Genomic DNA, 57,671 nt, shown 5'->3' with positions numbered 1-57,671 from the left:
TCGAAAATTGATTTCCGGTTAATGCATGGCATACAAGGATAACTGGAGCATTCTCAGGGCCTTGTCGTTCATAAGCTAGCTCAATATCTAGCATTCCACCATTTTCTAATTCCATTTTGCCGATACTTGTTGTTTGAATGTTTGTCATAATACCGAAACAGCTGTTGCTTTTTCTATGGCTTGCTCAAGATCAGCAATAATATCTTCTACTGCTTCCAAACCAACAGATAGACGAATTAGCTCTTCTGTTACACCTGTTTGTTTTAAATCTTCTGCGCTTAATTGTTGATGAGTAGTGGATGCTGGGTGGATAATTAGTGATTTCGCATCCCCGACATTCGCTACATGTGACCAAAGCTGAATATTATCGATCACCTTACGCCCTGCTTCTCTTCCGCCTTTTATGCCAAAATTCACAATGGAACCAAATCCATCTTTGAAATACTTTTTTGCTAATTCATGGGAAGGATGGCTCTCTAAGCCTGTATAGCTTACCCACTCGACTGCAGGGTGATTTTGTAAAAACTGTGCAACTTCAAGGGCATTTTCATTATGTTTTGGTACTCGTAAATGCAATGTTTCAAGTCCTTGCAAAAATAAGAATGCACTATCTGGACTTAATGCTGGACCAAAATCACGAAGCAATTGAACACGAAGCTTCGTAGCAAAAGCGGCCTGTGGTACGTCCACTCCATAACGCAGACCATGGTAGCTTACATCCGGTTCCTTGAAGCCTGGGAATTTATCACTGTTCCAGTCAAATTTTCCGCCATCTACAACCACTCCCCCAATTGCTGTGCCGTGACCACCAATCCATTTTGTTGCTGAGTGAACAACGATATCTGCTCCCCATTTGATAGGGTTAGTTAAGTAAGGAGTGCCAAACGTATTATCGACAATCAAAGGAATACCATTTTCATGGGCAACCTTTGCAACTGCCTCTACATCTAATACGTGCAAGCTTGGATTTCCGATAATTTCGGCGAACAATGCTTTTGTGTTTGGTGTAATTGCTTTTCGAAAGTTTTCCGGATCATCGGCATCAACGAATTTAACATTAATTCCGTACTTTGGAAGCGTTACTGCAAATAGATTGTAAGTACCTCCGTAAAGATTTCCTGCAGCTACGATCTCATCCCCTGTACCCGCAAGATTTAGTATGGAGAATGCTATTGCTGCGGATCCTGATGCTAGGGCAACTGCCGCAGTTCCTCCTTCAAGCAAGGCAACACGTTTTTCAAAAACATCTACTGTTGGATTTCCAATTCGGGAATAGATATAACCTTCTTGTTCTAACGCAAATAAGCCTTGTGCGTAATCAGTATCTTTAAAAACATAGGATGTCGTTTTATATACGGGAACTGTGCGAGATCCTGTTGTAGGATCCGCTTGTTGACCTCCGTGAAGTAATAATGTTTCTGGGCGAAGTTGTTTTTGTTCTGTCATCTTTACATTCCTCCATTTTTTTGTTTTAAAGGCTTTTTTCTTATACTTTGTTGCTTTTAAAGCTGAAAAACCTGTAAGCATCGTTAATTAGGTTATTAGTGAATAGACCTTTTAAGAATAGATGCTCCTGAACTGAGTCCGTATTAGGATTGATAGCCATTTACGAAAAACAACAATCTTTACGAAAACAGTCTTTGTTAATCGAGAAATTTTCAAGACAAGGGTGGGGTTTACAAAGAGGAAATTAAAAAACCCTCTTCATAAGAAGAGGGTTCATATACAGATTCCTCCCCTTATCTTTCAGATCACTTCGATCTGTAGGAATTAGCACCTTATCAAACATGGGTGTTTGATGGTTGCCGGGCATCAAAGGGCCTAGTCCCTCCGCCGCTCTCGATAAGAGTATTCATTTAGTTTTCATAAAATTTTAAATTGCTCTTAATGTGCATTATAGAAGAGTCGGAAATCATAAGTCAATAGTTTTTTGAAAAATTATTAAAGTGATAATTCGATTGCTTTTTCAAATTGACCAATAATATCTTGCGCATCCTCAATCCCAATAGAGATGCGAACTACTTGTTTAGTAATGCCAATTTTATGTTGGAGCTCAGATGGCAATGCCCGATGGGATGTGCCAAGTGGATAGGAAACAGTCGTTTCAACACCTGCTAAAGTTGGAACGATTTTTACCCAGCCAAGGGATGAAAAAAATCGATTAATATCGCATTTCTCCGCTAATTCAATCGTGACAATTGCTCCATTTCCTTTTTCAGATACAAACTCAGGGTAGTAAACTTTTTTTACTGACGGGTTTGTTCTAAGGGAAATCGCTAATTGTTTTGCATTTGCAGCTTGTCGTTCCATGCGCAGTGCTAATGTTTTCATGCCACGACATGTTAACCACGCCTCAAATGGGCTTAAGTTAGCCCCAAGATTGACAACTTTTTCGCGCGCTTTTTTCACAAGCTCTGTTTCTCCCACCAAAACCCCTGCTGTTACATCACTATGACCGCCTAAATACTTTGTCGCACTATGGACAACCAGGTCAATTCCTTCTAGATATGGCTGCTTCAAATAAGGGCTCGCGAAAGTATTATCGACCATCGTAGTAATGGCATTTTCTTTTGCTATTTCAACTAATTTTCCAATATCCTCTATACGTAAAAATGGATTGGTTACCGTTTCCGAATAAAGCAGGGTTGTATTTTTTTGAATGGCATTTTTCACTTGTTCAGAATCCTCGAATGGAACAAATGTCGTTTCAATACCGAATTGTTTAAGCTCTTCTTTTAATAGATGATAGGTTCCACCATATAGGTCCTCCGCTGCTACTATATGATCTCCTGCTTTTGCTATCGATAAAATTCCTGCTAAAATAGCAGACAAACCTGATGAGGCCGCAACTCCTGCTGGTGCACCTTCCAATGCCGCAACAGCCTGCCCCAATTCATCGGTATTCGGATTTCCTGTTCGACTATAAAGGTAAGGAGATTCCCCCTGATAGAAACCTTCTAACTCTTCCAAACTCGAAAACGTAAAAGCTGTCGTTTGATAGATTGGTGTCGTTTTACTACGTATGGCATTCGTGTTTTTCAATGAGCTATGTACTGCTTTTGTATCAAATGAAACGTCCAATTTCCACACCCCGCATATTGTATTTATGGCTCTTTTCTTAAACTTTATTTTTATTGTAAAATGAAAATCTTTTTCCTTCTTTATTCGACTTAAGAATGGTTAGTCCTTTTAAGAAAAGATGCCCCGAAGCTCAGTCTATATTAGAATAAATAAACATTTACGAGAAACACAATCTATAAGAAAGTAGCCTATTTGATTAAATCAGATTGTACGACTGGAAAGTTTTGATGTCAAAGGATTTTTATTTTGAGTGCATGGGCACCCAGAATATAGTACTGTTCCAAATGGTGGTCGAACTGCTTGAACAAGTGAAATTAGCTCCTCAAATTTCTACAAGCCTTTATGAGGGGCGAATAACAGTGCAGTGAAAGTAGATCGGCCGACCTTTGCATATTTAAAACCGAGATGTTAACAACATCTCGGCAGTATCTACAATATAGGCGATAATAGTCGTGAAATAGATTCCTTGAAGCGGATAGACTTCGGACGTGTTCGGTAATCTTCGATGGTTAGCTCCCGAGATTTTAGCATATCTTCTTTGTAAATGGCTTCGAGCTTTTTCGCAATATATTGGCTATATAGAAAGGCATTTACCTCGAAGTTTAAGCGGAAGCTGCGGTTATCGATATTTGCTGTACCAACCGTTGCGATTTTCCCGTCGACGACGAGCATTTTGGCATGAATAAAACCATTTTCATAAATATATACTTTCGCATTTGTTTTCAAAAGCTCGCCAACATTTGAATAAGTTGCCCAATACACAAACATATGATCAGGTTTATTCGGGATCATTAAGCGCACATCGACCCCAGAGAGTGCCGCGATTTTCAAAGCATTAAGCAAACTATCGTCAGGAATAAAATAGGGGGTTTGCATATATATATATTTTTTAGCTGAATTGATCATTTTTATATAGCCATTCTTAATTTGTTCCCATTCCGAATCAGGACCACTAGATACGATTTGCACATCGGTATCCCCGGTGGATTGAATTTCTGGGAAATATCTTTTTTCATAGCGAATTTCCTTCGCTGATGCTTGGTTCCAATCAAGAATAAAGCGTGTTTGCATGGCATAAACGGCCTTACCAATAATTTTCAAATGCGTGTCCCGCCAGTATCCAAATTTATCATCTAAGCCAAGATACTCATCTCCGATATTAAAACCGCCGATATAGCCTATCTCCCCGTCAATAATAGCAAGTTTCCTGTGATTTCGAAAATTTACGCGCAAGTTAACATGGGGAATTTTTGCAGCAAAGAAAGCCGCAACCTCACCACCAGCACTGACTAATTCTCTGAAAAATTTCTTCGGTAATTCCCGAGATCCCATGTCATCATAAACAAAACGGACCTTAACTCCTTCTTTTGCTTTAAGGATTAATAATTCAAGAAGCTGTTTACCAAGATTATCATTTCGAATAATGTAATAAAGAAGATGGATATGATCTTTTGCCTGCTCAATATCCTTGAATAAAGAATGGAACTTATCTTTCCCATCGATGAAAATTTCCACATCATTGTCATGGGACATGACTGCGCCGTCATTCACGAGCAGCATATACACTAAATCTTTATACTGAACGGTACGCTCATCGTGAAACGGAAAAGAATTGTGACGTAACAAATCAATTTGTTGATGCGTAATTTCTTTGATTCCAATTTTCTCTTGATCCTTCCAATAGAAGATTCTTCTTCTACTGAGGTTTTGTCCCAATATTAAGTAAATAATAAAGCCTACGATAGGCAAAAATAAGAGGACGAGCATCCAAGCCCAAGTCGCTCCAATATGTCGCCTCTCTAAAAAGATAACGACCCCGGCTAAAACAAAATTTAATAAGAAAAAAAATGCAAATAAGACCGTCGTAATTGTCATTCTGTTCTCCTTTTATCCAATCCCACTTACAATCCATATTAATCTGTATCATACCATATAAGGGTTGAAAACTTCCATTAATGAAGGATTGTGACAATCAATGTTTCAATTTTTTAGGCTGTTTTCGTACATTTTATCGTTATTCCCTAAGTTTCAACGACAAAACTTCCTTATTTAAGTGAAAGATCACACCTATTTCGTGAATTTCAATGTGCTTTTAGCCAATATTAATGCTCTATTAACGAATCAAAAAAAATGAACAAAGTTTAATAATAGAGTCATTTTTAAAAACCTAATCCTTCTAGTTTATCGTTAATCTTTATAAAAAATACCTCATACGGATTATGCGATATACTATATTGCTATAAAAAAAGAACCCAAGAATTCCTGCAGTTTCCGTAAACAGGTTCCTTGAATTCTATTTTCAAATGAAAGTATAATATTTCATCGTATAAATCATTTAACAAGTTTAACATCTGTCTAGCTGCAGCGCCTATCGGCTAGCGGATTTCTACGTCTTCTCCCTACGATAAGTCAACATCGACTTGTTCCTCGCCGTGTTTCCTTTATATCAGTCGAAGTCTACGAAGGTGAAATTACACTTCAAATTTCACTCATCCGTACGCCGATGAACAAGGCGCTTCCGCTTTTCTATTTATTTAATCCCGCTTGTCGATATCCCCTTAACAAATTGCTTTTGAAAGATAAGGAAGATAATGATCATCGGTAAGGTTAACATGATAACTCCAGCAAGGACACTATTCCAATACGCACTATATTGCCCATAGAATGAATTTAACCCAACTGGCAAGGTGTACATGTCATCACCTGTTGACAATAACACAGGCCATATAAAGGAATTCCAGTTCGCTTGAAAGGTGAATATAATTTGCGTTGCTAGCAATGGTCGGGAAAGTGGTAAGAATATTTTAAAGAAGATTCCCCATTTTCCTAAGCCATCCATTTCTGCTGCTTCCTCTAGTTCTTTCGGAACTCCAAGGAAAAATTGTCTTGCTAAGAAGATCATGAACGGACTCATTAAGAAAGGTATCGTTAATCCCTTATAGGTATCTATCCATCCAAGATTTGCTAACAGCATATAAATTGGTACGAGCAACACCTGTCCCGGAATCATCATGATTGCTAGGAAGATATAAAACAATACTCCACGTAAAGGAAATTTAAATCTTGCGAAGGCATAACCGGCAAGTGTATTCACAATCAGGTTCCCAATGGTAACGATAATGGCAACGAATAAACTGTTAAACAGCCATCTTCCAAATGGGAAGTTATGCAAAATATAAGTGTAGCTTTGAAAATTCAGCTTGCTAAATGGCGTCCAAAAATGAAACACTTCATCCGTTGGTTTTAAGGATGTATAAACGGACCATAAAAATGGAACTAGTGTTAATAATGAATAAAATATGGCTACCACGTAGAGGGCAGTACGATTTCTCTTCAATTTCCTTCCCCCTTACTTATCTTCTCGGCCTAAGAAGAAGTTTTGGATTAGAGTGAATATCAGGATGATTGCAAACAATACAAATGCCATTGCCGAAGCATATCCCATCTGCATCGTTTTAAACCCTTTGTTAAAAATATCTAATACGACTGTGAGGGTCGAATTTAATGGCCCGCCATTCCCTCCAGAGATGACATATGCTTGATCAAATACTTGGAAGGTTCCAATCATGGACATAACAACATTTAAAAAGGTTGTTCTTTTTAAAAGCGGGATAGTTACGTGCCATAGAAGTTTCCAGCCACGAGCACCGTCCATTTCTGCAGCTTCATAAACTTCTTCCGGAATATCTTGGAGTCCAGCTAAATAAATAATCATAAATTGACCTACACTTGACCATATTGCCATCATCATGATTGCTGGAAGTGCAAAAGTTGGACTGTTGAAATAGTTCGGCCCATGAATTCCAAAGTTCGCTAAAAATTTATTTAAAAGACCATCAGGTGAAAACATAAATATGAACATAACACTGACTGCTACAGTTGAAGTTACAGTCGGTAAGTAGTAAGCAATCCGGAAAAATGTTTTGCCGCGGATATTGTTTACAATTAGCGCTAAGAAAAGCGCAATCGCTGTCTGAATTGGAACAACGCCAAGAGTATATAGGGAAGTATTCCAAAGAGCTCGCAAAAATTCCTTATCTTGAAACAAGTGGATGTAGTTAGATAATCCAATAAATTTTGCGTTTTGAGGATCTAAGAAAGAAAAACGGAAAAAGCTTATATAAAAGGCATAAAAAATTGGTCCGATCAAAAAGACAATTAATGCCACTAGTGCAGGAAAAAGAAATAAATAGCCATTCATGGCTTGATCAAATTTATTTTTCATTAATAATCGATTTCTTGTTTTTTTCATTTAATGTCACTTCCTAACAGAAATGAGTGAAACAAATGCAAACCCCGAAGGTTTGCATTTGTCTATTTTCAAGGCTCTTTTCTTAAACTTTGCTGCTCTTGTATACAAAAACTCCAAGTAACAACCTGTCTAGGTTAATATGCACAAAAATTATAAGAAAAGATGCCACGAAGTTACTCTTCATTAGTATTTATATCGATTTGCGAAAAACAATAATTGATACGAAAACAGACGTTTTCAATTATTGTTGTTGACTTTCAACTGTTTGCTGTGCTTGTTTTAAAACTTTTGATGGAGCAAGTCCTTTCAAAGCACCTTCTTCTGTAGCTTTGTTGATTGCATCCACAAAATTTTGTCCATAAGTACCAAATTGGTAAGGACTAGCAGATTTAACACCATTTACAAATGCTTTGTAATCTGGATTTTTATCCAAAAATGCACTTTCTTGACTTTGACGAGATGGAATTGCTAGTCCGGATTCTGCTGTCATCTTTTCTGCTTCTTTACCAGTCATAAAGAACAATAATTTTGCTGCTTCTTTCGGATGTTTCGTTGAGTTTGCCATAGAATAGCTAACAGTAAATGTCATATTAGAGCTATTGCCATTAGCTGTTGGGAAATCAGAAATACCGAATTTTAGATCTGGTGCAGAATCCTTCATGAACGGAAGAACCCATGCTCCTTCAAGAGCCATTGCTACTTTACCTTGAGAGAATGGAGCACCTGCCCAGTCGCCGCCTAAATCTTTCGGTGTAACAATATTTTTATTCTTAATATTATCGATAAAGAATTTTAATCCCGCTTCATTTGTAGCATCATCCAATGTTACTTTATTGGAAGAGCTATCATAGTAGCTGCCGCCAAATTCTTTGATAAGTGGATAATAGCGTGCCACATCGATTGGCATTGAAAGTGGTGCTATACCTTTAGACTTAAAGATTTCAGCATCCTTTAAAAATTCTTCCCATGTTGTTGGCGGAGAGTCAATCCCTGCCTTAGCAAATAGGTCTTTATTATATTCAAGTGCCATTGTGTTATAGTCTTTTGGCAATCCATAAGTTTTGCCTTTCCATTTAAACGCTTCCAAAGCTGCCGGAGCGAAATCACTTGTATCTACTTTTTCCTTGCTAATATAGTCATCTAATGGTGCTAAAACACCTGAATCTTCAAGTGTAGGTGCATAAGAAGCATCCACATAGAAAATATCTGGGGCTGTTTTAGAAGCTAACATTGGTTGTAATACTTGCAAATAGTTTCCTGTAATTACTTGTTCTTTTACTTTAATATTTGGGTTTGCTTTTTCGAAGGCAGCGATTTGTTGATCTACTAGCTTCTTTTCAGCAGGGCTAGATGCCCACATGCCTAACTTTATTGTTACCTTTCCGCCATCAGAACTACTGCTGCTGTCGTTTGAACTACAACCTGCTACTAAACCAATACTCATAACAACTGCTGAAGCAACTCCTAGTATTCTACTTTTCATTATTTTTCCCCCTTTTATTAAATGTAAATTGGTTTGAAACATTTTCATAAACCGCTTACATTTTTCAATATACACCCAACACTCTTGCATAGTCAAGATGATATTTTTAACTTTATTTTACTAGTATTCTATAACTACTCTCTCCAACTAGGAGAGAGTAGATGGATACTGAATCTTTTTTTTACAAAGCAAATTGCACCTTAAATCCAGTAGTATTATTCAAAATGCTAAAAGTCGTTTCGCCATCATGCGCTCTTTGCACAACAATGCTCAAAGTTCCATCTGCAACACGAAGATTTTCAATTTTTAGTTCATCCATACCAGCTGGCAAAGTCGGATTGATGGTAATAATCTCTTTAGTCGCGTCTGGAACCAAGCCTAAAATTGCCTGCAGCGCCAATATTGGAGTTCCTGCCGCCCAAGCTTGTGGAGAACAAGAAACCGGATATGGAATCGGCTTAGCTGTTTCATTTTCACCATACCCTGTAAACAATTCAGGTAAACGCATTAAAGGAAAGTGGGAAGCTGTCTTTAATAAACCACCTGTTAACGTGCCAACTGCGTCTTTTCTGCCATATAGCTGCATTCCGGAAAGAATGAGCGAATTATCGTGCGCCCAAATAGACCCATTGTGATAACTAAGTGGGTTATATCCAACCTCCTTAGCTGACAATGTGCGAATGCCATATCCATTGAACATATCATCTTGCAATAAGCGATTAATTAATTTATCTGCATATTCTTTAGGAAGAATACCTCCCCATAAAACTTGTCCAGCATTTGAAGAAACACTAGCAACTTTGTTCTTCTCACCATCTAGGGCAAGTGCAACTGCATGTTCGTCTTCCATCCAAAATTCTTTAATGAATTTGGACTGCAGATCTTTTGCTTTGTTTGCAAAATCGTTGCTAAGTGAAGTATTTCCTAGTGATGCATATATTTCTGACCATTGCTTATAAGCTCGATACGTATACGCCTGTACCTCACTAAGTGCAATTGCACCTGTCGCTAGTGTACCGTCTTTGTGAACATTGGAATCTCCTGAATCCTTCCAGCCCTGGTTGGCAAGACCTTTACTTGCCTCTTGATAATACTCTACAAAACCATCCCCATCACGATCACCATAAGCCTCCACCCATGCAAAAGCACGTTCAACCGTAGGTAATAGTTCGTTAATAAACTCTTTATCACCAGTCCATTGCAAATATTCTGCAGCCAGTATTAAGAATAGAGGTGTAGCATCAATCGTTCCGTAATAGGGCCCGAATGGAAGCTCCTTCGTTCTAGTCACTTCTCCAGATCTAAGTTCATGCATAATTTTCCCTGGCTGTTCATCACGCCATGGATCTACTTTTGTCCCTTGATATGCCGCCATTGTCTTTAATGTGCCCTTTGCCACTTCCGGATGTGCAGAAAGTAGCTGGAATGCAGTAATAAGACTGTCACGACCGAATGGGACCGCAAACCAAGGTACACCTGCGACTGGAAATTGGCCATAGCCAATATCGGTTAAAAGCATCCGAATATCGGAAAGACCTCTGTTATACCAAGTTTGGAATGAATCGTCACCACATACTTGCGGTGCACCTTCTCCCCAAGATTTGTAAGATTCTTCAACATTAGATTGTTTGATCTGTAAATTGGTTGATAAATGGTTGGTAACTTCAGCATAATCGACAGCAATAATATATTTAAGTGTCTCTTTTCCACCTATGACAATCTGTTTTGACAACCCAAGGGAGGTACCATTATTTTCTACTGTAAATTGGTCACCATTTAATACTTCGCCATGAATATATATAGTGCTCTCTACTCCATCCAGCGCTAAATGGGATAGTTTCAAAGCATTTCCTTCCGTTCCTACTGTCCTCTCATTCATCTGTCCCTTACTTGCAAAACCTCGTACTTGGAACATATCTAAAAAGTCAGCATCCGCTTGATAGTTCAACTTCAGCTCAATTGAACTTGCAGAATAGTTGTGAATTGTTACTTCTTCAAAGAACGTTTTCCCATCGACGAACTGTTTTCTAGTTACAAGCAGCACTTCACGTAGAATTTGAATGGCTCCATCCTCTTGTAATTCACGATTCGTATATCGATACGTTCCTAAATAATTGTTTGAAACATCTGCATCTAAGGGCACCAAAATATTAGGAGATACTTCAAAATTAAAATTTGAAAGAATACGTGTATCCTTTGTATACAAACCATATCCAAAATAGTTTTGATTGGACTGTGGAATGTTACCGTTTTCATCTGATAGGTAAAATAAATCATTTTCCTTTATTACGTGAAAAGTCATTTTAATTCCTCCAAGTAAATAATAATTATTCGCTACAACCTGAAGATTATCGCTTCATATGGTCTAAGATTGATTTTCTTGTTAAGCTGATTTGTCTCAATATCTGGATAATTAGATAAAACTAGCTCATAATTATCATTCCGCAATAATTCAGGAATTTCAAACACAGAGCTACTTTCAGAATGATTTAAAATAATGAACCAACATTCCGAATTGAGTTCCCTTTTATAGGCATATATTTCTGGATGATGATTCGACAAATCCTGATAGTCGCCATATGTCATCACTGGATTTTGCTTTCTTAATTGGATTAGTTTTTTATAGAAATGTAAAACAGCATCCGGATTTGCCAATTCCTTTTCAACGTTAATATCTTTGTGATTGTCATTTACATGAATCCATGATTCCCCAATAGTAAACCCAGCATTAAGCCCGTCAGTCCATTGCATAGGCGAGCGTGAATTATCCCTAGCTAACGGCTTTAATTCTGAAAAGACCTCGGATGGTTCCCTACCTTTTGCCACTTCTTCTTTATATTTATTATGAAATGCAATATCCTTGTAGTCCTCAATACGATGATAATCTACACCTGTCATCCCGATTTCTTCTCCTTGATAAATATACGGAGTACCAGGCAATGTATGGACCATCGTAGCGAGAAGCTTAGCGGATTGGACACGAAACTCCTTATCATTCCCAAATCTAGTCACTTGCCTTGTATGGTCATGATTGTTTAGAAACTGGCAATTCCAGCCTTTCCCCCACAAACCTGCATACCATCTATTCTGAATATCTCTATATCTTTGTATATCCCAAGCTGGCATCTCATCACACACTTCGAAATGAAATAAACTATGAAGCTCATTACGATCTTCGCCAACATACTTCACCCCATCTTCCGGGCCAACGAATGCAATCTCCCCTACGGTTAAAATATCATAGTGCCGTAGTACCTTTTCATTTAATTCCTGTAAAAAAGTATGGATTCCAGGATTGTTTGTTAAGTAGCGAATATCATTTGGGTTCTCTGCATCTGGAAAGCCTGCTTGTTTTTTCAATAAGGCAATCGCATCCATTCTAAATCCATCAATTCCTTGGTCAAGCCAAAAGCGCATCATTCTATATATTTCTTCCCGTAATTCTGGATTTTCCCAGTTTAAATCCGGTTGCTCTGATGCAAAGGAGTGAAAATAAAATTCATCCGTTCGTTCGTCATAATCCCAAGTAGATGGTGTAAAATACGAACGCCAATTGTTTGGCGGATTTCCATCCTTTCCAGGACGCCAAATATAATAGTCACGCTTAGGATGATCTTTCGAGGATCTTGATTCCTGAAACCATGGATGTTGATCGGATGTATGATTGACAACTAAATCCATGATCAATTTCATTCCCATAGAGTGAACCTTTTCTAGCAAGTTCCTCCAGATTTCAATAGTCCCAGCTTTCTCCATAATAGAGTAGTAGTCTCGTATGTCATAACCATTATCAATATCCGGTGAATCAAAACATGGATTTAACCAGATAACATCTACACCTAAGTCCTTAATATAATCAAGTTTTTCTATTAAGCCTTGTAAATCACCTATACCGTCTCCATTTGAATCATAGAAGCTTCGCCAGTACACTTGATATACAACTGCTTCTTTCCACCAGATTTGTTTCAATTGTATTAACTCCTCTTCATAAGAAAAGCGCAAGCGCCTTGCGCATTTGTTCTTGTTTGTCTTAATCGGGTACTATAATACGAACAGATTCCCGCTCCACAATATGATGGGAAACGTAATGAATACTGTTGTCAATACTTGTCGATTGATCTTCAATGCATTTTAACAAGTGCGAAATGGCAAATTCACCAATTTGCTTTAACGGTTGTGCTACTGTCGTTAAGGTAGGTGTACTCATTTGACAAATTCGCAAATCATCATAGCCCATGACAGAAATATCTTCTGGAACACGTATTCCCTTATCACGTAGACATCTCATTGCACCTATTGCCATCTCATCACTTGCTGCAAAAACGGCAGTCAATTTGTTCGCAGTTTGTTTCTCCAACAACCTAGCCATTGCAAGATAGCCGTCTTCAAAACGAAATTCTCCATACTCAACCCACTCATCAGTGGCGGAGATGGAATGGTGCTGAAGTCCTGCTTTATATCCATTTAACCGGGTTTGTCCAGCGATAATATCTGTATTCGGACCTGATATCATTCCAATACGTTTGTGACCTCGTGAAATTAAATAAGACACAGCATCATAGGATGCCTTGTAATCATCGACACGAAATGATTTTAAAGGATATGTTCCATAGCTTTGCGTTAATGCTAAAACAACAGGAACATCTAATCGAGAAAGGATGGCATCATAGTCGTTCGTGATCGGACGACTCGTGAAAATAATTCCGTCCACTTGATGTTGCTTCAAAAAGGTGAGGCCTTCCTGAACTCTGTATTCACTATGCTGTGCATCAAAAAGCAAGATTTTCATATTATTTCTTCTTGCAACTTCCTCTATCCCAACATAAAGTTCATTGAAGAAAAAATCAGAAATTCCTGGTACAATTAAACCAATGGTATTTGTTTTTTGAACACTTAGACCACGTGCAATGGCATTCGGTGAGAAACCTAATGCATCGATGGCTTCCTGCACCTTAATCTTTGTTTCTTCCCCTACCAGCTCAGGGTTATTTATTACGCGCGATACAGTTGCTGGTGAAACATTAGCTGCATTTGCGACATCACGGATTGTAATCTTCATTTCGCCATTTCTCCTAAATAATAAATGAAACATTTTCATAAAGCGGTTTCATGAAAATTATATGAAAAAATAGCAACACTGTCAATTTAGCCTTTTCGTAATATTGATGTTTTTGCGTATATGCATATTTAATTGGGAAATTGAAGCAGATAATCTAGACTACTACCTATAATTAAATCTATTAAGGAAGGAAGAATGAGTAACAAAGAAAGGTCCTATGTTATGAAAACATAGAACCTAGTTGAACCTATATGAATGATTAGAATATAGGAAAAGAACAAATCATTGCTTCTTATTTATAATTTAATTCACGATTTCTTGAACGAGCTTTTTGTTCCTCTTATAAAATACCTCATTGTGAGAAGAAACCATCGCAATGGAATCGGCCTTCGGATCAATATATTGTTTTGCTTTATTAACAGCATTAGCTGCATCCTGAAATGCTCCGGCTATTAAATTCAACTTTCCATCATGCTTTAAAATATCACCTGCCGCATAAAGACCAGGTACAGATGATTCGCTCATCGATGTTCCATCAATGTAAAATTGCTCAGCAAGTTCAATATTTAACTCACTATTATTCAGAAGATCTGCATCAATATCGAAACCATGATTAACAACAACCTCGTCGACCTCTACTTCTGTCACTTCCCCAGTGAAACATTGTTCTAGCTGCACACGTTCAATTCGATCTCCACTTCCAGCGATTAATTTAGAAATCCTAGTTCTGGCAAGGCAGTCTACAGAACTACATTGCAATTGATTTATTTGGGATTCATGTCCGGTTAAACATTCTTTACGATGAGTTACATAAACTTTTTTTGCGATAGGCTCTAATTCATTTGCCCAATCAATGGCCGAGTTTCCTCCTCCAGAAATTAAAACAATTTTATCCTTAAAATATTTCAATGATTTTACGGTATAATGCAGATTTGAAACCTCAAAGCGTTCGGCACCTTCAATATTAAGTTTTTGATGATTAATAATCCCGCTGCCAATTGCAACAATAACCGCTTTTGATAAATGTTCACGTCCAGATTCAGCCTTTAAAATAAATAATCCGTCTTCATTTTTTGATATGGAAACAATTTTTTCATTTAAGACAACCTCCGGGTTAAATGTTAGACCTTGTTCCACAAGCTGATCTATTAATTTTGCTGCTGGAAGTGGTGTAAGCCCTCCAACATCCCATATCATTTTCTCCGGATAAATATGAACTTTTCCACCTAGTTGTGATTGATACTCGACAATCTTCGCTTTCATTCCTCGCAAACCACTGTAAAAAGCAGAATAAAGTCCCGCTGGCCCTCCACCTAAGATCGTAACATCAAAGCATTCTAATATACTCAAGTTGCTCTCTCCTTAACTGTAATGTTGCTAATTATGTTTTATATTCTAATAAAATGTTGGTTGACAAATATAATGAATCACTTTATAGTTACATTGTAACTGATAACGATTATCAATATCAACTATTTATTTTATCGGAGGCTACCTTATGGTTCAGCTCTATACTGATCATTTACATATTGGTTATGGTGAACGATTAATTGTGAAGGATTTGTCTATTGAAATCCCGGAAAAAAGCATTACAACCATAATTGGTTCCAATGGATGTGGCAAATCTACACTATTAAAAGCAATGACACGGATCATTCCTTACCAATCAGGTTCCATTATTCTTGATGGGAAGAGTATTACGAAAGACGATACGAAGAATCTTGCTAAAAAGTTGGCAATTCTTCCACAAACTCCTGAAAGTGCCGCAGGTCTTACGGTTGGTGAATTAGTTTCATTTGGCCGATTTCCTTATCAAAAAGGGTTTGGACGTCTCTCTAAAAAAGATTTAGAGGTTATTAACTGGGCACTCGAAGTAACAGGAACGATAGAATATAAGTTTCAGCCTGTTGATTCCCTATCTGGTGGACAACGTCAGCGTGTTTGGATTGCTATGGCATTAGCACAAGAAACAGAAATGATTTTTCTTGACGAACCGACCACCTATTTAGATATGGCTCATCAATTAGAGGTTCTTGAGCTTCTGCAAAAGCTAAATAAGGAGCAGGAAAGAACGATTGTCATGGTCCTTCATGATATCAATCAAGCTGCACGTTTTTCAGATTACATCATCGCTTTAAAAGACGGTCAGATCATTCAATCCGGTGATTGCGAAAAAGTAATTACTCATCAAGTGCTGAAACAAGTTTATCAAATTGATGCGGATATTGGTCTAGATCCAAGAACAAATAAACCTATTTGTATTACGTATAACTTATTAAAAGGAGAAAATAAGAATGAAGAAGAGAATTATCGCGTTTTTAGTTTTAGTCGTAGTGCTAATGCTTAGTGCATGTTCAAGCAGCGGCAAAGATTCAGCAAATGGTTCGAAAAAAGAGCAAAAAAATGACACGATCACTTATCAATCGGAGAATGGACCAATTCAAGTTCCTGCTCATCCAAAAAGAGTCGTGGTTCTTTCAAGCTATGCGGGGAATGTAATGTCATTAGGAGTACATCTTGTTGGCGTAGATTCTTGGTCGAAGATGAATCCAAATTTCAAGGATAAATTAAAAGGTGTAGAAGCGGTTTCAGAAGATAACTTAGAAAAGATTATTGCCTTAAAGCCAGATTTAATTATTGGATTATCCACAACCAAAAATCTTGATAAGTTGAAAAAAATTGCTCCTACTGTAACCTACACATATGGAAAAGTGGACTATTTAACACAGCATATTGAAATTGGTAAGCTTTTAAACAAAGAAAAAGAAGCTACCGACTGGGTAAATGATTTCAAGAAGCGTGCAGATGAGGCAGGTAAAGAAATTAAAGCAAAAATCGGAGATGACGCAACCGTTTCCGTTATTGAAAACTCTGGGAAACAACTTTATGTATTTGGGGACAATTGGGCACGAGGAACAGAGATCTTATATCAACAAATGGGTCTAAAAATGCCTAAAAAAGTAGAAGAAACGGCTTTAAAACCTGGTTATTATGCCATTTCACCAGAAGTATTACCTCAGTACGCAGGAGATTATGTAATCTTTAGTAAAGACTCAGATGGTGATACATCATTCCAAGAAACTGATACGTACAAAAATATTCCAGCTGTAAAAAATAAGCATGTCTTTGAAGTAAATGCAAAAGGATTTTATTTCAATGATCCATTGACACTTGATTATCAGCTTAAATTTTTCCAAAAAGAATTTCTTGGTAAATAGAAATAATTCTTGAGGGTGGCACTGTAATTTGGGTCACCCTCGTTTCTCGTTTTTTTTGCATAATTGCTTTTATAGAATACAATCATGACATAAAAAGTTGGGGTGCTTATGTATAAAGCTAAAAGTACGAAATCCATTTTTATTAAATTTATTATCGGTATCCTTCTATTAATTGGAAGCTTTTTGGTTGCAATGGTATTCGGAGCCGCTAATACCAGTATAAAAGAAGTATGGCAGGCGATTACGACAAACATTGCTTCTGATACCATTACAATGATCCGTGAAATTCGCTTTCCACGAGAAGTAGCCACTATTTTTGTTGGAGCAGCACTTTCCGTTTCTGGAGCTATTATGCAAGGATTAACAAGAAATCCACTAGCAGATCCAGGTTTGCTAGGCTTAACTGCTGGAGCTAATGCCGCACTTGCTATCATGATTGCACTGATTCCCTCAGCTAATTACTATTTGATCATGCTTGCATGCTTTGTAGGAGCTGCGATTGGTGTTTTAATGGTATTTGGGATTGGTGCATTAAGAAAGGGTGGCTTCTCCCCGCTTCGAATAGTTTTAGCAGGAGCCGCTATTTCTGCTTTACTGTATGGGATAGCAGATGGTGTTGGTTTGTATTTTAAAATTTCAAAGGATGTTTCCATGTGGACAGCGGGAGGTCTACTTGGTGCTAATTGGAGTCAGCTAAAGTTAATCATTCCAGTTGTCTCAATTGGTATCATCATTTCTCTCCTATTCTCTAGGCAACTTACAGTGCTTAGCTTAAATGAAGAAGTTGCGATAGGATTGGGACAAAAGATTACAAAAATAAAAGTAATTCTTTATATAATTATTATCTTACTTGCAGGTGCATCTGTTGCGATTGCTGGAAACTTAGCCTTTTTAGGATTAATGATTCCTCATATTGTAAGACAAATTGTTGGAACTGATTATCGTTATATCCTCCCAATGTCGGCCATTTTCGGTGCAGCTTTTATGTCGATTGCGGATACGTTAGCGCGTACAATTAATGCGCCTTATGAAACTCCAATTGCAGCTATCGTAGCAATCTTTGGTCTTCCTTTCTTTTTATTTATTGTTCAAAAAGGAGGAAAAACGATCTCATGATACACCCTTCTATACTAAAAAAGCAGCGCATTATTATCGCTGCACTACTAATTCTTATTGTCATTACCGTTATCACTGGTATGAATCTTGGGTATGCTTCGATTCCTTTTAACAGACTAGTTCCTATCCTAACCGGACATGGTACATTTAATGAGAACTTTATTTTATTTTCGATCCGATTGCCTAGAATCATTATTACCCTGTTGGCTGGTATGGCTCTGTCTGTATCTGGTGCGATTCTACAGAGTATCACTCGTAATGATCTAGCGGATCCCGGCATTATTGGAATCAATTCTGGAGCTGGTGTAGGGGTTGCTGTATTCTTTTTATTTCTACCGATTACTTCTACCTCTTTTGCATTCATGCTGCCAATTGCAGCATTTATCGGGGCTCTGATTACTGCTATTTTCATTTACATCTTCTCCTATAGTAAGAAGGTCGGCTTTCAACCGGTTAAATTAGTTCTGGTTGGTGTTGGATTTTCCATGGCACTCTCAGGAGTTATGATTGTATTGATCTCAGGAGCAGAAAGAAACAAGGTTGATTTTATTACCAAATGGTTAGCGGGGAATATTTGGGGTACTGATTGGCCATTTATCTGGGCTATCCTACCTTGGATTCTTATTATACTTCCATTTACTCTATATAAATCCAACCGATTAAATATTTTGAATTTGACAGAACCATCAGCGATTGGTGTTGGCTTGAATATTAAACGTGAACGTTTTATTCTACTGCTTGCATCTGTAGCATTAGCTGCCTCTGCCGTATCAGTTACAGGGGGAATTGCTTTTATTGGATTAATTGCTCCGCATTTAGCAAAATCCCTAATCGGACCAAGAAGTCAGTTATATATGCCAATCGTTATTCTCATAGGAGGTTGGATCTTATTAGTTTCAGACACAATTGGTCGAAATCTTGCAGATCCAGATGGAATTCCAGCAGGAGTTATTACCGCCTTAATTGGTGCTCCATATTTTTTATATTTATTATTGAAAGAAAAAAGAGTTTAGTGCATTAGTGGGACAAAAAATATGTCCCACTATTTTTTTATGGCATTGTTAAATTGTTAAAGATTATTGTTGATTTTCAGCCTTATGTGTACACGTGAACGGCTTTTATTCGGTACGAATAGCTTTAGTGAACTTGTACACATAAGGCTGTATGAGCTCCACATTATTATTTAACAATGCCTTTTATTATAAAAAAACATAAGTATACTGCTAAATTGTTGATTTCCTTCAGGATATTTTATTTAAACTAGCGAATTTAGTTCGTAATCTCGTGAGTCTTACTCTTAATCTCGCGAATTCTGCTCTTAATCTCGCGAATTCTGCTCTTAATCTCGCGAAACAGTACTAAAGACCTGGTTTCCTCCGCCCGACTTTAGTAAATAGGATAATAAAAAATACCACATCATCGATGTGGTATTTTTCCAACTAAAAGTTAATGTAGTTTCGTGGATTCACTGCTCCATTATGTGGTGGTGGTGTCCACTCGCCAACATATATTTCGAAGTGTAAATGTTGTCCAGTAGATTCTCCTGAAGTTCCCATTACACCTATTTGTTGACCTTTTTGTACAGTTTGCCCATTACTTACCATGTAATATTTCATATGGGCATATACAGTTGTGTATATTTGACCGTTAATAGAATGAGTAATCATCACAACATTTCCATAGCTGGAAGAATGGTACGCTGTAGCAACAATTCCATCAGCCGCAGCTACAATTGGTACATTGCTTCCACTGTTTGCAATATCTATTCCTGAATGGAAACCACTATACGTACCTGTTCTGTATCCAAATTCTGATGAGATATAACCTGCTGCAGGTCTTGTAAAGTTGCTTGATGATACAGGTGGAACATCTCCGCCGCCGCTATTTCCGCTGCTATTTCCGCTATTTTGATGCTGTTGCTGTTGTTGCTGTTGCTGCTGTTGTCGCTGAAGCTCTTGTTGTCTTTTCTTTTCTTCCGCGATATGCTGCTTTTCTAATTCAATTGCTTTTTGAATAGCAGAATTTTGTGAAGCTAATACTTGTTGTTGCTCTTGTAGAGAGAATTTATCCTCTTCAAGATCTTTTTTCTGATCTTCCAGTACAGCCATTATTTCTTTCTTTTTCTCTTGTTGCTGATTTAGTTGTGATTTCATTTGTTGGAGATCATTAATCATACCTTGGAGTGCACTTAACTTTTTCTCAACATCTGTTTGCTTTTTCTCTAAATCAGCTTGATCTTTCTTTTGCTGATCGATAATCTCTTTGTCGGCATTAATCAAAGTAGTTACAGCTGAAAGGCGATCAATAAGATCACTTATACTTTGCGCATCCAAAATGACATCCATATAATTGACAGAACCACCATTTGTTTGCATCGCACGTGCTCTTTGTTTTAGCAACTGATCACGTTCTTTAATTCTCTTTTTCAATGCTGCAATATTCTTTTTCAATCCAGCAATTTGATCCTTTGTATCGCTCACTTGTACTTGTTTTCCTTGAATTTTTTTATCCGTACTAGCAATCTCAGACTCTATCAGCTTCATTTGGCTTTCTAAATCCATTTGCTGTCCGTTAATATCCGAAATTTGCTTATTCTTTTTTTGGATTTTTGAATTCACACTGGAGCTTTTGTCATCCACTTGTTTTTGTTGGTCCTGCAAATCGGTAAGCTTAGACGCAAACACTTCTGAATTATAGGCTAGAATTAAAGATAAACCGAGTGCAATAGAAAGCAATGAACGTCTTTTCAATGAATATTCCCCTTTCACTCTTTCCAAGCATATGTATTATTTCTTAAACGAGAAGGGCGCACGTTTATACGCTCTTCTCGTGATGACTGAAACACTTGAAGCTTATGTTTTTTTAAACTTTTAAGAAACGGCGAATGGACATGGCACTTCCCCAAATTCCAATGAAAATACCAATGAATAATAGAATGGCACTTATTTCAAACACAAACGGATTGAAGTTTAAGATTTGAATGAATTGGCCTGCTAATCTAGGAGCAATGATACCATGTGCGTAATAATAACCAACCGAAACGATTAAGATTGGCAATATCGAGCCTAGTATTCCTAACCAGATACCTTCCATAACAAACGGCCAGCGAATAAACCAGTTCGTTGCCCCTACTAATTTCATAATCTCAATTTCTTTTCTACGCGCAAAAATCGTGATTTTAATAGTGTTAGATATTAAGAACATCGCTGTAAATACTAGCCCTATTACTAAAACCAAACCAACATTACGGCTAACTTTTAAAACATTAAAGAGCTTTTCTACTTTCCCTTTACCATAAATAGCAGATTCAACATGATCCATTTGTTCAATCTCTTTGGCTACTTTAGGTGTGTCTGTAGGGTTCTTCGTTTTTACGACAAATACGTCATAGAGAGGATTGTCCTGCTTAAATAATTCGAAATCCTTACCCATTTTCTTAATCAAATCCTGCAACTCCTCTTGCTTAGAGGAAAACTTAATGGATTTTACTTCTGTTAGATTTTGAATTTGGTTGTGTAAATTAGTTTGATCCTGCTTAGTTGCCGTCAAATCAATATGGACTCGAATTTCTACGTCGTTTTCGATATCTGAAGCAATTTTGTTCATATTCATCATAATAACGAAGAACACGCCGACGAGTAGTAATGTTATTGTAACGGCACTGGCAGAAGCAAACATCATCCAACCGTTACGTCCAAGACTCTTTAGGCTCTCACGGAAATGGCGCTGAACCGTCCTAGCTTTCATATCCGTATTCCCCCCGATGCTCGTCACGAACGATTTTTCCGCCTTCAATCGCAATAACTCGATGTCTGATTGTATTTACAATCTCACGGTTATGTGTTGCCATTACGACGGTCGTTCCGCGATTATTAATTTCGTCAAAAATCTTCATGATTTCCCAAGATGTCTCCGGATCAAGATTTCCAGTTGGCTCGTCCGCAATCATTACTCTCGGACGATTTACAATTGAACGCGCGATCGAAATACGCTGCTGCTCGCCACCTGATAACTCAGTTGGAAGCATTCTAGCCTTATGCTTTAAACCTACTAAATTAAGAACGTCCATTACACGTTTTTTGATTGTTTTTGGTTGTTCTTCTATTACTTCAAGTGCAAAGGCAACATTTTCAAAGACCGTTAGTGTTGGCAATAATTTAAAATCCTGAAACACGACTCCAATTTGTCTTCTGAAGTAAGGAATTCGATTATTCTTTAGTTTAGAAAGATTGATGCCATTTACTATGATGCTGCCGTCTGACGCTTTTTCTTCCCGATACATCATTTTAATAAAAGTCGATTTACCGGCCCCACTTGGCCCAACAACATAGACAAATTCTCCTTGTTTTATATGCACATTAAGCCCATTGGCTGCAATAATCCCATTTGGATATTTTTTATATACATTTTTCATTTCTATCATCTAATCACCCATCTTTACTGGAATCTTCTATCTGATTTTGTATTTAAGTGATTAACTATTTTCGTCAAATTTTGTATTTCTATCAAAAAATAGCAAAAAACATCGTAAAATCTCGAAATAAATCACAGAATAATTATAACATCGATATCTCATTAAACATATTACAATTTTGTTTCAAACCTTGTTTTTCCCTTTAAAGTTGTGGTTTGGAGTTAAGTTTTGCTAGTTTCCAAATGGCAAAATTTGGTATATATTGTTATTTCTCCTAATGTATAATTTAGTCGAAATATTCCTAAATGATTTTGGAAAGAACAGCATGAATTCACGGGAGAATTGGAGTAGTGATTGAGGATTTTATGTATTCTAGGGTTGGAGAGTTACGAATGGCACGAAAAGCTGGGTGAACAGCACAAATTGACGGCTCAACGGCACGAAACTAGAAAAGAACCGCACGAAATTCCATCTAAACTGCACGAATTAGGATAAAAGTCCTATTTTATACATAAAGACTACTCCCTTTCGTAAAATGAAAAAAGACATGATGGCAATTAAGCATCAAGTCTATTTTCTAAAAATTATTATTTTTTATTAGATAACCATGTTGCAACAGCTTCTGCATCCTTGCCACTATATACCCCAGCAGGCATTGCACCATTACCTTTACCGTTTTTAATAATGTCTAAAATTTGATCCTTACTATATTTGGATCCAATTTTTTGAAGGTTTGGACCATTTAGTCCACCTAAATCTTTACCATGGCATACAGAGCATTTTGCACCGAAAAGTTTTGCAGCATCACCGCCAGATGCAGTTGTCGTAGTGTTATTATTGGTAGCATTGTTGTCTTTACTTGAACAAGCAACCATACCAAGTGCCAACATAACTATCATAACAGCTCCAATTATTTTTCTTTTCATCCTGATTCCTCCTTAGGAATGGAAAATGTTTCCCCGCAATTCCATTATAACAAGACTAGCTTTTTTTGAAACCTTCCCCAAGTACTTCAAATGCGTCCATAACAACGACAAATGCAGTCGGATCAAGACTCTTCACTAATTGTTTCAACTTTATGAATTCTGTCTGATCCACCACACATAGAAGAACGGGTTTTTCACTATCTGTAAATCCTCCATATGCAGATAGTTTTGTCACACCGCGGTCAATTTTATTCAATATTCCTTCGCGTATTTCTTCTTGCTTGTCGGTAATAATTAAGGCTGTTTTGGACCGGCTGATTCCAAGTTGGACAAGATCGATTGTTTTACTAGTCACAAATAGTCCGATCAATGCATAAAGTCCTTTTTCAATATCAAACACGATTGCAGCTGATAAAACTACTAGCCCATCAATGATGACGACACATGTCCCTAATGTTAAGCCTGTATATTTATGAATAATTTGTGCCGCTAAATCCGTCCCACCTGTTGAAGCATTCCCTCGAAAGACGATGCCAAGGCCTAGGCCGACTCCAACACCTCCGAAGAGAGCTCCTAATAATGGGTCATGTGTCCACGGGTTCATATGCTCAGTCAAAAAAACAACAAACGGTAAAAAGATCGTTCCAACTAGTGTTTTTATCCCAAACTGAAAACCTAAAAAGATAAGTCCCGCGATGAATAATGGTATATTAAATGCCCATTGCACAAAGGCAGGCTTCCATCCTAATAATCCATGCAAAATCGTACTTATTCCACTAACACCACCAGATGCCACTTCATTTGGCAGCAAAAAAACGTTAAATGATATGGCAATGATGGCAGAACCAGTCAAAACAAATATGTATTCTAATACTTTTGACTGCAAATTACCTTCTAATGCCTCTCCACTTCTTTTCTTCATGACTAAATCCCCTTCTAAGTTGTTTAAGACTACCGACAGAGAGTATAGCATGGTGTTCGTGGGGTGTCTATAACTAGATAAAAAATTTTGATGATAGAGGCGGGAGTTCAGAATTGTTACATTTTCTCCCAAAAAGAAAAAAGCTCTCATACCTAGTGTTCCATGGCATGAGAGTTTTATGCTTATTCAAAAACGCAGCACTATCGTACAGATATCGTAGTCTTTAACTAAGATAAAGGAAACACGGCGAAGTAGTTCACGTGCCGATGCTGATTTTTCTTAGGGAGGAGACGGAGAAATCCGCTAGCAGATGGCTGGTTAAGCTAGACTTGAGACTGATTCTTTAATTTTCTTACTCTTTATGAAAGTCGAGAGCGCAAGTAAGCATTGATAAATGGATCGATATCACCATCCATTACACCTTGGACATTTCCACTTTCCGTATTAGTGCGGTGATCCTTCACCATTGAATACGGGTGGAAAACGTAGGAACGAATTTGGCTTCCCCAACCGATTTCCTTTTGTTCCCCACGAATTTCTGCTAACTGCTTTTCTTTTTCTTCAATTTCACGTTGATAAAGCTTTGCTTTCAGCATTTTCATTGCTTGCTCGCGGTTTTTAATTTGTGAACGCTCTGATTGACATGTCACGACCACACCTGATGGAATATGGGTAATCCGGACTGCTGAGTCAGTCGTATTGATGTGCTGACCACCAGCTCCACTAGCACGGTAGGTATCAATTTTAATATCCTCTGTGCGAATGTCGATTTCAATTTCATCATTAAATTCCGGCATCACTTCACAGGAAACAAAGGATGTATGACGGCGACCTGATGAGTCAAACGGAGAAATTCGCACAAGACGATGAACTCCTTTTTCCGCTTTCAAATATCCATATGCATTGTGACCTTTAATCAATAACGTAACACTCTTAATTCCTGCTTCATCCCCTGCAAGATAATCAAGTGTTTCCACCTTAAAGCCTTTCTTTTCACCCCAACGTGTATACATCCTAAGCAGCATGGAGCCCCAATCCTGTGACTCTGTTCCACCTGCACCTGGATGTAGCTCTAAGATCGCATTGTTTTTATCATATGGTTCACTTAGTAGAAGCTGTAATTCGAACTCATTTACTCTTGTTACTAGCTCTTTAAGCTCCGATTCAAGTTCGGCATGCAAATCCGCATCCGCTTCTTCTTTCACTAGATCATGTGTAAGCTCAAGGTTTTCTTGTGTATCAGCAAGCTCCTTATATTCATTGACTATATCTTTTAAACCATTTGCTTCATTGATAACTTTTTGAGCACCTTGCTGGTCATTCCAAAAATTCGGTTCGAGCATGATTTCATCTAATTCTGCTATACGTGCCTCTTTGTTTTCGAGGTCAAAGAGACCCCCTAAAATCAGCTAGCTTCGTAGCCGTTTTTTCAAGCTCAGTTCTAATTTCAAATAATTCCATTTTCGTATTCCACCTCATGTTGATTTCAAATGCGTAAGCGCCACAGGTCTAGTGTACGGATTTCGTAGTCTTCGACTGAGATAAAGGAAACCGTGCTGAGGTAGTTCACGAGCTATTGAAAATTGAACTACCATTTTCAACTGATGTTGACTTATCGTAGGGAGGAGACGTAGAAATCCGCTAGCCGATAGGCGCTGAAGCTAGACGTAGTCCCTTATTTAAAAGGTAATCTTATATCATTTCCTAAACGGGAAGAAATCGGAATCGCCTTTTAATCGGTCCGAAAGCGATTCCGAAATAAAACTTAACTATATATTAAACGTTCTTCCCATGACATTGCTTATATTTTTTACCGCTTCCACATGGGCAAAGCGCATTACGGCCAATGTCTTGTTTCTTTTTAACAGGAGTTTTCTTAACGGTTTCTCCGTCTTCTTTCGGGTTAACCGCTTGGCCTTTCGCTACTTCTTCCCGTTGTAGATTATTGCGAATTTCCGCCTTCATAATATATTTTGCAGCGTCTTCTTCAATCGCCATAACCATGCCTTCGAACATTGCAAAGCCTTCGCTTTGATATTCACGAAGCGGATCCACTTGACCGTATGCACGTAAATGAATACCTTGGCGCAAATGTTCCATTGCATCGATATGATCAATCCATTTCGAATCGACGGCACGAAGTAGGATAACCTTTTCAAACTCGCGCATTTGCTCGGTACCTAATGATTCTTCTTTTTGATCATAATCATTCTTCACTTTGTCAAAGATGAGTTCAACCATTTCTTCTGGCTCTTTGCGAAGGAAGTCATTTACTGAAACAGCACCTTCATGTAAAAGATTGCCGTGAACATAATCTACTAGGCCTTGCAGGTTCCAATCTTCTTCATCCTCGTTTCTCGGAGTATGAAGCTCGACATCACGCTGGATGACACTCTTTATCATACTTTCAACAATATCTCGAAGATCTTCAGAATCGATTACTTCGTTACGTTGATTATAAATAATCTCGCGCTGTTGACGAAGGACATCATCATATTGTAAAAGTTGCTTCCGGGCATCAAAGTTGTTGCCTTCAACACGTTTTTGCGCAGATTCAACGGCTCTTGAAACCATTTTACTTTGAATTGGCTGAGAATCATCCATTCCTAAGCGCTGCATCATCGTTTTCATATTATCAGAACCGAAGCGACGCATCAATTCATCTTCCATGGAAAGATAAAATTGTGTAATACCAGGATCTCCTTGACGACCTGACCGTCCACGCAGCTGATTGTCAATTCGGCGTGATTCATGGCGTTCTGTACCAATAACAGCAAGTCCACCTAGATCGACGACACCTTCGCCCAGCTTAATGTCAGTACCGCGCCCTGCCATGTTTGTTGCGATTGTGACGGAACCTTTTTCACCAGCAAACGCAATAATTTCCGCTTCCCGCTCATGGTTTTTCGCGTTCAAAACATTATGGCGAATTCCTTTTTTCGTTAAATAGTTTGAAATTAATTCTGATGTTTCAATTGCCACTGTACCAACGAGCACTGGCTGACCATTATTATGACGAATTGCAATGTCTTCTACAACTGCACGGAATTTCCCATCCATCGATGCATAGATTAAATCTGGACGGTCATCACGAGCAATTGGTCTATTCGTTGGAATGACAATTACTCTCATATTATAAATATTGCGGAATTCCTCTTCTTCCGTTTTCGCTGTACCAGTCATCCCAGCAAGCTTTTCATACATACGGAAGTAATTCTGGAACGTAATCGTTGCCATTGTCATACTTTCGTTTTGAATTTCAACCGCTTCTTTTGCCTCAATTGCTTGGTGCAAACCGTCACTGAAACGACGTCCTTTCATCAAACGACCTGTGAATTGATCTACGATGACAATTTCGCCATCTTGAACAACATAATCCACATCATTATGCATTGTGACAATTGCTTTTAACGCTTGATTTATATGATGATTCAAGGTTACATGCGTAATATCAAAAAGGTTATCAATATTAAAGGATCGCTCAGCCTTGCTGATCCCTTCCTCTGTTAATTGAACACTTTTCGTTTTTTCATCATAAGTGTAATCTTCTTCTTTATTTAGGGTGCGAACGAACGCATTTGCCTGAATATAAAGGTTCGCTGACTTTTGTGCTTGCCCTGAAATAATTAATGGTGTCCTGGCCTCATCAATTAAAATCGAGTCAACCTCATCAATAACCGCAAAGTTAAGCGGTTTTTGCACACGCTGCTCTTTATATAAAACCATATTGTCACGCAGATAGTCGAAGCCGAACTCATTATTCGTACCATATGTGATATCTGCGAAATATGCTTCTTGTTTTTCTTCACTAGACATGCTATTAAGGTTCAAACCAACTGTTAGGCCTAGAAATTGATATAGCTCACCCATCTCGTTTGCATCACGACTAGCCAAGTATTCGTTGACTGTTACTACATGCACACCTTTTCCAGATAAGGCGTTTAAATAAACAGGCATAGTTGCAGTTAATGTTTTACCTTCACCTGTTTTCATCTCAGAGATGTTACCTTCATGGAGCGAGATACCACCCATAAGCTGTACATGATATGGATACAAACCAAGTACACGACGTGCCCCTTCACGGACAACCGCAAATGCTTCTACAAGCAAATCTTCTAATGTTTCACCTTTTTGATAGCGTTCTTTAAATTCCTCTGTCTTTTCGCGAAGCTGATCATCTGAAAGCTTCTCCATATCAGAGGCTAGCTCTTCGATTTGGTTTGCTAACTTATCAAGGCGCTTTATTTCGCGTTTATTTGCATCAAATACTTTTTCTAAAAAAGCAACCATCTATAACGCTCCTTTATTATCAACTGTGAGAGCCTTCCTTTATAACATTCTTTATTGTGATAAAAAAATCCTCTCACACTTATTACCTATTATACTCCTTTTTAAATTTTAACATTTTACCCTATGAAGTGACAACTAGTGAGGTGAAGAGGATTCGTTCTTTGATTGGAAAAATGGTGAAGTGAAGGTTATTGAATTATTAGTTTGAGGAGATGAGCTAGGTTTTTGTAATGTGACTTCCCTTTTGATGTTATTATATAAATTTGGGTAGCCAATATCATTTATTAGCTACCCAAAATGCTCTTATTCTTATATTTCGGTAGCCAATAGCCTTGATTGGTTACCCTAATTGCTCTTATTCCTTAATTCCGGTCACCTATACCACCGATTGGTTACCTAAAATGCTCCTGTTCCTATATTTCGGTAACCAATAGCCACGATTGGTTACCCTATATGTTCGTTTAAACTAAATTCAGTCAGCAAACCATTTGTGATTTTTCTTGAGAATTTAGAAGTAAAAAACTTGCGAACGAACAGTGATTACCCCTGTATTTTTTCTTTTTACATCCTACAGGTGAACCATTTACTTTTTCAGCGCTTGTTTTTCATATAATTCAACACATCTAAATCAATTTTACCTTCTTCTTGTTCGCGCATCTCAAAATTTTCGGTGTGAATGTATTTTTTCAAAGCTGCGAACAATGTTTCCTCTTCAGACATATATCCGAGTCGCTCAAGCTGTTCAGAAAGCTCAGTCTCAACCTGACCATTAATCTCGACTACTCGTTCTGGTTTAGACTTTGCAAAATATAGCTGTTGTAGATAGTAAATTCGGATAAGTTCGTTAATTGGATCTGGGTGTTCATCTACACGTAAATCGACGAACCGGTCATTATAGCCACCATAACCGCCTTTTTCTTTTACAACCAAAAGGGCTGCCGACTGCATGCCGCGGGAATCTCCCCCAGCAGCTTGCCCTGCATTTAATGCATCCAATAGTCGTTTGGCAAGAGTTCCTTTTGTTTCGGTAAAAGTTTTCGCCAGTGCGTTGACTGTATTTTCATCGACTAAGATGTTTCCTTGTGCCGCAAAATACTCGCCTGCTATACCACCAGCCCAATCATAGCATTTCCCGCCGGTAAAAGTTGCTGCTCCGCCTTTAAAGTCAATAATACCCACTTGGCGGTATTCACGGTCCTCATCTGCATCGGTTATAAGCTTTAGTACTTCCTCCGCTGATTTACCTTGCTCTAACAGCGCTAACCCCTCAGGACCGTAAGCCGTATTGGCGTAGGATTGTGTCGCTATTGCACCAACACCCGCTTTAGCAAATGGTACAACTGCACCGACGCCAAGAAACTTTGATTGAACTGCTATCCCCCATTCTTTTTCAACAGGATCATAACCAACAATTGAAAATGTCATCCCACATACCCCCAATTATTTATTACCCTAGAAAAATCGCTCCATACACTAAGGCCCCACATATAACATAGACAGGACTTACCTTCCATTTTTCTAACAGCAATAAACTAACAATCCCAATAATCGCTGTTTGAATAATGCCAACACCTTTATACGAAGTGGTAAAAAAATCGATCGTCATAACACCTAGAAGCACCGCAATTGCTGGGCGAACAAGCTTCGTCATATTTTTTACCTTCGCCGTATCTTTGTACTTCATTAATATCCCTAAAAGAGCAATGATTAATATAAGCGATGGGGCTACACAAGCGAACAATGCAATGATGGCACCAGGTACACCACCTTGTGCATAACCAATGTAACCTGCCATTTTGGTAGCGATGGGGCCAGGTAAAGCATTTCCTAGTGCTACCATCTCACTAAACTCATGGACCGAAAACCAACCATAGCGATCCACGACCTCGTGTTCAAGCAGTGGAATTGTTGCTGGTCCGCCACCATACCCTAAAAGATTTGCCATAAAATTAGCTAAAAAAATCTGCCAGTAAATCATGATGCCTTCACCTGCTTTTCTTCCTTCTTGTTTTTAGAAAGAAGGGCTGATACTAGTAGTGCTCCAATTAAAATAGCCGGATGGATTCCTAATATTTGCATCACTACAATACTCAAAATTAGGAGAGCAATAGTGGCTGCCCAGCCCATTGTATTTTTGGATTTTTTGATAAAATCCCATGTTAGTACCCCAAGCATTACGCCCGCAATTGGAATTACCGCTCTAGACATTCCATTCACCCATGGCTTATCTTTGTATGCGTGTAATACGGTTAATAAAATTATTAATAAAATAACAGTTGGGAGTACAGTTGCAGCTAAAGCAGATAGCATGCCCCAGAAGCCGCCGACTCTCCAGCCGATATATCCTGACATTTTTGTGTTGATAGGACCTGGAAGCGTGTTGGCCAACGCTAAAATATCGGAGAACTCATCATCTTCCATCCATTTATAGGTATCCACAACTTCGCGCTTCATTAACGGAATTGCCGACAGTCCTCCTCCATATCCAAGCATCCCAGACCGGAAAAAGGCTACAAATATATCCCAATTTTTCACTTTATCACATTCCTTTTTTATGTCGTCCACCGTTGTTTTAGTTTGAGATTGAGTTTCAAAAACAATTCACTGTTGTGCAATATTCATTGTCAATATTGCTACCATTAAAATGCATTGCAGAAATTGAAAATTTGATATTGTAACAAACTCTGTTTTTGGGAGAAGCATCAACTTGATAACTTTTTTCCCTGTATAAAAATATGCAACAAAAATTGTTTTGACTAATAAGCTGCAATCGATCCGTCCGTTCTCGACTCTGTTCCACCCATCAGTACTCCTGTTTCAGGATTACGCCAAATCACTTGACCACGGCCGAATCCACCGCCATCTGTTGCGATTTGTATTTGATGTCCTTTCCGAGTTAAAGCTTGGGCGATATGATTTGGAAAATAGGATTCCACTTGAATCTTTTTCCCTTCTATCCATTGCCATCTCGGTGCATCCAGTGCTGCTTGCGGATTCAAATGAAAATCAATTGTATTCATAATCACCTGGAAATGTCCTTGTGGCTGCATATAGCCACCCATGACACCAAATGGGCCAACTGCATGATCGTCCTTCGTTAAAAAGCCAGGAATAATCGTGTGATATGTTTTCTTTCCAGGCTTCAACGCATTCGGATGTTCCGGATCCAGTGAGAAATCAGCCCCACGGTTTTGCAAAGCAATTCCGGTGTCAGGCACTACGATTCCTGACCCAAAGCCCATGTAGTTGCTTTGTATGAACGAGACCATGTTCCCTTCCCCATCAGCCGCAGCTAAGTATACCGTTCCCCCACTAGGAGGTGTATATGGTTCAGGGGTGATAGCTTCTTCCCCAATAAGATTGCGGCGCCCTGCTGCATATTCTTCTGATAAGAGATGATCCACTTCCACTCGCATGTGAGCAATATCCGAAATATGTGCCTTTCCATCAGTAAATGCAAGTTTCATCGCTTCAATTTGCTTATGATACGTATTAACCGACTCTTTTTCGGTATACTCAAAACCGCTCGCAATGTTGAGTGCCATTAATGCGACTAACCCTTGCCCATTAGGTGGGATTTCCCAAACATTGTATCCACGATAATTTGTTGAAATCGGTTCAACCCATTCGGCACGATATGCTGCTAAATCTTCTTTCGCTAAAAATCCATTATGCTTCCCGACATAATCAGCGATTTTTTCCGCAAGTGGTCCACGATAAAAGCTTTCTGCATTCGTTTCTGCTATTTCACGTAATGTACTTGCGTGACCTGGCGAACGCCAAATTTCCCCAATTTCTGGAGCCCTTCCATCTGGAGCAAACGTTTCAAACCATGCCTGGAATTCTTCCCCTGTCGTGTTTTGTTTGTAAAAGCGATAAGCATGTTTCCAATACTTACCTAAAATTGGCGTTAAAGGATACCCATCCTCCGCATAACGAATAGCTGGTTCCAGAACCTCTTTTAACGAAAGTCGGCCAAATTTCTTTGACAGCTCCGCCCAGCCGGATGGAGTTCCAGGAACGGTGATTGGCACCACACCGTGAACTGGCATTTTTTCATACCCGCGTTCACGTAATGCTTCAATAGAAATCGATTTCGGTGAAGGACCACTGGCATTTAGACCATGGAGTTTCCCTTCTGTCCAAACAAGGGCAAAGCAATCAGATCCGATTCCGTTGGAGGTGGGTTCTACAACAGTTAACGCTGCAGCAGTTGCAATCGCCGCATCAATGGCATTTCCACCTTTGCGGAGGATCTCAAGACCTGCTTGTGATGCCAATGGCTGTGAAGTGGCAACCATGCCATTTCTCGCAAAAACAGTATTTCGCGTTGATGGATATGGTTGATATAAATGATCAAGATTCATGATTTTACACCCCTTTAATTTTCGTTTGTAAATAAAAAACGCAATTTCATTTAACAAACGTAATCTATATCTATGATTATAGTAAAAAATCATCTTTATGACCACTATTTTTCTACAACTTTCTTAATCTCTTATAAACAATTTTCCTGATTTACTTCATGACTCGTACAATTTTGCAAAAATTTTAGGCTTCTAATTTAATTTTATTGCTGTACTGGACGAATTTTCATGAGAAACGGTGCGGTTTTATTAGAACAGCCCGATTTTGGGTAACAACGGCACGATTTTGCATTTGAATGGACCGATTTCGTATTTGAATAGACCGAAAACGGGTAACAATGGACCGAATTAGGTATTTAGACCTAAAAACATCTCTTAAATTTACTTCAAATCCAAATGCCTACAGTTACTACAGCTTCAATCCATTCCTGCTCTTAAATCTCCTCAATAAAATATTGCTTTCCACTCTCGTGATCCCTTCTAAATTGTACAGTTCATTGTTTATAAAATGTTCAAGCGCTGAAAAATCATCCACCAACACATGCATATGCAGTGTACTCGGACCAGTCATTTGATAGCAGCTTGCAACACAAGGATTGTCCGCTAATTTTTGAGCAACCTCCACTAAAAAGGATGGCTCACAATCGACTTCGAAAAAAGCCGAAACGTGCTTTCCGATTTTTTCCGAATTGATCACAACGGAAAATTTTTCAATCACACCATTATTTATCAAGTGATGAACACGCTCACGCACAGCCACACGTGATAAATTTAATTGCTTGCCGATATCGGCATACGATAATCGCCCATTTTCTGTTAAAATCTGGATTATTTTACGATCAGTTTCATCTATTTTCATTTTCGCACCTCATATATACATCTTTTTTTGCTTTTGGAAATTATAAAATTTCACACTGTGGATTACCTTTCATAAAAATTGTCTACGTCTAGCGCAAGCAGCTATCGGCTAGCGGATTTCTACGCCTCCTGCCTGAGGCTGAGTAAAAATTTCAAATTTCACTCATCCGTACGCCGATGAACAAAGCGCTTACGCATTTGTTCTATTATATCGTAACCAATCCTCAAAAAAATCCGCAACCACTTGGTTACGGATTTTATTATCTTATTTTGTCTCAATTAAACCGTATTTCCCATCTTTCCGACGGTATACGATATTCGTCTGATTGCTATCTGAATCGGTGTAAACAAAGAAATTATGACCGAGAAGATTCATTTGTAAAACCGCTTCCTCACTATCCATCGGCTTTAAATCAAATTGCTTAGTACGAACAACCTCTAAATCATATTCATTTTCTTCTTCTTCCACTTGCACACTGGAAAGAACATTAGATGCAAAAAATTCTCTTTGGTTCCCTTGTTCACGGAATTTTCTATTTACTTTCGTTTTATGTTTTCGTATTTGTCTTTCCAATTTATCCGTAATTAAATCAATAGCAGCATACATGTCCTCATTTACTTCCTCAGCTCTTAACACAAGCTGTGGCATAGGGATGGTCACCTCTACCTTTGAAGACTTGCCTTGATACACCTTCAAATTAACATGAACATTGGTATCAGGCACCTCGTTAAAATAACGCTCCAACTTACCAACTTTCTTTTCCACGTATTCCCGTATTGCTGGAGTTACCTCAATGTTTTCGCCACGAATGTTGTAGTTCATCATATGGAATCCTCCTATTTTGGCTGTGTCACCTGTAAGCCAAGGCTTGTCTTTCCAAGACCTGCGGAACACATTACCTTTTTTTAATGCTATGATTATATATTTCTATTATACACGTCTTTATTCCTGCTTAAACCTAAAAAGATTTTTGTCGAATTTTTTCGGAAATATAATAAATTGTCGAAAACTCAACTAACACACTAGGACAATGTCCCAAAATTATTTTCCCTAATAAGGCATACACCCATACCACCCACCCATCATTATCATATCCTTTAATGAAAATGCTTATAAAAAAATGAGGAGGAAAAAATATGCATCCTAATTTTTTACAAGGATATGGTGTACCGGTGGAAGATGAAAGAATATGGGGTAGACCTGGTTTTGGCTTTGGTAGACCTGGTTTTGGCTTTGGTAGACCTGGATTCGGTTGGGGACGACCTGGATTTGGCTTTGGAAGGCCATTTGGATTTGGTTTTGGAGCACCATTTATTGGCGGATTAGCAACTGGTGCCTTATTGGGAACTGCACTCGGTGGACCGTATGGTTATGGTTATGGTTATGGTTATCCGCCATATGGATATCCTTATGGATACCCAGGAATGTTGTGGTAGAAATAAGTGCAAAAGAGGCTTTTTATAAGCCTCTTTAATCATCAAAAACATTACTCAAATTAATGAATGCTTTACGTATTTTATGTATGAAACATTATATCAAGTTACCAGTCAAATCAAGATCCACAATTGCCTCATTTTTTTCAATACGTTCCTTAATTTCAGCAATCCAATGCTGAAGTCGTTCTGTACGTTCCTCAGCAGGTACTTTTTTACTAAACACAGAATATAAATCAACATCCCTTAGCTTTAAAAACAATGGAATCGATTGGATACACTCTTCGGAAAGTTCATTTTCCTCACGATATCCTTCCAGAAAGGCTTGCATGAACTCTCTTGCAAATTCATTGCGCTCCTCTCTTGTACCATATAAATGCTTACTAATGAGAGAATAATAAAGCGGAATGGCAATATCCGACGCAAAAAAGTGATAGCTTGCATCATCAAAATCGAAAATATGGATCGACTCCCCATCATAGAAAAAGTTTCCAGAATGAATATCTGTATGGATAAGTCCATAAGAGTCTTTCGTTTTTGGCAATTTCGCGATTTCTGCTACGACATTACGAGCTGCTTTCAAGGCTTCCTGGTCAGACTCAGGATAGTAATATTCTAAACGCAATAAATCGTTTTCATCCCATTGATAACGTGGTTGAATGTTCTCTCCTGGTTGATAGTTTTTTGTAAAATGATGCATTTTTCCAATCACTTTTCCCCAAATACGGTAAAGCTTTGTATCAAAATCAACTAGCTTCACAGGATTTCCCGGTGCTTTTTCAAACAAAGAGGCATAGAAAACGGAATCCTCTGCCTGAAATGCCTCCACGGTATTCCCGTTCGGAGAAAGAAAAACCGCTGGAATACTAATTCCACAACCATGCAAATATTGAATCCAATCCAGCTCCGATTCTAATTCCTTTTGCGTACGATGTGAACTATGCGTAATCCGTAATATTTTCGCTTCTTCCTCTTGATAAACTTCAAAAGCATAATTTTCAAAATCACCAAGCTTTTTAAAGTCAGAGTCTAGATGATATGTACTCAAGATTTTATTCATGATTTCAGAGGTGAATTGTTTTTCTACTGAATGTTCCAAGTTTGTTTCCCCCAATGTTCGTAGTGATAGCCAAATTATATATATTTGACAAAGGCTGGGGTTTAACCTGCTTGGAAAAGTGAATTTTTACTGAGGAGGAATTGGTTCAGGACTATAATCGTGGACTAAATATAGATGTAGGTTTGAAGGTTTAAGTAGAGATTATTTATTTCTCCATAAAGGGCGGTTTTACTCCACCCTTATTTTGAAAAGTATTCTGGGAAATCCTTTTGATACATTCTGAAGAGACTGTAATATTGAATCCCACGAGTCAGCTCCAAAGCATTTTTCGCATGCTCCAATGCTCTTTCAAGATTCTCTTGTTTTTTCTCTAAATCAACGGACAATGCTTCTACCATCCAAGGCTTGAGAGGCCGTTTTAGCAGTTTTTTTGCCTCTTCCAAATCGTTCTTTTCGATTGCAATGGCAGTTTCATAATAATTTTTCAAAACGACCTTTTGAATTCCGTCTACAAATTTTTGTGCTTCCTTCGGATTTCCATTGTAAAGCGCATATAAGGTTTGAATAAACGCTTGATACGTCTTTCCTCGAGGTCTTTTTTGCATTTTCGTAAAAGCTTCTTCTACAAATGAATCGTTTTTATTAGCGACTCCATACATAAATTGATAATATGGATACCTCTGTCGCTTCACTATAAATTTTTCGAGCTTGTCGATGTTTTTTGATCGATATAATGAATAGAAGGTCGGGTAAAGTAAAATGGCAAAAACAACGATATATACTATGATTAAATTTAGTGTTCCTGAAATATTAAAGAAACCTAAAAGAAATTCAATAAATAAAGCTATAATGAATGCCAGAATTATACGCATCATTGCTGCTCCTTTATCTCTGTATGTTTAATTTGGTTAGTATTTGAATGTTTTCAAAAAACGCTGTGATTAGCATAAATACAAATTTCAGGGCATTTTTCGTTTCATTCATTTTGCAGTTAGAATTAACATGAAAGTTAAAAAAGCTTTAATTTCCACAATGTTTATTTTTCTCTACTACATCTGCAGCTTGTATGACCGTACTTAATATATTCGTTGCTCCTTGGCGATCTGCTGTATATAACGCTCGGATATAAGCACTACTGTCTTTATTCACCACATAATTAGGCGGTAATTTATTCAGTGAGATTGCAATAATATCTTCCTGACAACGCTCACATGTACAAGATAGGTGCAAATGATCCATATTTTCATTCAATACATTTTTCACGATTTCTTCCATTACATTTAAAATAGCCATTTGTGTTCCTCCAGTGTTTTCACTGTGATTGTTCTTACAGTTACTGAAATTATAATTGAGGATATAGGAATTGTATATATGAAAAAAATCACCTTTTTGGCAGGTGATTTTTTATTTTTAGTTTCGTTTGTCATAAAAGAAGCCATCTGTTTGCAAATTTTCATATGGATTAATATATCTTTTCATCGATGTTTTCTTCTTTGTTACACCATTCATAGCTTTTTGAATGTCTTGTTTTACTTTCAATAACAAACGATCTAATTCATGTTGCTGTTCGATTAACTTTTTGCCCACCAAAGCCTCCTGTTCAGAAAAAGGCGGCTTGATCAGCGGTAGAAGTTGCTCTCTTTTAGAGAGCAACTCTTGCATATTTTCGATTGTTTTATCACGATTTTCCATTGTTCCTTGTTTTAACACCTTGATTAATTCTTCAGTAAGTAAATAACAGGCTTGGATTGCATTCATCATGCTTGACCGCCTGTTGTGCCGAATTGTTGTTGGCGATTTAGTTGGATTACTTGCTTCCAAGTGTCACGGAATTCTGTAATAATCCCTTCTACCTCATCTAAAATGGAAGAATCATTATTAATATTTGCTTCTATTAATCTACGATTAGCATAGTCGTATATTGCCAGCATGTTTTTCCCAACTTCTGAATCTGTTTTCAGAGTGACCATTAATTCCTTAACTATATTTTGTGCTTTCTGGATATTCGTATTTTTTTCTTCTATCTTTTTTTCTTGGATAGCAGTTTTAGCTTGATGTATAAATTTTATACATCCATTATATAACATTAACGTTAGCTCACCAGGAGACGCCGTAGTAACTGCATTATTTTGATAAGCCTGATATGGGTTATTCAATGCCATATTCGTCGATCCACTCTTTCCTTATTGGCCGCCGCCGAAGTATTGTTGTAAAAAGGATGCTTGCTGATTATTCTTTTGGATTGCCTGCTCCATAGCTGAAAATTGGGAATAATAACGATCTTCAATTTTACTAAGTTTATCATTGAAGGCATTAATTTGATTGTTCACATCATCCAAGCTTAATCCAATAGCAAATTGTTTATTTGTTGAATAGGATTTACCAGCCTTATCGTTAAGTGAATTAATGGTATTCGTTACATTATCATATAGACGCTGTGCAATCCCTTGAGAAGCTACTGTATCGCCAGTCCCACGGAACAAATTCTCGACAGAAGTTGGATCTGCTTCAATCGCCTGTTTCAGCTTCGCTTCATCGATTTCCAGCTTTCCACCTTGAGTATAATCTGCTGAAGTTTTGATTCCTATACTTGCCAACTGATTAAAAGCGGATGCCACATTAGGATTTTGAACGGATTGGTAAAAGGACGTTCGCATTTGCGTCAGAGCACTTGAAAGGGTAGAATCCCCTCTTAAAAGCCCACTTCTCGCTAATGCTTCCCATTGTTCTTGTTGCTTATCGGAAAGCTGTTCCTTTTGATCATCCGTTAATGGCGTATAATTGCGATCTCGATCTTCGTTCAGTTTACCTTGAACTTGGTCAAGTAACTTGTTATATTGATCCACGAACGCTTTAATATTATTAAATATTTGATCTGTATCATTTTTTACGGTTATCGTAACTGGTGGATCAGTTGCTTTAGATGTTTGTTTTAAGGTAAAAGTAACTCCATTCATATCAAAGGTGTTTGAAGTTCTTTGTGTTTGAAGACCATTGATTTCGAAAATGGCGTTTTCTCCACCTTTTTCATTTGCAGAACCAAAGCTAAGTAAGTTGTTAATAAAATCTCCGTTAGTAATAATTTCATCGTCGCTTGAATTTCGAAAGTTTCCCGTTTCTGTTCGAGTCATTGTCATATGGTCTGAATATGAATCATAAATCATCGATACACCAACATTGGAGTTGTTTACTTGATTAAATACTGATTGCAAAGAATCAGATCCTTGGATAAAAAAGTTTTGATTCATATCCCCTTTGGATGTAGAGGTTTGTATATTGAAAGTTGAATAATATTGTGTATAGTTCAGCTTTACATCAAAAGTTGTGTCTGGATCTCCTGCATCATTTGCCTTCTGTTTCAATTGGTCATTGAAAGCTTGATTAAATGTAATCTTACCTGTAATAGTATCTATTGTTCCGATAGATGTAGATGTATCTGTTGAACCTTTTTCAACAATTTGTGTAACATTATCCTTATCAGTCATTAGCACATAGTCTTTATTATTTACATTCAAAGTAAAATGATCTTGATCAATAGCGCCACGACTTAATTGGAAACCAGTTGTATTAGAAGTTATCGTTTGTGTTTCATTTTTTGAACTACCGATATAATCAACTTTGATGGAGCTACCACTACTAATGTTGGATTTAAAGGTCAAAGTACCTTGTCCACCATCTTGGGAAAACATTACCTCATTATCTGCTAAGTCATCAGGATTTGTTTTATTAGAAACTATATAGGTTTTCCCATTTACCGTAATATTCATTGGGCTATCAGTTACAACATTAGCACCCTTTAAATCAAATGTCACAGTAGACGAGTCCTTGTCAGTTTTGACAGTAGTAGATTCAATTACTCCATCATTTTTCCATGTGCTTCCCCAAACAGTCGATGTACCATTAATAGTATCCGACTGTCCAAAGGAATCTTTTTGTGTAATCAAGCTTTGATTTATATCTACTTTATTTTTAGAATCCTTAGACACTCCATTAGTATTGATTTTATTTGCCGCCGTTGCAAGCTGTTGAATATTCGCTATCGAATATGAGGATAAACCAGCAACACTGGTAGCAGTAGCTGTTACTACACTTTCATTCGATGATACTGTGCTACGAGCCCGATATTGGGAAGTTAACTTCATATTCGTCAGCGTAGTCCGAAAATCAAAAAAAGCAGCATTTAATGTACGATAATCATCACGTTGCCATTCAAGTACTTGTTTTTTTTGTTTGAGCTTATCTAAAGGAATTCTTTCCGCATTCATAAGCTGCTTGACCATGGAATCAATATCCAAGCCACTTGCAAGTCCAACTATTCTTTGTACCATGAATAATTCACTCCTTTAAATCTTCTTATCTACTAAAATACCTAAATGTCTTTCCATCTCAGCAAAAATATCTAGCATTCTTTTTGAAGGTATTTCTTTCACGACTTCTTGTGTTTTATCATCAACAATCGTTACATAATACTCATTTAATTTATCATGTAATTCAAATTTTAAATGGGTGTTAGAAGCTTGTACAAATTGATTCATTCCGTCTACTACTTGTTCAAGATGCTCTCTTGAAAATTGATGTTGTTCATTTTTATCTGGATTATGTTGAACTGGTTCAGTTGACTTAACTTTGATGGTATCCATTTGAACCGAGTTGGATGGATTCATAGATGCAGAAGTTTGTCCCCCAGCGATTCGGTCGATCATATCCTTCGCTCCTTTTAGAGTTTTATCTATCTTTATTATCGGATATAGTTTGGAAATGTTTATAGAAATCGTCAAATTCAAGATTTTCAAGGAAAAGGAAGTGATTATTATAGAAGATTAAACATTGAAGAATATCATGCGTTAGAATACTAAATTATTCCTTAAACAAGCTGATTCTTCATTTATACAAAAATAACCTCGTTCTAAATAAGAACAAGGTATAAAACGAAAGTGTATAAGAACTCCTCGTAATCGTTTATAGATTTATTCTGTCTCTTTGCTTTCACTCTTTCTAGACTGTTGCATAACTGCAGTTTTGATTATCTTCACAATTTTATATCGATATTACTTCCCAAATATGGTTGAGCAGCATGTTGGATGGCAATTGCATTAGACGTACTCATTAACCTTTGAATAGGCTCACCTTATTGTTCTACATTTCCAATAGCATTCTCATAATGGACATTGATGGATGCTGATGGACTTATCCTTGACTTAATGCTATTGACATTAATGCGATATCCACGAATACACCATCTTTCTCCTCCTAATGGACAACAAAGTTTCTCTGCTTTTCCAACAAATGAACTTCCATTTTCAACTCATTTAATTGATTATTCAACTGATCAATTTCTAACGCAGTAAGTTCATTATCGAGAGCGTATTGAGCTATTTTTTTCATTTCACTCAGTTTCATTTCTATCTTTTCTAAAATACAATTTTGTTTTTTACACCACTCAAGCTGTTGTTCAAGAAACTGATTTTTTTCTTGTTCTTCTTTATTCATTAGTTCCTCCTGTCAAACAACATTTCTATTAATAAATATGAAAAGAGACCCTAGTAAAACTAGAGTCCCTTTCATATCTAACATTAACGAAGAAGTTGAAGAACTCCTTGTGGTTGTTGGTTCGCTTGCTTTGCGACTATGTCTTTCGATCATAGAATAGACTATATCTTCACCCTATAATTTTAGGGGCTGGGCACTTCGAACAAATTTACTGTCCTACGAGATTCATAGTCATAGTTTGCACCTTAGACCGTGTTCTCTAGTCGTTGAACCTTCTCCACCCTTTCGAGACAGGAGCTTGGCTGCTGATTATCCATTGTATCATCTTCATCATTTTTAGACCATCACGTTGATCGTTTCCAATTACGTTGTGGTTGATAAAGCTTTAGGAAGTTCCAGCAATTCACCCAGTGATACTCTAGCTCGTTACCAAGCTAGACGCCCTTTAATCATTATCTCAAGAGTTGTAAAACTCCTTGAGGCATCTGATTAGATTGAGCCAACATTGCTTGTGCTGCTTGAGAAAGAATTGAATTCTTTGTTTGGTTCATCATTTCTTTCGCCATATCTACGTCGCGAATACGTGATTCTGCAGCTGTTAAGTTTTCAGAAGAAGTGCTTAAGTTATTGATTGTGTGTTCTAAACGGTTTTGGTTAGCACCAAGTTTAGAACGTTCTGCTGAAACTTGATCAATTGCTGATTGGATTTTAGTAATTGCATTTGCAGCATTTGTTGCAGTAGATACATCTAATGCAGATTCAGTTCCAGTAGAATCAGTACCGTTACTTACATCTGTTGATTTAGTATAACTTGCATCAGTTCCAGTTAAACCAAGAGCACTTGCTCTCATATCATTAATATCTATTGTCATTGATTGGCTTTCATTTGCACCAATTTGAAGACTAGCAGTAAAGTTTCCAGTAGTGTTTGTTTGAATAGATACTTTTGGCGCTGCTGCATTTGATTCATTTCCAGTAGTTTGTGTGAATGTTATTTTATTACCACTAACTGCTGTTGTGTAGTCGCCATCACCATCAATTTTTGTTTTTAAAGAAGCTAGATCTTTAAAATCACCAGATCCATCAGAATTAAAAGTGTAAGTTTTGGTACCAATGGATAATATTTGACCATCTTTAAGCTTAGAGGTATCTAATGTAAATTCAAATTTACCTGCAACTGCTGTTACTCCAGTTACACCAGCTTTATCAACTGTCGTTGAAACTGCGGCACCGCTAACATCCTTTACTGCAGGACCAGTAGTATCATTAGCTGCTGTAGCTTGTGTTAGAGTTATTGTCCCACCAGTATTCGCTGCAGTGTAAGTTCCACTAATTGCAGTTGCTAGAGAATCTGCGTCCTTGAAACCAGCAGTTCCAGTACTATCATAAGTATAATCTGTTCCACCAATGTTTACCGTATCACCATCGTTAAGAGTTCCCAAATCAGAATACTTAAAAGAAAATTCTCCTTTTACTGCAGTTACTTCAGCTTTTCCAGCTGTAATGGAGTTAACTGCAACATCTTCTTTACCGCCATTTAATAATTTCTTAGTGTTAAATTCAGTAGTGTTACCAATACGATTAACTTCAGATGTAAGTTGGTTAATTTCTTTTTGAATTTCTCCACGATCGGAATCAGTGTTTGTATCATTACCAGCTTGAACAGCAAGTTCGCGCATACGTTGAAGAATGTCATGTGTTTCGTTAAGAGCACCTTCAGCAGTTTGAATCATAGAAATACCATCTTGAGCATTTCGGTTAGCTTGGTCTAAACCACGGATTTGACCACGCATTTTTTCAGAAATTGCTAGACCTGCTGCATCGTCACCTGCACGGTTGATACGAAGTCCAGATGATAATTTTTCCATTGACTTAGCTTGAGCTGTTGAAGCAGTGTTTAGTTTGTTTAAAGTGTTTAACGCTGCTAAATTGTGATTAATTTGCATTTATTTTTCCTCCTTGAATGTTCGGTTCACATCCTTGTGAACACTTGGATATTAGGGATAAATGAAAGCCGGCCGGTATTTCATTTATCTCTTACACAGTTTATATCGACAGAATTCGAGGAGGTTTAATAGTTTTTTGATATTTTTTTAATCTTTTTTTGACGGAGTTAAGATTCCAAATAAGTTCTTTATTTCCTTGGTAGCTTCCGTATTTTCATTTTGAATGTCAATATAGATTTCTTTTCGGTGAATTTCAATATTCTTAGGGGCATTTATAGCAATCTTTACTTGATCTCCTTTAATAGCGGAGACGGTAATTTCAATGTCTTCACCAATTTGAATGGATTCCCCTTTCTTTCGTGTAAGGACAAGCATTTATTTCACCCCTTTTAAATTGAAAAGTGGATGTTTGGTTGTATAGGAAGAATCATTTAAGATAAGTTGCTTTGCTTTATTATTTTGTTGATTGAAGACTACTGGTGCTTGAAGATTAGCTGTCGTTTTTTCAAATGGCTCTTGAACGGTTAGGATGACAAATGCTTTAACATCTTCTTCTTTGTGCAGCCCCAATTGTTCCAATGAATGCTCATCAATAGAAAATTCATAGGATTGAAAAAAAGAAAATGGATTGGCAATGACAAAGGCCACTTCTGCTGTTTGAACAGATTGGAGGATGGAGAAAACATCATTTTCAGGTAAACTTAATAGGATAAATTCCTTTTCATCAGGAAATCCCGGAATGCCATTTGCAAACTGCCAAATTTCTTCTGTATTTATATCCTTCGATCCATGATATTTTGTTTGTATTTTCATGATTCCTCACTCCTAAATTTCTTGCTCATAATTAATTCCAACATACTTCAAATTGGCAAAGTCAATGTTTAATTCTTGATGTTGTTTTAGTGAGACATCTACCGTTCCAGGTTTATAATCTATAATAGGTTTTCTTACCTTTGTATTATTAATTGGATATTTGAGATCCCATTGGATATCCAGTTTTGTTGGTTCAAAATGCTCTTTCACACTTCCTGCAGTTGGTATGTAACCTATATTGAAATCGTACTGAGGTTTTTCACTATTCCGTTTAGCAATAGTAGCTATAGGATTACCCTTATTCTCTATTCTCATGAGTTCGTTGCCTTCCTCCGCTCTCCTTGCAACTCCTTCCAGCCAATCTCGGTGACCAAATCCAGCAACATCACGCCACCTCTGTGAAATAGGTTTTAAGTCCATGTCAGCCCAAGCTTGAGATTGATCGATTGTCAACTTTGCGGGAGTTCGATCAATATGAAGCTCAGCTGGTGGCTGCTGAATATCTAAATCTGGACCGGGCTGTTCAATAGATTGTTGGGCTGGGGTGGTGTTGATTTGAATTTGTGCGTTTGTTGATTGCAATCGTATTTGCGGAAAGTTCATCTATATCACCTCTATGAAAAGAAGCTATCCATAGTGAATAGCTCCTACCTTAAAAAGTCTAGTAATGTTGGTTGAATAATTCGCGCTCCGATACCTAAAGCAGCACGTTGGACGCTTTCTTGATTCACGAGATCGGTAATGACTTTATCCATATCGACATCTTCATTATCCGACATCATTTTCGTTGCACTAACCTCTTGTTGACCAATACGATCTTCCATCAAATCAACACGGTTACTCCGTGCCCCAATTGTTGCACGCTCATTTACAATTTTATCGATATGGGCATCTAGTGTACTTAAATATTTATTAAGATCAGTTGGATTTTCAGAGTTCAAATCATTTTCTAGAGATGTTAGATCATCAAAAAATTGTTTTGAAAATATGCTGTTTGAATCGCTGTTAACTTGAATATAAACCCCTTTGGATAACTCAATTTTCACTGGATTTGTGTTGGTTGAAACTTGGATTGGACTTTGCGTTAAATCAACAGGTTTATTTGTAGTATCTGTACCGTTAAAAATATATTTATTGCCAACCTTTGTATTTGCAATATCAGCTAAATGATCCCTAAGCTGGCTAACTTCTTTAGCGATATTTGCTCGTTGATCATCTGTTAATGTTCCGTTTACCGCTTCAGTTGTTATTTCGCGAATCCTTTGCATCGCTTGTGTTGCCTCATCTAAGGCTGAATCTGAGCTATCTATCCAGTTATGTGCTTCAGAGAAGTTTCGTTTGTATTGCTCTACTTCTTGTAGATTCGTTCGGTAGCCAATCCCTTTCATAGCAATAACTGGATCATCTGAAGGCCGTGTAATTTTTTTTTGGCTAGCAATTTGATCTTGAATCTTCCCCATTTTTTCATAGCTTGTATTTAAGTTATTCAAAAAATTATTGGACAACATAGATTGTGTCACACGCATTGTCATTTCTAACCACCTACCTATCTTCCACCGGTTCCAAGACCGTTAATAATTTTATCGAGCATTTCATCTACAATCGTTATGTTTCGTGCTGAAGCATTATAAGCTTGTTGAAACTTTATCATGTTAATCATTTCTTCGTCTAAGGATACAGAGCTGACGGATTGGCGATTTTGATCGACAGATTGTAGTAATGTATAGCTATTAGTCGTTAATCGGTTCGCTTGTTGTGCATCCACTCCAAGCTTTCCGATAATACTTTGATAATTAGTATTTATTGAACCTGTTTTAAAAGGCAGGCCGTCAAATGTTATTGTTTGCGGGTTATTTGCATCAAAGCCTTCTAAAGTGAATGGCTTGGAAAAATCAATACTAGAAACATTCGATAGATTAATAGCATTTGTGCCGTTACCTGCATTATTTGCTGCGGTGGAAGCGGCAATGTCTTTATTAGATAGTTTTCCCATTTCAATTAAACTTGCTGCACCTTTGTAACCATCTGTAATAGCAGTTAAGTCAAAGAAGTCTTCACCTTGCTGTCCATCCAATGTAAATCCTTTGCTGTGAACTTGATTAAAAACGGACCCAAAGCTAAATGCTAGCTTATCTAATTGGTCTAACATATCCGGGTAAGTCCCTTTGATATTACCATTTGCATCTTTATATCCGAAGCTTTCTGATAATCCCTTTAGTTTCCCTTGCGACAAGTCTGCAACATTTATTTCTACTCCATTTATTACAAATGCTTCAATAGCATCTCCAGAGGTTTGATCAAGTACACCATCGCCATTACTATCTGATCCACCTTTTATGTTAAAGCTATTGTATTTAGAGCCATGGACTAGATCAATCTCCGTACCATCTGAGTTTACCATTTTTATATTATATATTCCCTCAGCTATTGGAGAGGAGTTTCCACCGCTTTTGACAGGTTCAATTCTTACGTTTACATAGGAAGATAGCTGATCTACTAAACGATCACGCTCATCATATAAATCATTTGGCAAGTAACCATTTGGTTCAACAGCTGCTATTTGTTTATTAACTTCACTTATTTGCTTTAAAATCGAATTGACATCTTTAATAGATACACTAATTTGATCGCCAATATTTTGCTTTATGCTTGAAAGGGACTGACTTAAGTAATGAAAAGTTTCCGTAACCGCTAGTCCACGTTGTAATACAACTGAACGCGCCCCATCATTTTCCGGGTCCACACTCAAATCCTGCAATGATTGCCAAAATTGACCAAGTGTTGCAGCTAAGCCAGAATCGCTTGGCTCATTCATAATATCTTCCATTTTGGATAAGGAATCCGCCTTTGAGCTCCAATAACCAAGCTGACTATTTTGGCTACGGTATTGAGAGTCTAGAAACGATTCTCGAACACGTTGAACAGATCCGGCTTGTACACCCGTTCCCATTTGCCCAGGTATTTGCGGACGATTCAATCCTACAGGCGGAAAGGGTTCCGTTGCTTCAAAGTTAATCCTTTGTCTCGAATATCCTGGTGTATTGGCATTTGATATATTTTGCCCTGTGACGAATAATGCATTTTGCTGCGTGTTCATGCCGCGTTTCGCCGTTTCCAGGCCGAAGAATGTTGAAGTCATGTGTAAACCTCCATTAGCTTATTTTGATCATTATTATGCCTTCGAATCAAATGCAGTAAAGGAAGGCTTTTGGGGAGCATTTGGTTTATTTGGTCTTCCGTATGTGTATGACTCAGGTTTTGGTTGAATCATGTCGAGTGTAGTGTTGACATATTGTAATGATAGATAAAGTAACGATTGATTTAGTTCGTTTTGTTCTTTTAACTTTTCTATCATATCGATAATTTTAGTTTGTAAGGATGATAGCTTATTTTTCAGTTCTAATGGTGCTGCTTCTATACAGTCGGAAATAGTTACATCCTCGTTAGTATGTAAAAATTCCTTTGCTACCCTTTGACGTTCTACTTCCAACGTATTAATAGCTGCAATATGTGTTTGTTCATCTTTTAACAATTGCTGGAGGCACTCCATGTCGTTTTCCTTTATAATTGTTGTTTTTTCTATTGCAAGTTTATATAGGCTTTCATGTAGCATGTACAATTTTTCGAGAACAACTAGTAATGGCTCAGACATGAAGGTACCTCCTTTCTATTTTCCAAAGTAAAATTTCGAAATGCCCTTCGCAACGGACTGAGGATCCACCTTATATTGACCATTTTCTACTTGGATTTTTATTTGCTCCACTTTCTTTTGTCTATCTTTTTCAATGCTGGATACTTGTTGCATTTCCTTTGCTGTTGCCGAAATTTCTACTTTATCGTTTTGCTTCGTTAGATTTTTCTGTTGACTCATTTTATTCATTTGCTGTTTATATGGATTAATACCGGATGTATTGTAATTATTAATTTTCATTGTCTACGCTCCTTTCGACCGAACGTATTTCTTCTCTTTTTATTATATCGGATGATTTCACGAATGTTTTATAGTTTATTTTTACTATTTACGAAGGTATGTTTGATGCCTAGTGTTTTCGACTTTTAGCTTTTCTGTTTCTTCAAATTGTGTTAATTCTTTTTTTATTTCAGTGGCACATGTTCTACAAAGTGTGCCTTCTTTTATGAGTGTCCCACATTTACTGCATGGATATCCTAAGTTTGGAAAATGTGTAGCATGTAGTCTGCCTTTTTTTACCCAACTATAGATTAACTCCTCCTCGACTTCGGTTGCTTCCACAATCGTTGTAATAGTTGCCGCTCTGTTTTCACGTTTTCTTAAAAATTTTGATACTATATCATATTTTTTCTCATCTTCTTTATAGCAATTTTCGCAAACATCACGAAGATTATTTTTCACAAATATACTGCCGCATTTAGGACAATTTTCTATACCCGCCATTTGGTCTTCCTCCTGCTATTACATGTTTCTCTATACATTATATCGGTTGATTTTTCAAATTGTTTATCCTCTTGCAACTGTAAATGAAACGACAGATTTTGCGCCTGCATTTACTAGCGTTTTTGCAGCATGCCGGATAGTTGAACCGGTTGTATAGATGTCATCAATAAGCAGAATTGATTTTCCTTGCATGGGTTCCACAGCTTGAAAAACATTTTCTATATGGATTCGTTCATGGCGAGATTTTTTTGACTGTTTTTCGGTGTGAATACGAGTAAGTGCATTATACGGGAGGTGGCCAGCTTCCACAATAAGTGCTTCCGCTTGGCTGAAGCCCCTTTCTTGAAGTCGTTCTACACTTAGTGGAATCGGAACAATATAATCATGCTTTGTTGATTTGATTATTTTGTGGATATCGTGTGCAAAGATTTTCGCTAAAACATAGTCTCCTCGAAATTTGAATCGGGATAATAAATCCTTAAAAAAATCATTATATTCATAAACAGAGATATTTTTTTCTAAAATCCCGTTCCATTCCGCATCCTCCTCCCAGCGAATACAATCTATACAAGTATTCTGTTGAACATATTCATTGGAAAGCTTAGTGAGTGGTCGGTTACATTTTTCACATGTTTTCCCAGAAATTTTTGTTAGCTTTTTTTTGCAGTCTAAACAGAGATATTCCTCTTTATATGTAAATGAGAAAAAGTTCCACGAAATCCTTGGGACTAAGCAGACAGAACAGAGAAGGCAGTAATCAGCCATCAATTAGCCCCCTTTTCTTTGCTTTTCGATTCATTTGGATAATGTGTTTATGCGCCTTGATCATTTCTTGCGATTGTCCATGGTGGAAAAATGTAATAGCTCCACTTGGGAAATCTGCACTTCTTCCTACCCGACCAGAAATTTGAACGAGGGCAGCTTCGGTAAAAATTCGATCCTCCGCTCCTACTACTGCGACATCAATGTTTGGAAAGGTAACACCGCGCTCTAATATAGTAGTGGTTAATAAGATTGGAATTTCCTTAGCACGCATTTTTTCTACTTTTTCTTTCCTCTTTGGGTCTTCGGCATGAACATAATCGATGTTTGGATGGAGCTTTTGGAACAGAGGTGCCGCTATTTCCATAAGTTTAATATTTGGTAAAAAAACGAGGGCGTGCTTCCTTGCTAGGAGGCGGTCGGAAACCCATTTTTCGACAACTCTTGGGAGTTTGCCTTTTTCAATTGGTTTTCGCCAATTCCCGCACCATTTAAATGTCGGCACTGGGAGAGGATGCCTGTGGAAGCGCGCTGGGATGGTGACATGATTACGTTTCCCTGATAGGCATTCTTGCTGCCATTTACTGTTTGGCGTGGCAGTTAAGTGGATTTTGGCAGAAGAATTTCGCGCTGCATTTTCCACTGCCCATTGTAAGGTTTGATCCATCGTATACGGAAAGGCATCGACTTCATCGATAATAATGACGTCGAAGGCATGTTCAAAACGGAATAACTGGTGGGTGGTAGAGATGACAAGCTGAGCGTATTGGTGGCGATCTTCGCTTCCCCCATACAAAGCGGAGATTGTGGTGAAAGGGAATACCTTTCGGAAACGTGGGGCTAGCTCAAGGACGACATCGGTTCTTGGTGTGGCTATACAGACACGATGCCCGATTCTTAGTGCTTCGCTTATTCCGGCGAATAGCACCTCTGTTTTTCCAGCACCACATACTGCCCATACTAGAAGGTCGGATTGGGATTGAATAGTTTTTACAACAGCAACTGAAGCATGCTGCTGGCCATCTGATAGTTGTCCTTCCCATTGTAGAGGATTATCGTGAAGGAGTATATCTGGATCTTGTCCGTTCCATCCAAGTAACGGGGTACAGGTGGAGACCCTCCCCATCATGATGCAATTTCGACAGTACGTGCAGTTTACTTTACAGAGTGCACATGGATAGGTGGCAAACAGATTCTGGTTAGTGTTTCCGCATCTGGAGCACTTCCATTGGTTCTTATTCTTTATGATTCCGTCTTGGTAGGTAATATGTGTTTGGTTGTTTTTTAGTAGAGTGGGAGGAATTTCGCTTTGTAGTAGTTTGCGGCCAGCAAGGTAGGTTTGTAGTTCGATTGACAATATTGGGATCACTCCTTTTATAAAAATGGCTTGTTAATGATTATTGTAGATTTTCTGCCTTATGTGTACACATAAGGCTGTATAAATGCCAACAATACTATTTAAAAATATAAGCCACTCCTAAATGGAATGGCGTACTTTGTGCTATTTTAACATCCACGCCAATCCCATTGCCCCGTCCCCTATATGCGTGGCAATTACAGGACCAAAATAGCTGATGGAAAAATCAACATTTGGGAATCGTTGTTCCAATTTATTTTTCCATTCATTCGCTTCTTCTTCACGGTTTGCATGAATAATGGATGCTTTCAGTGGGATTCCTTTTGCTGCATCCTCCCCAAGCAATTCAACCATTCGATTCATTGCTTTTTTTCTTGTTCGGATTTTTTCAAATGGAACGATTCTCATGTCGACAAAATGGAGCACCGGCTTGACTTTTAACAGACCCCCGATAATAGCTTGGGCGCTTGACAAACGGCCCCCACGGTGGAGATGGGAAAGGTCATCTGCCATGAAATAAGCTCGTGTAGATTCTTTTAACTCGTCCAATCTGTGGAGAATTTCCTCAGGTGTTCTTCCTTCAAGTGCCAGCTTTGCCGCATCGATTGCATAAAATCCTTGGGGCATACAGCTAATTTCAGAATCATATGGATAAACTTTGACACCATCGACCATAGTGCTGGCAGTCACGGCTCCCTGGTATGTCCCACTAATGCCACTCGCTAAGTGAATACTAATGATAATATCATGGTCTTTTGCTAAGCTTTCATAAAGCTCTATGAATTTACCCGTTGGTGGTTGAGAGGAGGTTGGAAGCTGATCTAAATGCTTCACTTCTTCGAAAAATTGCTCCGCAAATAAGTCTATTTCTTCTTCATATATTTCCCCTTTCATGATGACACTAAGTGGAATCATATGAATGTTCAGTTCTTCTCTAATTTCTTTTGGAATATATGCAGTACTGTCTGTGACAATGGCAGTTTTCATATTCACTCATCCTTATTACTTGTTTAATTACCATAATATAAAAGATTATCCAATAAATCTATAGTAATATTGATGAGGAATAGTAGATTCGTGGTGGATTTATTGTATGAAGTTGTTATTTTGTAGGTTGTTCCTGTTGAGACTTATGACTATTGCTTTTTTCGTAGAATAAAGCCTCTTGAATTCTCTCGACCTTATTTATTTTCCGTTCAAGTTCACCTTGCTTATCATAAAGAAGATCCATGTCATATTTTAGGTTTGTAGTAGTGTTATCAAGTGCATCAAGTCTGTGATATACGTTTCGAAAACCTGTTTCCATTTCCATTCTCATACCTTTTACTTCGGTTTCGAGACCATCGAATCTCTTATCCATACCATCAAATCTTTTATCAATTGCGTCGAATTTCTTGTTTATTTCTCCCAATAATGACATTATTTCTTTTAATCCATTTTCCATATCTTTTCACCTCCTTGCATACTATTTTAGATTACTATTCCCGTTAAAGTCTAGTCCATATAATTGGTTTTTCCTAGCAAATAAATACTAAAAATAGAGAAATCTCCTAAAGAAAAAAGCAAAAACAGGCGGATCCCCCCGCCTGTTTCTATTATTTTTCTACAACTGCATGTCCGCCAAATTCATTTCGCAGTGCTGCAACGACTTTACCTGTGAATGTATCATCTTCTAGTGAACGATATCTCATCATCAGGGACAACGCAATAATTGGTGCCGCAGCCTGGAAGTCAAGTGCTGCTTCAACAGTCCATTTACCTTCTCCAGATGAATGCATAACACCTTTGATTTTATCAAGCTTCGCATCCTTCGAGAAGGCATTTTCCATTAATTCCATTAGCCATGATCGGATTACCGAGCCATTGTTCCAAACGGTAGATACTTTTTCGTAGTCATAGTCAAATGGACTTTTTTCCAAGATTTCAAAGCCTTCAGCAATTGCCGCCATCATCCCGTATTCAATCCCGTTATGTACCATTTTCAAGAAATGACCGCTGCCTGCTTTTCCAGTGTAAAGATAGCCTTTTTCAACAGAGATATCTTTAAATACGTTTTCGACTTGGGCGAATGCCTCCTGGTCTCCTCCTATCATCGTACATGCTCCATGACGTGCACCTTCTACACCGCCGCTTGTTCCACAATCAAGGAAGTAAACGCCTTTTTCTTTACAAGTATCATAACGTCGTAGAGAATCCTTATAATGAGCATTTCCACCGTCAATGACGATATCATTTTCATCTAATAATGGTAAAAGTTCCTGGAATACTTGTTCCGTAATGTCTCCTGCTGGAACCATAAGCCAAAGTTTGCGAGGGCGATCAAGCTTAGCAACTAATTCTTTTAGTGTTGTTGCACCATCTGCACCTTCATTAGAAATATTATGAACCGCTTCTTTATTTACATCGTATGCACTTACTTGATATCCTTTTTCCATTAGGTTTAAGGAAAGCTGATACCCCATTTTCCCTAGTCCAATCATACCGATTTGCATTTTTGTTACCACCCTTCAAACCTTTTTTACAATAACTTCATTATAGAAGAAATAAATTTTCACGCAACTATTTTAGCCGTTGTGTAGTTGTCTTTATGAGATTTACTCTTACTTTGTTTCCATCGCCATGATGGATGTCAGTTTCCATTTTCCTTCTTCCTTATGATAAGTATTAACTTGACGGCTTTTCCTAACGGCCTTTTCACCATGTGCGACAACCGTCGTTTTTAATTCCATATAGACATTAGCATCATTAGTTTTATACCCAATAATAGAGATCTTTGTTGGGGCCAATTTTATATCCATAGTGTCAAAAGCCTTTTTTGTATAAGCTTTTTCCTCCTCATATTTAAATGAGGTTGGATGTTTCGAAATGGTCGCCATATAGGCGTCTAAATTTTTCTCATTAAAGGCTTTTACATATTGGTTAGTGACAGCTAGTAATGCTTTTTTCTCTGCGGCGGGAATTCCTTTAGCTTCAGTTAAAGATTGTATCTTTGTATCAGTAGTGATGTTTTTATTGGAAGCTTTATTTTCATTAATATTAGATGTCTTCTTAACTGCCTGGTTGTCATTGTTGCTGCACGCTGCTAATAAAAGAACGCTTATGAAAACAAGGCCGATTAATTTATTCCACTTCATTGTGATGAATACCTCCTATGGGTCAATACCTTCATTCTATTGATTTTAGGCAGTTCATACAAATAGTAAACTCGGATAGGCGAAATATTGCTGAGCTTTTGTTAACACATTGTGAATTTTTCTTGAATTTTTACAAGACTTAGGAAATTACCTCAAGGAGTACTGGATTTGCACGAACTTTGTTTGCAACTGCACGAAGCTAGTAGTAAGCCTCACAAAACTATCTTCGATCTGCACGAAATGTACGGTGAACTGCACGAATTAGGTATAAATACCTGCATTTCCCACAAAACAAACAAGGATGCCGAAGCACAAAAAAAAATGCACCTGCCCCCCCTCAGAAGGCAAATGCATCTTTAATGTCTACGCCGAGCAAAATCCACAAATTTAAATTTGTCGAGACGATGGCGTGACTCCGTGTACTGAAAAAGACTCGTATCCTCTAAGTAAACATAGTTTTTGACAACGACAACATGCTCGTAGTTTTTTAAATCTAAGTATTTTCGGTCTTCTGAGGTAGGTTCTTCAACCGAAATCTCTTTTTTGGCAAAGCTAATGTTAAGGCCAAGTGCACCTTCAAAATATTCGTAAATGGATTCCTCGCAAATTTCCTTCGTTAAAGTCGGCACTGTTTTTTTTAGAATAAAATCCTTATCCAAAATAATCCGCTCATTCTCCAATTCCCGAGCACGAACAAGCTTCCAAACGCTATCTTTACTAGAAATATGCAGTTGCTTTTGAATAAAATCATCAGGCTTCATTTCATCCAACTCATAGACAAACGTTCGCCAAGGCTTTCCGGTTTTTTGAGCGATTTCCTTAAAGCTTACGAGACCGGAAACAGGAAAATCAAAGCGATCAACATCTAGGACAAATGAGCCTTTTCCTTTTATTTTTTGAATATAGCCATTTTGTGAAAGCAAATTTAACGCCTTACGAACCGTCTCGCGCGATGTTTCATATTTTTCGACTAGTTCATTTTCGGATAATAGTTTCGCATTAGGCTTTAGCTTCCCTGCTTGGATTTGTTCGACAATTTCTTCGTATATCGATAAAAACTTATTTTCCCTCATGCCTTAGAATCCTTTCAACATATCGTTTTTATTATTTTACCGATATTTTATTACGTCTACAATTTTTTCAAGGACTCATTTCTCGCATTTATATACGGACAACCTTTTTTGTGAGTTAAACATAAGTAAACTTTATAAGAAAAGATGCAGAAAAACTAAGCCCGTTTAGAATTTATAACAAATGATGAAAAGCAATATTCAATGCGAAAACAACCTTTTCAAATGAAAGACGATTGATTCATAAGGTCGTAAGGTAATGGTTTGAAAAACATTCTTTGTATCACAATAGTTTGAAATTAGAACCTCGCTCGAAAAAGCGGATAACTCTAGTGGACAGTTAAACTGAGTTTCTTTGTCGTAAAAATTATTAACTACCAATAATTTTTCGTTTTCACCATTTCTGATATAAGCAAAAATTTCTGGATGGTCTCCTAAAATTAATTCATAATCGCCATCTGTAATGATGTCATACTCTTTCCGAAGCTTAATTAATTTTTGATAATGGTAAAAAACAGAACTATGATTCTGTAAGGCATTTTCAACATTTAGAATCTGATAATTAGGTGCTACCTTTATCCATGGCTCTCCGGTAGTAAAACCAGCATTTTTATTAGAGTTCCATTGAACAGGTGTGCGCGAATTATCTCGGGATTTTTGCTGTAAAATCTTTAGTACTTCCTCTTCGCTTAAGCCTCGTTCCAACAAGAGACGATACATATTGAGCGATTCAACATCACGATAATCGTCGATTGATTCAAAATATGGATTCGTCATCCCGATTTCTTCCCCTTGATAAATATAAGGGGTTCCCTGCATCATATGAATAGTGGTCGCAAGCATTTTTGCGGATTCCACTAAGTATTTGCCATCATTTCCATATCGGCTAACTACACGTGGTTGGTCATGATTACACCAGAATAATGCATTCCAACCTCCACCCTTATTCATCTCAACTTGCCATACTGATAAAATCCTTTTTAAGGACAAAAAATCGAAAGCAGATTTCGTCCATTTTTCACCGTTCGCATAATCTACTTTTAAATGATGAAAATTGAAAGTCATACTTAATTCTTTTTCCGCTGGATTTGTGTATTTTATACAATTGTCGATTGTAGTGGAGGACATTTCCCCAACCGTCATAGAATCGTATTTGGAGAAAACTTCCCGGTTCACTTCCTTCAGAAATTCGTGAACCCTAGGACCATCAGTGTAAAATTTGCGTCCGTCCCCTGTTTCATCATCAAGAAATCGTTGATCCTTTGAAATCACATTAATGACATCTAAACGAAAGCCGTCCACACCTTTTTGAAACCAGAAGTGCATCATTTCATATACTTTTTGGCGAAGCTCTGTGTTTTCCCAGTTCAAATCGGCTTGCGACACATCATATAAGTGCAAATAATATTGTCCCGTTTTTTCATCCAACTCCCATGCAGAACCTCCGAATTTTGATTCCCAATTCGTTGGTTCACTGCCATCAGACTTTCCATCCTTCCAAATATAAAAATCACGATATGGATTGTCTTTAGAAGAGCGAGCCTGCTTGAACAATTCATGCTCTGTTGAAGTGTGATTCACTACAATATCCATAATGATTTTCATATCACGCTGATGAGCTTCTTGTAAAAGCTGCTCAAAGTCTTCCATCGTACCAAATTCATCGTAAATTTTATAATAATCACTTATATCATAACCGTTATCACGTTGTGGGGATTGATAAATAGGAGTCAGCCATATCACATCAATGCCAAGCTTTTTTAAATAATCAAGCTTCTCGGTTACTCCCCGAATATCACCAACACCATTCCCAGAAGTATCATAAAAACTTCTCGGATATATTTGATATACTGCTGCTTTTTTCCACCAAAGATGTGTCATCTTATATCACCACTTTATATTTTTTGTTTTTTTGCAATCTCCATTGGGTTCGTTGTTTACTTGTTCGGCATTTCATCTTAGTTTTTCAGCATTCTTCTCGTGGTTCCGCGTTTTCACGTAAAAGTTCCGCGGTTTCCGGTGTTTGTTCCGCGTTTCGCCCTAGTTTTTCAGCAATCTTCCCGTAGTTCCGCGTTTTTACGAAAAAGTTCCGCGGTTTCCGGTGTTTGTTCCACGTTTCACCTTAGTTTTTCAGCAATCTTCTCGTGGTTCCGCGGTTCCACGAAAAAGTTCCGCGGTTTCCCTTGTTTGTTCCGCGTTTCTCGT

54 protein-coding genes and 1 riboswitch (1 of these 55 running past the window's edge) are annotated in these 57,671 nt (G+C 37.7%); of the genes, 5 read left to right on the top strand and 49 right to left on the bottom strand.

The window, feature by feature from the left end:
- From metX to AC3WJF_RS14030, 11 genes are all read right to left on the bottom strand, one after another.
- Positions 1 to 148, bottom strand: partial view of a homoserine O-acetyltransferase MetX gene (gene metX / locus AC3WJF_RS14080; RefSeq protein ID WP_492453215.1) — the 5' end (the start) only. It extends 893 nt beyond the left edge of the window; only the first 148 of its 1,041 coding nucleotides appear in the window; it begins with the start codon at positions 146 to 148; its stop codon lies off the left edge, out of view.
- On the bottom strand, positions 145 to 1,446 hold the full coding sequence (locus AC3WJF_RS14075; RefSeq protein ID WP_492453214.1) for an O-acetylhomoserine aminocarboxypropyltransferase/cysteine synthase family protein: 1,302 nt from the start codon (positions 1,444 to 1,446) through the stop codon (positions 145 to 147). Before AC3WJF_RS14075 ends, metX begins: the two co-directional genes overlap by 4 nt.
- Positions 1,447 to 1,736: 290 nt before the next feature.
- A riboswitch (SAM riboswitch) is annotated at positions 1,737 to 1,849 on the bottom strand.
- A 92-nt stretch (positions 1,850 to 1,941) separates the two neighbouring features.
- Positions 1,942 to 3,081 (bottom strand): trans-sulfuration enzyme family protein, encoded by a 1,140-nt coding sequence (locus AC3WJF_RS14070; protein WP_492453212.1) that lies wholly within the window; start codon positions 3,079 to 3,081, stop codon positions 1,942 to 1,944.
- 429 nt (positions 3,082 to 3,510) lie between these two features.
- A complete protein-coding gene (gene cls, locus AC3WJF_RS14065) occupies positions 3,511 to 4,956 on the bottom strand; it encodes a cardiolipin synthase (protein ID WP_492453210.1) in 1,446 nt (481 codons plus the stop codon).
- A gap of 655 nt (positions 4,957 to 5,611) precedes the next feature.
- A complete protein-coding gene (locus AC3WJF_RS14060) occupies positions 5,612 to 6,418 on the bottom strand; it encodes a carbohydrate ABC transporter permease (protein ID WP_492453208.1) in 807 nt (268 codons plus the stop codon).
- A 12-nt stretch (positions 6,419 to 6,430) separates the two neighbouring features.
- A complete protein-coding gene (locus AC3WJF_RS14055) occupies positions 6,431 to 7,333 on the bottom strand; it encodes a carbohydrate ABC transporter permease (RefSeq protein ID WP_492453206.1) in 903 nt (300 codons plus the stop codon).
- A gap of 241 nt (positions 7,334 to 7,574) precedes the next feature.
- Positions 7,575 to 8,816: an ABC transporter substrate-binding protein gene (locus AC3WJF_RS14050; protein ID WP_492453204.1), complete on the bottom strand. Its 1,242-nt coding sequence runs from the start codon at positions 8,814 to 8,816 to the stop codon at positions 7,575 to 7,577.
- A 181-nt stretch (positions 8,817 to 8,997) separates the two neighbouring features.
- Positions 8,998 to 11,118: an amylo-alpha-1,6-glucosidase gene (locus AC3WJF_RS14045; RefSeq protein WP_492453202.1), complete on the bottom strand. Its 2,121-nt coding sequence runs from the start codon at positions 11,116 to 11,118 to the stop codon at positions 8,998 to 9,000.
- Positions 11,119 to 11,150: 32 nt separating this feature from the next.
- Complete coding sequence (locus AC3WJF_RS14040) at positions 11,151 to 12,785, bottom strand: glycoside hydrolase family 13 protein (RefSeq protein ID WP_492453200.1); 1,635 nt, start codon at positions 12,783 to 12,785, stop codon at positions 11,151 to 11,153.
- A 61-nt stretch (positions 12,786 to 12,846) separates the two neighbouring features.
- Positions 12,847 to 13,875: a LacI family DNA-binding transcriptional regulator gene (locus AC3WJF_RS14035; protein WP_492453198.1), complete on the bottom strand. Its 1,029-nt coding sequence runs from the start codon at positions 13,873 to 13,875 to the stop codon at positions 12,847 to 12,849.
- Positions 13,876 to 14,178: 303 nt separating this feature from the next.
- On the bottom strand, positions 14,179 to 15,225 hold the full coding sequence (locus AC3WJF_RS14030) for an NAD(P)/FAD-dependent oxidoreductase (protein ID WP_492453196.1): 1,047 nt from the start codon (positions 15,223 to 15,225) through the stop codon (positions 14,179 to 14,181).
- Positions 15,226 to 15,373: 148 nt separating this feature from the next.
- Between AC3WJF_RS14030 and AC3WJF_RS14025 the strand changes: the two genes are divergently transcribed.
- The 4 genes from AC3WJF_RS14025 to AC3WJF_RS14010 all read left to right on the top strand — a co-directional run bounded on the left by AC3WJF_RS14025 (position 15,374) and on the right by AC3WJF_RS14010 (position 19,222).
- Entirely contained in the window at positions 15,374 to 16,222 is an 849-nt protein-coding gene (locus AC3WJF_RS14025) for an ABC transporter ATP-binding protein (RefSeq protein ID WP_492453194.1), read from the top strand.
- On the top strand, positions 16,170 to 17,093 hold the full coding sequence (locus AC3WJF_RS14020; protein WP_492453192.1) for an iron-hydroxamate ABC transporter substrate-binding protein: 924 nt from the start codon (positions 16,170 to 16,172) through the stop codon (positions 17,091 to 17,093). Before AC3WJF_RS14025 ends, AC3WJF_RS14020 begins: the two co-directional genes overlap by 53 nt.
- A gap of 108 nt (positions 17,094 to 17,201) precedes the next feature.
- Positions 17,202 to 18,209 carry a FecCD family ABC transporter permease gene (locus AC3WJF_RS14015; RefSeq protein ID WP_492453190.1) on the top strand — a complete coding sequence of 336 codons (1,008 nt, stop codon included), beginning with the start codon at positions 17,202 to 17,204 and terminating at the stop codon, positions 18,207 to 18,209.
- A complete protein-coding gene (locus AC3WJF_RS14010; protein WP_492453188.1) occupies positions 18,206 to 19,222 on the top strand; it encodes a FecCD family ABC transporter permease in 1,017 nt (338 codons plus the stop codon). The genes AC3WJF_RS14015 and AC3WJF_RS14010 overlap by 4 nt, the downstream gene beginning before the upstream one ends.
- A gap of 426 nt (positions 19,223 to 19,648) precedes the next feature.
- Here the strand turns inward: AC3WJF_RS14010 and AC3WJF_RS14005 are convergent, their stop codons facing one another.
- From AC3WJF_RS14005 to hpf, 13 genes are all read right to left on the bottom strand, one after another.
- Positions 19,649 to 20,959 (bottom strand): murein hydrolase activator EnvC family protein, encoded by a 1,311-nt coding sequence (locus tag AC3WJF_RS14005; RefSeq protein ID WP_492453187.1) that lies wholly within the window; start codon positions 20,957 to 20,959, stop codon positions 19,649 to 19,651.
- 112 nt (positions 20,960 to 21,071) lie between these two features.
- Positions 21,072 to 21,956, bottom strand: coding sequence for a permease-like cell division protein FtsX (gene ftsX / locus AC3WJF_RS14000; protein ID WP_492453185.1), 885 nt, complete (start codon positions 21,954 to 21,956; stop codon positions 21,072 to 21,074).
- On the bottom strand, positions 21,946 to 22,632 hold the full coding sequence (gene ftsE, locus AC3WJF_RS13995; protein WP_492453183.1) for a cell division ATP-binding protein FtsE: 687 nt from the start codon (positions 22,630 to 22,632) through the stop codon (positions 21,946 to 21,948). Before ftsE ends, ftsX begins: the two co-directional genes overlap by 11 nt.
- 578 nt (positions 22,633 to 23,210) lie before the next feature.
- Positions 23,211 to 23,549, bottom strand: coding sequence for a cytochrome c551 (cccB, locus tag AC3WJF_RS13990; protein WP_492453181.1), 339 nt, complete (start codon positions 23,547 to 23,549; stop codon positions 23,211 to 23,213).
- A 55-nt stretch (positions 23,550 to 23,604) separates the two neighbouring features.
- Positions 23,605 to 24,471: a YitT family protein gene (locus tag AC3WJF_RS13985; RefSeq protein ID WP_492453179.1), complete on the bottom strand. Its 867-nt coding sequence runs from the start codon at positions 24,469 to 24,471 to the stop codon at positions 23,605 to 23,607.
- Between the two features lie 359 nt (positions 24,472 to 24,830).
- A protein-coding gene (gene prfB / locus AC3WJF_RS13980; protein WP_492453177.1) for a peptide chain release factor 2 occupies positions 24,831 to 25,932 on the bottom strand; the annotation gives its coding sequence in 2 pieces (ribosomal slippage) (positions 24,831 to 25,859 and positions 25,861 to 25,932; 1,101 coding nt in all).
- 315 nt (positions 25,933 to 26,247) lie between these two features.
- Positions 26,248 to 28,761 carry a preprotein translocase subunit SecA gene (secA, locus tag AC3WJF_RS13975; protein WP_492453175.1) on the bottom strand — a complete coding sequence of 838 codons (2,514 nt, stop codon included), beginning with the start codon at positions 28,759 to 28,761 and terminating at the stop codon, positions 26,248 to 26,250.
- A 591-nt stretch (positions 28,762 to 29,352) separates the two neighbouring features.
- The gene (locus AC3WJF_RS13970) at positions 29,353 to 30,186 is read right to left on the bottom strand and encodes a DUF1028 domain-containing protein (RefSeq protein WP_492453173.1); all 834 of its coding nucleotides are present in this window, start codon (positions 30,184 to 30,186) and stop codon (positions 29,353 to 29,355) included.
- Positions 30,187 to 30,208: 22 nt separating this feature from the next.
- Entirely contained in the window at positions 30,209 to 30,739 is a 531-nt protein-coding gene (locus tag AC3WJF_RS13965) for a chromate transporter (protein WP_492453171.1), read from the bottom strand.
- Positions 30,736 to 31,296: a chromate transporter gene (locus AC3WJF_RS13960; RefSeq protein WP_492453169.1), complete on the bottom strand. Its 561-nt coding sequence runs from the start codon at positions 31,294 to 31,296 to the stop codon at positions 30,736 to 30,738. The genes AC3WJF_RS13965 and AC3WJF_RS13960 overlap by 4 nt, the downstream gene beginning before the upstream one ends.
- A gap of 221 nt (positions 31,297 to 31,517) precedes the next feature.
- A complete protein-coding gene (locus AC3WJF_RS13955; protein ID WP_492453167.1) occupies positions 31,518 to 33,128 on the bottom strand; it encodes a gamma-glutamyltransferase family protein in 1,611 nt (536 codons plus the stop codon).
- A gap of 409 nt (positions 33,129 to 33,537) precedes the next feature.
- Complete coding sequence (locus AC3WJF_RS13950; RefSeq protein ID WP_492453165.1) at positions 33,538 to 33,987, bottom strand: Lrp/AsnC family transcriptional regulator; 450 nt, start codon at positions 33,985 to 33,987, stop codon at positions 33,538 to 33,540.
- Between the two features lie 264 nt (positions 33,988 to 34,251).
- The gene (hpf, locus tag AC3WJF_RS13945; protein ID WP_492453163.1) at positions 34,252 to 34,812 is read right to left on the bottom strand and encodes a ribosome hibernation-promoting factor, HPF/YfiA family; all 561 of its coding nucleotides are present in this window, start codon (positions 34,810 to 34,812) and stop codon (positions 34,252 to 34,254) included.
- A 311-nt stretch (positions 34,813 to 35,123) separates the two neighbouring features.
- On the opposite strand from hpf, the gene ymaG reads away from it, so the two are divergent.
- Positions 35,124 to 35,423 carry an inner spore coat protein YmaG gene (gene ymaG, locus AC3WJF_RS13940; protein WP_492453161.1) on the top strand — a complete coding sequence of 100 codons (300 nt, stop codon included), beginning with the start codon at positions 35,124 to 35,126 and terminating at the stop codon, positions 35,421 to 35,423.
- Between the two features lie 94 nt (positions 35,424 to 35,517).
- Here ymaG and AC3WJF_RS13935 read toward each other — a convergent pair whose 3' ends face one another.
- The 25 genes from AC3WJF_RS13935 to treC all read right to left on the bottom strand — a co-directional run bounded on the left by AC3WJF_RS13935 (position 35,518) and on the right by treC (position 57,347).
- Positions 35,518 to 36,519 (bottom strand): phosphotransferase enzyme family protein, encoded by a 1,002-nt coding sequence (locus AC3WJF_RS13935; protein ID WP_492453159.1) that lies wholly within the window; start codon positions 36,517 to 36,519, stop codon positions 35,518 to 35,520.
- 200 nt (positions 36,520 to 36,719) lie between these two features.
- Positions 36,720 to 37,355 (bottom strand): hypothetical protein, encoded by a 636-nt coding sequence (locus AC3WJF_RS13930; RefSeq protein ID WP_492453157.1) that lies wholly within the window; start codon positions 37,353 to 37,355, stop codon positions 36,720 to 36,722.
- Between the two features lie 145 nt (positions 37,356 to 37,500).
- Positions 37,501 to 37,773 (bottom strand): late competence development ComFB family protein, encoded by a 273-nt coding sequence (locus tag AC3WJF_RS13925; RefSeq protein ID WP_492453155.1) that lies wholly within the window; start codon positions 37,771 to 37,773, stop codon positions 37,501 to 37,503.
- Between the two features lie 117 nt (positions 37,774 to 37,890).
- Entirely contained in the window at positions 37,891 to 38,241 is a 351-nt protein-coding gene (gene fliT / locus AC3WJF_RS13920; RefSeq protein WP_492453154.1) for a flagellar protein FliT, read from the bottom strand.
- The gene (gene fliS, locus AC3WJF_RS13915; RefSeq protein WP_492453152.1) at positions 38,238 to 38,642 is read right to left on the bottom strand and encodes a flagellar export chaperone FliS; all 405 of its coding nucleotides are present in this window, start codon (positions 38,640 to 38,642) and stop codon (positions 38,238 to 38,240) included. The genes fliT and fliS overlap by 4 nt, the downstream gene beginning before the upstream one ends.
- 21 nt (positions 38,643 to 38,663) lie before the next feature.
- Positions 38,664 to 40,808, bottom strand: coding sequence for a flagellar filament capping protein FliD (gene fliD, locus AC3WJF_RS13910; protein WP_492453150.1), 2,145 nt, complete (start codon positions 40,806 to 40,808; stop codon positions 38,664 to 38,666).
- 15 nt (positions 40,809 to 40,823) lie between these two features.
- Positions 40,824 to 41,183: a flagellar protein FlaG gene (gene flaG, locus AC3WJF_RS13905; RefSeq protein WP_492453148.1), complete on the bottom strand. Its 360-nt coding sequence runs from the start codon at positions 41,181 to 41,183 to the stop codon at positions 40,824 to 40,826.
- 547 nt (positions 41,184 to 41,730) lie between these two features.
- Complete coding sequence (locus tag AC3WJF_RS13900) at positions 41,731 to 41,970, bottom strand: hypothetical protein (protein ID WP_492453146.1); 240 nt, start codon at positions 41,968 to 41,970, stop codon at positions 41,731 to 41,733.
- Between the two features lie 452 nt (positions 41,971 to 42,422).
- Positions 42,423 to 43,916, bottom strand: a complete 1,494-nt coding sequence (locus tag AC3WJF_RS13895) for a flagellin N-terminal helical domain-containing protein (protein WP_492453145.1) — start codon at positions 43,914 to 43,916, stop codon at positions 42,423 to 42,425.
- Positions 43,917 to 44,063: 147 nt separating this feature from the next.
- A complete protein-coding gene (gene csrA / locus AC3WJF_RS13890; RefSeq protein ID WP_492453143.1) occupies positions 44,064 to 44,291 on the bottom strand; it encodes a carbon storage regulator CsrA in 228 nt (75 codons plus the stop codon).
- On the bottom strand, positions 44,292 to 44,729 hold the full coding sequence (gene fliW / locus AC3WJF_RS13885; protein ID WP_492453141.1) for a flagellar assembly protein FliW: 438 nt from the start codon (positions 44,727 to 44,729) through the stop codon (positions 44,292 to 44,294).
- A 12-nt stretch (positions 44,730 to 44,741) separates the two neighbouring features.
- Positions 44,742 to 45,332 carry a DUF6470 family protein gene (locus tag AC3WJF_RS13880; protein WP_492453139.1) on the bottom strand — a complete coding sequence of 197 codons (591 nt, stop codon included), beginning with the start codon at positions 45,330 to 45,332 and terminating at the stop codon, positions 44,742 to 44,744.
- 44 nt (positions 45,333 to 45,376) lie between these two features.
- Complete coding sequence (flgL, locus tag AC3WJF_RS13875) at positions 45,377 to 46,255, bottom strand: flagellar hook-associated protein FlgL (RefSeq protein ID WP_492453217.1); 879 nt, start codon at positions 46,253 to 46,255, stop codon at positions 45,377 to 45,379.
- A gap of 20 nt (positions 46,256 to 46,275) precedes the next feature.
- A complete protein-coding gene (gene flgK / locus AC3WJF_RS13870) occupies positions 46,276 to 47,868 on the bottom strand; it encodes a flagellar hook-associated protein FlgK (protein WP_492453137.1) in 1,593 nt (530 codons plus the stop codon).
- A 33-nt stretch (positions 47,869 to 47,901) separates the two neighbouring features.
- The gene (locus AC3WJF_RS13865) at positions 47,902 to 48,381 is read right to left on the bottom strand and encodes a flagellar protein FlgN (RefSeq protein ID WP_492453135.1); all 480 of its coding nucleotides are present in this window, start codon (positions 48,379 to 48,381) and stop codon (positions 47,902 to 47,904) included.
- Between the two features lie 15 nt (positions 48,382 to 48,396).
- Positions 48,397 to 48,660, bottom strand: coding sequence for a flagellar biosynthesis anti-sigma factor FlgM (flgM, locus tag AC3WJF_RS13860; protein WP_492453133.1), 264 nt, complete (start codon positions 48,658 to 48,660; stop codon positions 48,397 to 48,399).
- Positions 48,661 to 48,744: 84 nt separating this feature from the next.
- Positions 48,745 to 49,143, bottom strand: coding sequence for a TIGR03826 family flagellar region protein (locus AC3WJF_RS13855; protein ID WP_492453131.1), 399 nt, complete (start codon positions 49,141 to 49,143; stop codon positions 48,745 to 48,747).
- A 63-nt stretch (positions 49,144 to 49,206) separates the two neighbouring features.
- The gene (locus tag AC3WJF_RS13850) at positions 49,207 to 49,908 is read right to left on the bottom strand and encodes a ComF family protein (RefSeq protein ID WP_492453129.1); all 702 of its coding nucleotides are present in this window, start codon (positions 49,906 to 49,908) and stop codon (positions 49,207 to 49,209) included.
- Positions 49,901 to 51,262, bottom strand: coding sequence for an ATP-dependent helicase ComFA (locus AC3WJF_RS13845; protein ID WP_492453127.1), 1,362 nt, complete (start codon positions 51,260 to 51,262; stop codon positions 49,901 to 49,903). The genes AC3WJF_RS13850 and AC3WJF_RS13845 overlap by 8 nt, the downstream gene beginning before the upstream one ends.
- A 144-nt stretch (positions 51,263 to 51,406) precedes the next feature.
- Entirely contained in the window at positions 51,407 to 52,249 is an 843-nt protein-coding gene (locus AC3WJF_RS13840; protein ID WP_492453125.1) for a DegV family protein, read from the bottom strand.
- A 115-nt stretch (positions 52,250 to 52,364) separates the two neighbouring features.
- A complete protein-coding gene (locus AC3WJF_RS13835) occupies positions 52,365 to 52,706 on the bottom strand; it encodes a hypothetical protein (RefSeq protein ID WP_492453123.1) in 342 nt (113 codons plus the stop codon).
- 151 nt (positions 52,707 to 52,857) lie between these two features.
- Positions 52,858 to 53,754, bottom strand: a complete 897-nt coding sequence (gene gnd / locus AC3WJF_RS13830; RefSeq protein ID WP_492453122.1) for a phosphogluconate dehydrogenase (NAD(+)-dependent, decarboxylating) — start codon at positions 53,752 to 53,754, stop codon at positions 52,858 to 52,860.
- A 108-nt stretch (positions 53,755 to 53,862) separates the two neighbouring features.
- Positions 53,863 to 54,396 carry a nuclear transport factor 2 family protein gene (locus AC3WJF_RS13825; protein ID WP_492453120.1) on the bottom strand — a complete coding sequence of 178 codons (534 nt, stop codon included), beginning with the start codon at positions 54,394 to 54,396 and terminating at the stop codon, positions 53,863 to 53,865.
- Positions 54,397 to 54,752: 356 nt separating this feature from the next.
- A complete protein-coding gene (gene treR / locus AC3WJF_RS13820) occupies positions 54,753 to 55,469 on the bottom strand; it encodes a trehalose operon repressor (protein WP_492453118.1) in 717 nt (238 codons plus the stop codon).
- Positions 55,470 to 55,667: 198 nt separating this feature from the next.
- Complete coding sequence (gene treC / locus AC3WJF_RS13815; RefSeq protein ID WP_492453116.1) at positions 55,668 to 57,347, bottom strand: alpha,alpha-phosphotrehalase; 1,680 nt, start codon at positions 57,345 to 57,347, stop codon at positions 55,668 to 55,670.
- Positions 57,348 to 57,671 lie beyond the last annotated feature (324 nt).

The organism is Heyndrickxia sp. FW510-T9, from assembly GCF_058781025.1.
Note: the sequence above shows the minus strand (reverse complement) of the source record. Positions and strands in the feature narration are given on the sequence as shown.

Bases quoted from the DNA above. Each gene is read 5' to 3' on its own strand.
- AC3WJF_RS14050 (WP_492453204.1), bottom strand. From the start codon at position 8,816: ATGAAAAGTAGAATACTAGGAGTTGCTTCAGCAGTTGTTATGAGTATT.
- AC3WJF_RS13925 (WP_492453155.1), bottom strand. From the start codon at position 37,773: ATGGCTATTTTAAATGTAATGGAAGAAATCGTGAAAAATGTATTGAAT.
- csrA (WP_492453143.1), bottom strand. From the start codon at position 44,291: ATGCTTGTCCTTACACGAAAGAAAGGGGAATCCATTCAAATTGGTGAA.
- AC3WJF_RS13880 (WP_492453139.1), bottom strand. From the start codon at position 45,332: ATGAACTTTCCGCAAATACGATTGCAATCAACAAACGCACAAATTCAA.
- flgM (WP_492453133.1), bottom strand. From the start codon at position 48,660: ATGAAAATTAATAATTACAATACATCCGGTATTAATCCATATAAACAG.
- hpf (WP_492453163.1), bottom strand. From the start codon at position 34,812: ATGATGAACTACAACATTCGTGGCGAAAACATTGAGGTAACTCCAGCA.
- fliW (WP_492453141.1), bottom strand. From the start codon at position 44,729: ATGAAAATACAAACAAAATATCATGGATCGAAGGATATAAATACAGAA.
- fliD (WP_492453150.1), bottom strand. From the start codon at position 40,808: ATGGTACAAAGAATAGTTGGACTTGCAAGTGGCTTGGATATTGATTCC.
- AC3WJF_RS14020 (WP_492453192.1), top strand. From the start codon at position 16,170: ATGAAGAAGAGAATTATCGCGTTTTTAGTTTTAGTCGTAGTGCTAATG.
- AC3WJF_RS14015 (WP_492453190.1), top strand. From the start codon at position 17,202: ATGTATAAAGCTAAAAGTACGAAATCCATTTTTATTAAATTTATTATC.
- AC3WJF_RS14045 (WP_492453202.1), bottom strand. From the start codon at position 11,118: ATGACTTTTCACGTAATAAAGGAAAATGATTTATTTTACCTATCAGAT.
- fliT (WP_492453154.1), bottom strand. From the start codon at position 38,241: ATGATGAATGCAATCCAAGCCTGTTATTTACTTACTGAAGAATTAATC.
- cls (WP_492453210.1), bottom strand. From the start codon at position 4,956: ATGACAATTACGACGGTCTTATTTGCATTTTTTTTCTTATTAAATTTT.
- ftsX (WP_492453185.1), bottom strand. From the start codon at position 21,956: ATGAAAGCTAGGACGGTTCAGCGCCATTTCCGTGAGAGCCTAAAGAGT.
- AC3WJF_RS13840 (WP_492453125.1), bottom strand. From the start codon at position 52,249: ATGAAAACTGCCATTGTCACAGACAGTACTGCATATATTCCAAAAGAA.
- treR (WP_492453118.1), bottom strand. From the start codon at position 55,469: ATGAGGGAAAATAAGTTTTTATCGATATACGAAGAAATTGTCGAACAA.
- AC3WJF_RS13835 (WP_492453123.1), bottom strand. From the start codon at position 52,706: ATGGAAAATGGATTAAAAGAAATAATGTCATTATTGGGAGAAATAAAC.
- AC3WJF_RS13985 (WP_492453179.1), bottom strand. From the start codon at position 24,471: ATGAAGAAAAGAAGTGGAGAGGCATTAGAAGGTAATTTGCAGTCAAAA.
- fliS (WP_492453152.1), bottom strand. From the start codon at position 38,642: ATGGCATTGAATAACCCATATCAGGCTTATCAAAATAATGCAGTTACT.
- AC3WJF_RS13965 (WP_492453171.1), bottom strand. From the start codon at position 30,739: ATGATTTACTGGCAGATTTTTTTAGCTAATTTTATGGCAAATCTTTTA.
- AC3WJF_RS13955 (WP_492453167.1), bottom strand. From the start codon at position 33,128: ATGAATCTTGATCATTTATATCAACCATATCCATCAACGCGAAATACT.
- gnd (WP_492453122.1), bottom strand. From the start codon at position 53,754: ATGCAAATCGGTATGATTGGACTAGGGAAAATGGGGTATCAGCTTTCC.
- treC (WP_492453116.1), bottom strand. From the start codon at position 57,347: ATGACACATCTTTGGTGGAAAAAAGCAGCAGTATATCAAATATATCCG.
- ymaG (WP_492453161.1), top strand. From the start codon at position 35,124: ATGCATCCTAATTTTTTACAAGGATATGGTGTACCGGTGGAAGATGAA.
- AC3WJF_RS14025 (WP_492453194.1), top strand. From the start codon at position 15,374: ATGGTTCAGCTCTATACTGATCATTTACATATTGGTTATGGTGAACGA.
- AC3WJF_RS14055 (WP_492453206.1), bottom strand. From the start codon at position 7,333: ATGAAAAAAACAAGAAATCGATTATTAATGAAAAATAAATTTGATCAA.
- AC3WJF_RS14010 (WP_492453188.1), top strand. From the start codon at position 18,206: ATGATACACCCTTCTATACTAAAAAAGCAGCGCATTATTATCGCTGCA.
- ftsE (WP_492453183.1), bottom strand. From the start codon at position 22,632: ATGATAGAAATGAAAAATGTATATAAAAAATATCCAAATGGGATTATT.
- AC3WJF_RS13825 (WP_492453120.1), bottom strand. From the start codon at position 54,396: ATGAAGTGGAATAAATTAATCGGCCTTGTTTTCATAAGCGTTCTTTTA.
- AC3WJF_RS13930 (WP_492453157.1), bottom strand. From the start codon at position 37,355: ATGATGCGTATAATTCTGGCATTCATTATAGCTTTATTTATTGAATTT.
- AC3WJF_RS13950 (WP_492453165.1), bottom strand. From the start codon at position 33,987: ATGAAAATAGATGAAACTGATCGTAAAATAATCCAGATTTTAACAGAA.
- AC3WJF_RS14075 (WP_492453214.1), bottom strand. From the start codon at position 1,446: ATGACAGAACAAAAACAACTTCGCCCAGAAACATTATTACTTCACGGA.
- AC3WJF_RS14035 (WP_492453198.1), bottom strand. From the start codon at position 13,875: ATGAAGATTACAATCCGTGATGTCGCAAATGCAGCTAATGTTTCACCA.
- AC3WJF_RS13970 (WP_492453173.1), bottom strand. From the start codon at position 30,186: ATGACATTTTCAATTGTTGGTTATGATCCTGTTGAAAAAGAATGGGGG.
- flaG (WP_492453148.1), bottom strand. From the start codon at position 41,183: ATGATCGACCGAATCGCTGGGGGACAAACTTCTGCATCTATGAATCCA.
- flgK (WP_492453137.1), bottom strand. From the start codon at position 47,868: ATGACTTCAACATTCTTCGGCCTGGAAACGGCGAAACGCGGCATGAAC.
- AC3WJF_RS13855 (WP_492453131.1), bottom strand. From the start codon at position 49,143: ATGGCGGGTATAGAAAATTGTCCTAAATGCGGCAGTATATTTGTGAAA.
- AC3WJF_RS13900 (WP_492453146.1), bottom strand. From the start codon at position 41,970: ATGAATAAAGAAGAACAAGAAAAAAATCAGTTTCTTGAACAACAGCTT.
- AC3WJF_RS13850 (WP_492453129.1), bottom strand. From the start codon at position 49,908: ATGGCTGATTACTGCCTTCTCTGTTCTGTCTGCTTAGTCCCAAGGATT.
- AC3WJF_RS13865 (WP_492453135.1), bottom strand. From the start codon at position 48,381: ATGTCTGAGCCATTACTAGTTGTTCTCGAAAAATTGTACATGCTACAT.
- cccB (WP_492453181.1), bottom strand. From the start codon at position 23,549: ATGAAAAGAAAAATAATTGGAGCTGTTATGATAGTTATGTTGGCACTT.
- AC3WJF_RS13895 (WP_492453145.1), bottom strand. From the start codon at position 43,916: ATGCAAATTAATCACAATTTAGCAGCGTTAAACACTTTAAACAAACTA.
- secA (WP_492453175.1), bottom strand. From the start codon at position 28,761: ATGGTTGCTTTTTTAGAAAAAGTATTTGATGCAAATAAACGCGAAATA.
- flgL (WP_492453217.1), bottom strand. From the start codon at position 46,255: ATGCGTGTGACACAATCTATGTTGTCCAATAATTTTTTGAATAACTTA.